The following is a 56,413-nucleotide window of genomic DNA, read 5'->3' on the forward strand; positions in this document are numbered from 1 at the left end:
GTGAATGACTTGAAATTAAAACTGCAAGTTTCAGTTCGTAATAATAAAGATGAATTGATTGCTTTTGCGGATGAAAAAGTGTTTATGATTAATCGTACTGATTTGGCAGATGACGACTTGAGTGCGAAAGATTCGGCAACAGGCTTAATCCAAAGAAACGGGGGATGGAAGTTTGGATAGCTTAGAAGATGGAAAGTTATGGAAGCCAGAAAATATTTTTTGGGTCTTCGCCATCTTTTTTGGCTTACTTTTCTCTTTTGTACAACCCCTATTTAATGAACCTGATTCGAGTTATCATTTTGATCATGCCATGTATATTTCGAATACAGTTGTGGATCGTTCAGCCATAGGTTTCTCAGGTGAAGACTATCAATCACAACAGATTGCTTTTACGAAAGTAAGTGATATGAAGGCTGAGGGGACTTATTTCAAGAACTTTTTTGAAACGAAACTGCCCTTATCCATAAAAAGGATGCAGACCCTAGAACCAGACGAGGCTACGGCACAAAGTGGGACTTGACTTGGTACAATGATGTGATGCATATTGTACCAGGACTAGGTGTCAAGCTTGGATATGCAATTTATCCTTCTATTGGCAGCATGGTCTTAACTGCACGAGTTTTTAGTTTGATTTTCTTTGTTTTAAGTATGTTTTTCATTATTAAACAACTCAGAGCATATCAGTTCCTCTTTGTTGCTATTTCTGTGACACCTACAGTTATTCAACAGGCAAGTAGTTTGAGTTATGATGTGTATAACTACGTGGCGAGTGCATTTATGATTATGGCAGTTATAAATATAGCTGTGGATATTAAGTGTGGGTCAGAAGTGAGCTTTAAATCCTTCTTTTTAAAGATTTTAGCACCATCTGTTATGCTATATTTTGCTAAAGAAAATGCCTAGCTTATATACTTATCTTTGCTCTTTATATTTATTTATCTTTTAGGGAAGAGGTTTGGCTTTAAATTATCAAAACTGCAGGCTGCTCTTGGAGTGTTTATATTAATAGCTATGGGTACGGGTTTGTTTTATTTTATGTTTTCAGATCAGCTTTTCTTGATCGCCAAGAAAATGTTTTACAGCCTGATTGAACCTTATTATACCGTTCTAACAACAGAGGTTATTAGTGGCACCACTACAGCAGCGCTCCCAGCTTGGTTTTTCCCTATCCAATTTACTGTTCTTATTATTCTTTTTCTTTCCTATACGAAAGAAGTAGTTCCAAGATGGTTTGCTTGGGGAGCGCTGAGTCTAGTATTACTTAATTTTTTAGTAATAATGGTGTCTTATGCTATTGATCCAGGATTTATTGATTATCCAGGTCGAATTATCACAGGGCCTCAAGGCCGCTATTTTACACCTTTTCTTTTACTGTTAGGGCCAGTCTTTACACTTATAGCTAAAAAGATTACAGTAAAGTCTGGAGCTGCGCTCATTCATTTACTTGTTGTTATGAGCGTTTTTGCCCTCCTTCTTAACTTCTTAATCTAGGGATTACATCAATAAAATTTTACCAGTTACAATTGCCAGCAGACGAATGGCGCTCAGGTATTCATCATTATATATTTAAATAATTTCAAATAAGGAGAAACGTATGGAAAACAAAGTTTCAGTCGTTGTTACTTGTTATAACCACGAAGAATATATTGAAGGATGCTTGCGCAGTATTTTTAAGCAAACATATAAGAATATAGAGCTTTTAGTTTTTGATGATGGTTCGACTGATGACTCAGGGCAAATTATTGAAAAAGTGCTAAAGGACAGTCCTTTTTTAGGTGAAACTTATTATTTCTCATCTAAAAATAGAGGCGTTATCTCAGTACGTAATGATGCTTTATCTAAAATAAAGGGGGAGTTTCTCCTTTTTGTTGATAGTGATAACTTTATTGATCCCGAGCACATTGAATGGCTGCACCATTCTTTGACAAAAGAAGGTGCAGATATTGCATATTGTCAATTATGGGACTTTGTGCATGGTAGAAATGTCCTAAGAGATGACTTAGAATACAGTCTATCTAAAGAGTTAACAGGCAATCTTATAGATGCTTCTTCGCTGGTACGCACTTCTAAAATATCTGGTTTAAAATTTGATGATGCTCTAAATGATAAAGCTTTAGAAGATTATGATTTTTGGCTATCTATGATTTTGCTTAAGGAAGCAAAATCGATTTTTGTGAAAGAAACGAAGTTAAATTACCGGGTTTTAGATACTTCTAGAACAGAGCGAGGAAATTGGAATAAATATTATCAGTCGTATTTTTATATTTTGGATAAGTATGTGGACTTGATTCCTAGAGAAATCATTCAAGCCTTAAAAAATAATATAAAGATTTGGCTGAAAGGTTATGAAGATTTAGAGAAAAAAACCAGTGAGCAGGATGCTGCGATTCGTGAAAAAGATAAACACATTGAAAACTTCCAAAAAGAAGTAGCTCTACTCAAAGAGAAGCTTAACCATCAGGAGAATAAGTTAGCTGAAAAAACCGAGCTTATACGGGCTTTCGAAAAGTCTTTCTTCTACAAACTTTATAAAAAAAGACTAAAAGTAAAAGATATTAAGGGGTAAAAAATGAAGCGTCTGCTGTTATACGTTCATTACAATAAATATAATCAAATTAGCGACCATGTTCTTTATCAGTTGAGACAGATGAAACCATTGTTTGAAAAAGTAGTATTTATTTCAAACAGTCAGCTTTCAATTGAAGGACAGGCCAAGTTGACAGGTTTGATAGATGATTTTATTCAAAGAGAAAATAAAGGCTTTGATTTTGGTGCTTGGCGTGATGGAATGGCGCACATTGGCTTTGAACAGCTAAAGGAATACGACTCCGTAACGATTATGAATGATACTTGTTTTGGACCTTTATATGATATGGAGCCTTATTATGCTGAATATGAAGCGCGTGAGGTTGATATTTGGGGGATAACGAATCACAGGGCCTACCAAGAATCAAAAAATCATGGTTTTGCGGAACACATCCAATCCTATTATAAGGTTTTCAGTCATAAAGTTATTTCTTCAGAAGTCTTTCAAAACTTTTGGAAAAATATTGAAGACTTTGAAAATGTACAAGATGTTATTGACCACTATGAAATACGTTCAACCACGGTCTTTATAGAAGCTGGTTTTAAATATGAAACTATTCTTGACACACGCGAGCTTGATGATTCACGTCTTTTGCATCCAGATTTTTCATATTACGCACCAGATGTCATCTTGCGTGAAAAAGTCCCCTTTTTGAAGGTGAAAGCTTTTCAGAGCAACGAAAGTGCAGGAATTGCTAAGTTCATGTTGGATTATGTGGGAGAAAACACTGATTATCCGAAAGAGCTGATTGTTGAACACCTTTCCAGTGTGGACTATCCAGATGCCAATTATCTCCTGGCTGAAAAATATCTTGGTGTTGCGCAAAATCAAATCATCACTAAGAAAATTGCAGTGCACCTCCATGTGTTCTATCCAGAATTATTGGAAGAATTCATGGCTGCTTTTGCTAAGTTCCACTTTGATTACAGTCTCTACTTAACGACCAATACCGAGGAAAAAGAGCAGATTATCCAAAAATATTTGGCAGAACATCAGATTCAAGCTGAGCTTGTACGTACGGCAAATTATGGTCGAGACGTGATGCCCTTCTTAGCTTTAAAGGAAAAATTACGCCAGTATGATGTTGTTGGTCACTTCCATACCAAACGTTCATTAGAAGCCTCTTTCTTTGCTGGGGAATCATGGCGGACAGAGCTAATTGATATGCTGATTAAGCCGGCTGATAATATTATGCGTAATTTTGAAGAGAGTGACAAGCTTGGAATTGTCATTGCTGATATTCCATCATTTTTCCGCTTCAACCGCGTCGTTGATGCAGACAATGAAAATAAAAAAATTGCGCCCATTATGAACGATATTTGGAAACGAATGAAAATGCGTAAAAAAGCGAATTTTCATGATTTTAGAACTTTCACCATGAGTTATGGGACCTATTTCTGGGCCAAAACAGAAGTTCTAGAACCATTATTCGATTTAGAAATTATGCAAAGGGAAGTTCCAAAAGAACCCCTGCCACAAAATACAATTCTACATGCCATTGAACGGATTTTGATTTATTTGGCTTGGGATAAAGATTTAGATTTCAGAGTTAGTAAATCCAGCCAAGAATTATCACCCTTTATTGATGCCCGAACCTTCAATCAACGTTTTGGCATCACAGAGGAAAATGCTAAGGACATCCGGCTGACTTTCGTATTAAAATTAGCAGTCAAAAAAACCTTACGCCTAATAAAATACAGAACCTATAAACTTTTGGGCAAGGATACAACACACATATAAATTAGAGGATCTATGGATACAATAAAACTACCAAACAAAAAATACAAGATTGAAACTTTATTTTTAAGTTTGGCTCTTGTTTTTGGCCTGCTGACGGTTTTTGTGCAGCCTATCTTTGCTGCGCCGGATGAATTTACGCACTTTAAACATGCTTACAGTATATTTCATGATGATACAGATGGATTATTTGCTGAGGTGGGACGCTTAACCGTCCCGATCCCTTACGAAGGACCAGCACTCAACGAGAATGCTCTGAATAGCCCAGATAGCAGTTTTGTGTTTGAGTCAGCATACAAAGACGGCAGCTTTCTACAGAAGTATTTTGTAGATCAAGTCCCTAGTCAGGGATATCTGGGCCTAAATTTGAGCTTTTCAAATCTGCAGTGGCTCCCACAAGCGATAGGTATCCTTATCGGTAGCTGGTTGCATGCGAGTTTTGGAGTGATGATTATTCTAGGGCGCCTGCTTAATTTTTTAGTTTATCTTTTTGCTCTTTATTTTGCAATTAAGAAAGCCAAATTTGGAAAGTGGCTTATGGCAGCAGTCGCGCTACTTCCAATTAGCATTCAGCAAGCTGCATCTTTGTCTTATGATGTGCTTTATTATGTGTCTGTTTTTGTCTGCTTCTCGCTGATGACAAATCTATGGACCCGTAAAGAACAGCTTACCTCTCGACATTACCTTTATCTAGGTTTGACCGCATTACTTTTGTTTATTCCCAAGTCAGCAGTGTTGGTATTAGGTGTCTACTTTGTGACCTTGCCTACCCGACTTTTTGGCCAGAATAAGTTGACTAAAATAATAGACAATTTCTGGACTTTTTGGGCAAAACATAAAAAACTTGCTCTATTAGCTATCCTGATATTTTTCTATGCCTTATTTGTTTATGAATTTCGTCAGGCTGGCGGCGCTATTCGTGGATTCCAAATCATGTTTAATACTTTCTTTAGGCCCGATTTCTATAATAATATGGATAGTATTTTAGTGAGTGGTATGATTGGCAATTTTGGTCAGATGACTTACCGTCTGCCTGCTTGGTTGGTTGTGATTAACTTTGTGTTCTTGTTCTTACTGGGGGTAAGTGAGAAAGAGGTGCCCTTGGATAAACGTATATCTGTCTCAAGCGGGATTTCTTTCATTTTAGTTATTCTGATGACAGCCATTATGATGTATATGGGTTGGACATTGATCCGCTTAAATATCGCAGGGGCTTTGATTAGTTTGGGGAATCAAGGGCGTTATTATACACCGTTCCTTATTATATTGACCCCTTTAGCTTTAAGTTTAAAAAAATATATTAAAGTTGATATGACTGAAGCGATTAAAATCAAGGTTTTTAAATATATTACGGTGTTTAATCTTATATACTTCATATTGTTGACAGTTTTATTCTATTATGCAGCAGATCGAGGAGCAAATTTATTACCTGATTTAATTGCGTGGTTAAAAAATCTGATTTGAGGGAAATACAAACGGGGAAAACTTAGTTTGTTTTTCATTGGGATATAAGATATAATGGTTAAGATGTAAGTTGTGAAAGTATTGTAAGGAATTAAAATGAAGGAAAAAACGGAACAGAAGATATTACTAATTATTCCTGCCTATAATGAATCTGAAGGTATCGTTGATGTGATAAAAACAGTTGATCATTATCGAGCAAACTGCAGGTATCATTTGGATTACGTGGTAATTAATGACGGCTCAACAGATAATGAGGAAGAGGTACTGCGGGTACATAATATTAATCACGTGGAACTAATTCAAAATTTGGGGATTGGAGGAGCTGTGCAAACGGGGTATATCTATGCTTTAAAAAATAACTATGATATTGCTGTGCAATATGATGGGGATGGGCAGCATGATATTGAATCCTTACCCAATCTGATTGAACCGATTTTGGATGATGAAGCAGACTTTACAGTTGGTTCACGTTTCTTGAATGAAAGTAATTCGGAATTTAAATCATCAAAGACACGTCAATTAGGAATAAAAATTCTTTCTTCATTGATTTACTCCACTTCAAAATTTAAAATTAAAGATGTAACCAGTGGTTATCGCGCTGGTAATCGAAAGGTCATTACGCAATTTACAAAACGTTATCCGAGGCAATATCCAGAACCAGAGAGTTATATGCATCTTTTTGCGAAAAATATTCGCGTTAAAGAAGTCGGTGTGCGTATGTTTGAACGTACCACTGGAGTGTCAAGTATTAATCTAATCAAAGGCATAAACTATATGGTGAGTGTCTCACTTGCTGTTTTAGTGTCGTCCTTGATTGGGAAGGAGAAAGAGTGATGCCGATTCAATTAAGGATATTAGCTGTTGTTTTATCAGTTATCTTTTTCGTTTATGTTATCCAATTGATTAAAAAAGACAAAGCAGAAATAAGGCACATGCTCAAATGGTTTATTTTGGCACTTATTATTTTATTTGGTGCACTTTTCCCAAATATTGGCAGCAGAGTAGCGCATGTTTTAGGGATTAGTACGCTGACCTCTTTGGCCTTATTTATATTGGTAGGCTTACTACTCCTTATCTCTTTGAAGTATCAAATGTCGCTGATTTCTGCGGAAAAGCAGATTAAAAATTTGGTTCAAGAAGTTTCACTTTTGAAGAAAAAAGTGGAAGAGGATAGGAAGAAAGACTAGTATTCTAGTAAATTAAAAAGTTGCTTAAAGGATAGGAAATGAATAAAACACTAACAATTACAGTACCAAGTTATAATACAGAGCAATACATCGATGAGTGTATGCCTTATTTGATTGACGAAAATATTATTGATGATATTGAAATTTTGGTAGTCAGTGATGGTTCCAAAGATAATACAGTAGCAGTGGCGACTAAGTGGCAGGAAAAATACCCTCAAGCTATTCGAGTAATCGAAAAAGAGAATGGAGGGCATGGGTCTACCATTAATCGTGGAATCCAAGAAGCAACAGGAAAATATTTCAAAGTTGTTGATGGTGATGATTGGGTTGTTACTGAGAATTTAGTAAAATTAGTAGAATTTCTGAAAGATAATGATGTGGATTTAATTAATAATCCTTACTTTGAGCATGATGAAGTGACTAAAGTAGAAACTTTAATGATGGCATTGAACATCCCTGCTTTTCAGATTAACGATTATGCGAAAATTGTGGAAGAAATCAAAATTCCACCCATGCACACTGTCACTTACAAAACAGAAATTTTAAAAGAGAACCGTATTCATATTGATGAAAAAATGTTCTATGTTGATGTGGAATATATTACTTTCCCTTTGCCCTTTATCAAAAGTCAAGTCTATCTTGATTTTCCAGTTTATGTTTATCGGGTAAATTCAGGCACTCAGAGCATGGCAATTGATAACATGGTAAAAAACCGTCAAATGCATTTGACCATGTTGAAACATGAATGGGATTTTATCAAAGCTTTACCAAAAACCACGCCTTCGTCAGTGAACAAAGTATTGCATCAAAGATTTTCAGAACTTATCTTGGCTCAATATGTAGTTAATTTGTCAATAGAAGATAAGTGGACTCGTAAAGCGGAGACAAATGAGTTCACGGACTTTTTAAAACAAGAACAAGTGGATGAAAATACAGAAATTTTAGGCATGAGTAAAAAGCTTATTAGGACCGGTGGAAAAATTATTTTCCCAGCGGTTAAATTTCGTAAAATTGCCCAAAACAGTAAGTTATGGCGCGACCTAGAACGTGGAATTCTGAATCGTGTTAAGCGCATGAAAAAATAAATATGAGAAGGTATAAGAGATAGAGAATGGTCCAATTTCATTAGAAAATGAGATGTTATATGTAAAACATACGGGATTGAACATTCATTTTATAAATTTGATATAAGAAAGAATAAATAATGGATAAGTTAGTTACGGTCATCATTCCTTGCTACAACGCAGAAAAAAATATTGAAGCAACCATTCAAAGTGTGTTGGAGCAAACAATTGGTCCAGAAAAATTACATATTTTGCTGATTAATGATGGAAGTAGTGATGGCACTCAAGACAAACTTGAACAGCTTCAAACCGCTCACCCAGAAATTGTCACAGTCATCACACAAGCAAATCAAGGGGTAGCTAAAACTAGAACAAAAGGTATTTCAATGACTGAAACAGCTTACCTTACTTTTCTAGATGCTGACGATATTTTAGAACCGTACTTCTTAGAAAATCTACTTTCAGTAGCAATTGAAGGTGATTTTGATGTTGTAAGTTCGGGGATTCAAAGAAAAAAATATTCCGGGGAAATCGTAAAAGAATTTAAAGTTAAAAAGCCAGATACAGAATGGGCTAAATGGATATTAATGAGTTCCTGTGCAAAAATTCACCGGACTCAATTTTTGAAAGAACAGAATATTCACTTCCTGGATTCTTTATTTGGGGAAGATGCCTATTTTGTATTAAGTGAGATTATCAAGGGTGCTAAGTTTAAAGTGCTTGATTATATAGGTTATACTTGGATGCTTAATCCTGAGTCAATGACGAATACTCGCTATAATGGTATTAGTGAATATAACTCTAATCAAATCATGATAATGTTAGAATCAATGATTGATTTAGGGGCTGATTGGGCAGATGATGATTTATTCAGTTACTTTATTTTGAAACAGGCAGTGAATAGATGCTTATCTCCTGGTAAAAATGCAACACCCGAGGAATTTATGCGCCACTATAAGCGAACCATAGCCTTACTTAAAGGAAAGTATCCCAAAACTCTCCGCAATTCTCTGGTTTTTCGTGGTCCAGAAGGCGAAGAAAAATTTGTTCGCTATGCCATCGCAATGTTTGTAATCATCCATCGATTAAAATTAATGCCCCTGTTCTCTAAAATTTATTGTAAAGGGAAAGAGAATACTAATTAATGGAGAAATTAATGAAAGATGGAATTTGTAGTAATCAGCTTTATAGTAATGGAGGTTTTGTTTGGAAAAAATAGATATTGTAGTGTCATGGTTAGATGATAGTGACCCTAAATGGCAAGCAGATTTTAGTGAATATCGAAAAAAAGAAAACCTATCCATGTCAAAAAACTCAGCTAATAATGCCTCGCGTTTTAGAGATTATGACACTTTTCGGTATTGGTTTAGAGGAATTGAAAAAAATGCGCCTTGGATAAATAAAATATATCTGGTCACATATGGACATAGTCCTGAATGGTTAAATCTTGAACACCCTAAGTTACAACTCATGAAACATGAAGATTTTATTCCAAAGGAATTTCTCCCAACCTTTTCATCAGTTACTATTGCGATGAACCTTCATCGTATTCCTGGTTTGAGTGAAAATTTTGTGTATTTTAATGATGATATGTTTTTGATTAATCCAACAAAAACGACAGATTTCTTTAAAGAGGGCATTCCATGCGATATGTTAACTTTGATTCCGTGCGCCACTTATGAAGAGCTAGATCACTTACATATTAATAATATGAATTTGATTCATCGAAAATTTACCAAACAAGATATCTTGAAGAAAAATTTATGGAAGATGATCAACTTTAAAACGAGTTTGCCATATTTGGGGACGACCTTATTGCAACTTCCTTATCCAACCATCTCTTATATCATCCATTTTCATTTGGCTACACCGTTGAACAAATCAATGTATGAAAAATTATGGGAGGAATATCCACAAGAATTTACTCAAGCTTCTACTTATAAATTTAGAAATATAAACGGCATAGACGATTGGTTTATTCGCTTATATTCTTTGTGTAGTGGTAATTTTGTTCCTAAAAATATGTATAAGTTTGGGCGCTTTTTTAAGCTCAATGTTCAATCAAATGTTGATAAAATAGTAAATTCAAAACTGAAATTAGTTTGTTTGAATGACAATGAAGCACTCGATGATGAGGAGCTGCAAGTAATTACTCAAAGGGTTAAAAAGGCTATGGAAATAAAATTTCCTCAAAAATCAAATTTTGAAAAGTAGTAGGAAGTATGAACAATAATAAAAATGTTTTAGCAGGGATAGTGACCTTCAATCCTGATAAAGAAAGACTTTTGGAAAATATTAGTGCGATAAATAATCAAGTGGATAAGTTAGTTATTGTTGATAATGGTTCTGATAATATTGATGAAATTGAAGCGTGTAAAATACAATTCCCAGAAATGATTGTTTACAAATTTGGGAATAATCGAGGAATTGCTGCGGCTCTTAATCGAATTGGAGAGTTCGCTGTTTCCGAAAATTATGATTATTTTTTGACTTTGGATCAAGACAGTGTTGTGCTTCCTGGGTTAATTGATGCGTACCAAAAGTACTTGGAATTGCCTAAGTTGGGACTTTTGAATTGCTACCAAACAGATAGAAACGTCATTGAAAAAGATAGTGAACTACCAAAAGAAGTGGAGACATTAACTTTCGTGAGAACTTCAGGGAGTTTAATGCCGACCGCCTTATTTATTGATGGAATTAAATATGATGAGGATTTATTTATTGATAAAGTTGATTATGATTTAAATCTATTATTAGCGAAAAACAATTATAAACTTTATCGCATTCCCTATTATGGTTTGGTCCATGAATTAGGATATATTTCTTATCACAATTTTTTGGGAAGAAAGGTAATGTCCTTCAATTATTCTCCTTTTAGGAGATATTACATAGTAAGAAATTCTATTTTACTTATGAGAAAGTATGGGATCAATAAAGTAACACTGAAGTGGCTTTTAAATGACTTTATTGATGGAGTCAAAACTTTGCTCTTTGAACAGGAAAAGTGGAAAAAAACTCAAGGTGCTTTAAAAGGACTTTGGGATGGCATTAGATACGAAACGTAAAGAAAATTCGTAATTCTTTTGTGAGAGGATTATTAGCAAATAAAACCTAACATTAGCTCCTAGTGGGTAAAGAAATAGGTGACGACTAAAAAGATTAGTCAAAGAGTTTTTACACATATAAAACTCAAAAGAAGTGAGGAAACATGGCAAAATTTTATTTTTCGTTTGATGGGAATCAAGCAAATAATGGTGGGAATAAAGCTCGAGAAGATGCAGCTTTCATTTTTCATAAAAATGGCTACCAAGCGATAACAACTAAGTTTATTTCAGAAAAAGTATCGGTACTACGTTACCTAATGTTTATTCCTTTTGGGATATTTTCGGTTCTCAATTTGAAACCTCAAAGTGAAGTAATCATGAATTTTCATCAGTTTCCTTTTAGAGAGAGATTAGTTTTCTACATGTTGAGAAAGCTGAAAAAAAGAAAGCAGTTGAAGCTTGTAGCTTTGATTCATGATTTACCAGAGCTACAATATAACCGATCATTTGATAATAAGTGTTATAAAATTGATAATCTGCGTAGCTTTGACCTGATTATCGCGCATAATCCTTCAATGAAAAAATGGCTGGTGGAACAAAACTTTTCAGAACAAAATATTGTTTCTTTACAAATATTCGACTATCTTACCGATGCAGAGCCTCAAGGTGGTAGATATGGTAAAGAAATCATTATTGCTGGAAATTTAAGGCAAGATAAAACCAAGTATTTATCAAGCTTAGACAAAATAAATGATGTGAAATTTAATTTATATGGCCCGAATTTAGATATGGATTTATCTAATATAAATAATATAGAATATATTGGGAATTTCTCGCCAGCTGAAGTTATTACGAAAATTTCAGGTTCATATGGCTTGGTTTGGGATAGCGAATCTTTAGAAGGCGGGCAAGGATATATGGGAGCCTACCAACGCTATAACAACCCGCATAAGGTATCGTTATACCTTGCTGCAGGATTTCCAGTTATTGTATGGAAAGAAGCGGCTCTCGCTCCATTTGTTTTAGAGAATAATATCGGAGTAGTGGTTGAAAACTTGACAGAAATATCAGTATGTCTTGAAAATTTGTCAGAAGCTCAGTATACAGAAATGAAGCAAAATGTAAGTGAGATTGGTAAAAAACTGAGAAATGGTTTTTATTTGTCAGAAGCAATCAAACAATTGGAAAAATAATTAATAATAGCTAAAGGAAATTTATTATGAAATATAATACAAAAAACTATGACTACCTTATTGTCGGCACAGGCCCTTATGGTTCAATTTTTGCCCATGAAGCAGCAAAACGTGGCAAACGAGTTCTAATGCTTGAAAAACGTAATCACGTTGGTGGTAATATGTATACCCGTAAAGAACATGGTATTAATGTTCATGAATATGGGGCACACATTTTCCATACGGATAATAAAGAAGTTTGGGATTATATTCAACAATTTACAGAGTTTAATGGTTATATTAATCAGGTTGTTGCAAACTATAAGGGAGAACTTTATAATCTTCCATTTAACATGAATACCTTCTACCAAATGTGGGGTGTGAAAACACCTGAAGAGGCGGCAGCTAAAATAGAAGAACAACGTGCATCAGCAGGTATCTTTGGTGCGTCTAAAAATCTGGAAGAACAAGCTATTTCATTGATTGGTACAGATATTTATGAAAAACTGATTAAAGGTTACACAGAAAAACAATGGGGGCGCCCAGCAACAGAACTTCCAGCTTTCATTATTCGTCGTTTACCTGTACGTTATATTTTTGATAATAACTACTTTAACCACCGTTATCAAGGCGTACCAGTTGATGGCTATACAGCAATCTTTGATAAAATGCTAGCAAGCGATTTGATTGATATTCAGCTTGATACAGATTTCTTGGCTGATAAAGAAACATATCTTGAAGAGTTTCCACGTATTGTCTATACAGGTATGATTGACGCGTTCTTTGATTATAAGCATGGTGAATTAGAATACCGTTCTGTTCGCTTTGAAAGTGAAACATTTGATTCAGATAATGTTCAAGGCAATGCGGTTATCAATTATACTGATCGTGAAACACCATATACACGTGTCATGGAATGGCGTCATTTTGATCAGCAGGCAGATCAAGGGAAATCAATTGTCACCAAGGAATATCCACAAGATTGGGATCGCACAAAAGAAGCCTACTACCCCGTTAATGACCAAAAAAATTCAGACTTGTTTAAAAAATACCGCCAAGAAGCAGTTAAGGTTGACAACGTGATTTTTGGAGGACGTTTGGGTAATTACCAGTATTATGATATGGACCAAGTTTTTGGCGCAGCCTTAAAAGTTGTAGAAAAAGAATTTGGCAACAAGGATTAAAAATTGAAAGTCTTAAAAAACTATATTCTTAATAGTTCTTATCAACTTCTTATTGTAATTATACCTATAATCACAATACCTTATATTTCACGAGTATTAGGACCAGAAGGTATTGGTCTCAATACTTTTACGAGCGCTATCGCCCAATATTTCATCCTTGCGGGGAGTATTGGAATTACAACTTATGGTAATCGAGAAATAGCTTATCATCAACAAGATAAAGCTAAAAGAAGCCAAATTTTTTGGGAAATATCTTTTTTAAGATTTATTACCATTTTTTTGGCTTTATTGGCCTATGGTGTCTTCCTATATTTCCAAAAGGAAAACCTCCAGATTTATCTTTTGCAAGGCTTGGCTATTCTGGCTGCCGCTTTTGATATTTCATGGTACTTTATGGGAGTTGAGAATTTTAAGCGTACAGTTGGAAGAAATTTTATTGTTTCACTTATCTCCGTTGGCTGCTTGTTTATATTTGTTCGTAATGAATCAGATTTGCCAATTTATGTAGCTATTATCACAGGTTCTCCTTTGATTGGTAATCTTTCACTTTGGCCTTATTTGAAAAAAGAAGTTTATAGGCCGAATTTTACCAGCTTAAAAATTAAAAAACATTTGTACCCTACGCTTATGTTATTTCTCCCACAGATTGCCACACAAATTTATTTAGTTGTCAATAAGAATATGATTGGTATGATGGATTCTATTGTTCATGCAGGCTTCTTTGCCCAATCCGACAGTATTATTAAAGTTACCTTATCTTTAGTGACTTCTTTGGGCGTTGTCATGCTCCCTAGAATTTCTAACATGTTTGCGGAGAAGGATTACGAAGGAATCAAAAGAACTGTAACTCGGTCTTTTGATATTATGAGTTCCCTAGCTATTCCAATTATGTTTGGAATAATGGGAATCTCTCTGAAATTCGCTCCATTTTTCTTTGGTTCTTCTTTTGATCAGGTAGGAACTTTGATGATGATAGAAGCACCGATTGTTGTTTTTATTGCTTGGAGTAATGTTTTAGGGATTCAGTATTTATTACCACTGAATAAAATGAAATACTTTACAACTTCAGTAACTATTGGGGCGGTCTTAAATGTTTTGATCAACCTTCTATTTATCCCCTTATTTGGAGTGATTGGCGCAATGTTTGGGACAGTCATTGCGGAAGGTGCAGTGACTGTCTATCAAATGTATATTTTGAGAATTGATTTTGATATTAAATCTCTTTTGACAAGAACTTGGAAATATACAATAGCTGGTTTTATCATGTTCCTTTTGGTATTTTATATGAGTCAAAATATGCTGATGAACCTCGCAACACTTGCCATTCAAATTTTTGTAGGCATGTTGGTTTATTCAGTAATTATTACCTTATTGAAAAGTGAGGTAACAGAAATGATTAAGGGGATATTTCGGAAACGGAAAGAAGAAAAGCTAAATGAAAATCAATAAGATGATAAAGAGTAAAGTTTTTTGGTGGGGCGTATTGGCTGTGTTGCTCATAAGTATAAGTGGAACAACAAGCTTTGACAGGGCAAGCGCAGATTCGGTAAGAAAAGTTAAAATAATTGTTACATCCAATGGAAAGCCTGTTTATAATACATTTTACTCTGGGAAAAGTCTCCAGCCTGCATATGAAAAAATAAAAACAGGTAGTATTACCGATGAGGACATGAATACCATCGTATGGAAGAATTTATCGGATAACAATATAGATATTTCAAAGGTCTTTAAAATTGGCCCCGGGATGACTCACTCTGCTAGTGAGACACTTGAAATTTTGCGGCAGTTAGCGAATGCTGGAGGAAATGGTGTCGCGCTGATAAATTACTTTAATCAAGACACACCAGGGACCATTTTTCACTGGCCAGGGAATGCTTCAAGACGTTATACTGATAATTCTGGGGAAGCGGAGGCTACTCTACCAATGGGTGTAGTGGCAATTTCAGACATCAATGGCGCCATATTAAAAATTGTTGAGGTTACTTCAGAGACGGAAACGATAAATCTAGATAAGGTAAATACTTCGGAAGAAATTTCTGGTGAAATAGTTGACTTGCCTAGAAAAGCACGAAATACTCCTAGACAATATGTAGTTGAATATGGACAAGAGGTAACTTACAAGCTCACGATAAAAAAAGAATTTATTAGCGCAAATACGTCAATTTCCATCATGCCACAGTCTAATCTTGTGATTGATGATATTTCTGTACCTTATAGTAAGAAGAGTATTTTTCCTGCCGCAGCTACTCCGCAGTCTTTTGGAGTAGTTCCAAACTTAGGGTTAAGTAATGATTTGATGCTTTCTCAGCTAAAATCAGATATTCAAAGAAATTTGTATAATGGTATAATCGAAAGTTATTCGCTTGAAGTTCCTCAAAGAGATTCAGATTTTTCGTTTGAAATCAAGGCTCACATTGATCCAGCTATTCAATTTTCACGAACAGTTTACGACATCTCAACCAATGTGCCTGAAACTCAGGTGGATATGACTATTGGTGGAGAAAATATTCAACCAAATGCAGATTATTTTATGAATGTTACTGCGAATAATGGTGAAAAACTCCTTAACTATAGTATGCCAGTGATAAGAAGTACAGGTGCTAACTTTGTAACTGTAAAGTCTGGGTCGAAAGAGCTTGTTTCAGATTATAGCTATTTCCTGGGCTACAAAGACAATGGAAAAAATTATATTTATTCTAATACGGGGTGGCAAGAGGCACCAGAAAATCTTTCAACATTAGATAGTTCATCTTATAGAGTTTTTTCAGGTGGAAAAATTTATTATTTAGGAAGTGGTTTCTCTATGGATATTCCACTGAATACGAGTTCCTTTAGCTTTAATGCTGAACAAAGTTTGAAAGCTAATCAATCATTAATTAAATTTTATGGTTTGGGACAAGGACGTGACTATTTCTTATATACAGCACGTGTCCCAGAGAATAGCGCATCTCCGAGGAGTGAAACTCACTTTGAAGCTTTTAGTAAAGATAAACTAACTCCGTCGGGCAGTGCTTATACATATTCAACAACACGGTTTGCTAAGAATCAGGATTTCAATATTAATAATAAAATCCCGGACTATGGAGCAGGTGTTCAGGAGTATCAAGCGATTTCAGTTGACGGATCGTCACGTGCTAGCGCAAAAATGCGAATACTATTATTTGTTGGTGGAACAGTAGTATTTATTGTAATTGGAGCTTTTATTTTGATAAGACGAGAGGTAAGTGATGACAAATAGTTTTGAAGAGAAAATCCCCCGAATTTACCTGACTTTAGCTCTAGCTTTTGGTGTGATTCTATCCTTAGCGATGCCTTTTTTCAATGAACCTGATGGTCAGTACCATTTTATGGTTTCAAGTGCGATAACCAATCATACTGTGGACATTTCACGATATGGTGAAACTGCTGTTGGAACAGGTATGGATAATCAAAAAGAGTCTTATCAAAAAGGAACTCGCTTTGAAAAATATTATTTGACCAAAGCCACCATTATGTCTCCTTTACAATCGCCTCGGAATTTAGATTTAGATAACAAGTTGAGTTATAAGTATTTAGGACATATTGTCCCAGCAATGGGAATTTGGGTAGGTCATAGAGTATATTCTTCTTTAGGAGTGATGATTACATTTGGCCGTTTGTTGTCGATGGTGGTTTATAGTTTGGCCATGTATTTTATTATAAAAAAATTAAAATTTGGTCAACTATTGTTCATGCTTGTAAGTCTTAGCCCAGTAGTGGTAAATCAATTTGCCAGCTTGTCTTATGATGCGCTTGGCTATGTTGTAGTAGCAGCTATAGTTGCTTTGGCAATGAACACCCTTATTAACCGAAGGATTGATAAAGTTTCACTTTTACAGATGCTTTTCTTAGGAGCGAGTTCTTTTGTACTAGTTAAGCCGAATTTATTACTGGCCAATTTATTATTCCCTGGTGTTATTTTCTATGTAAAATGGATGGAAAATACACATGGTGTCCGTGGTTTATCTAAATTGAAGGCTTATATGGAAGAGAAAGGGCTTTTTTCACCTAAGTGCAAGATAATTGCTATGAGCGCTATTGCTCTGTTAGGATTTTCTGTTGCTACGTATGTGACCAGTCCTAAAGGTGGAATCTTTGAGGTTGTCTCTAGGATTTGGATGTCCATGACTTTCCAATTTAATAATACTATGAGTGCGGGAAGTGATATGGGCTTGTTAGTTTCCCCATATGCCGGCTTTAATTATATGCCAGTTTGGCTTCTCGGACTGTGGTTTGTAATGGTTGCACTAGTCTTGCTAGCGGATAAAAACGAACATGATTCGAATTTTATAAGTGTTATTTCCTTGATTGTTGCTACACTTGGAGTTCTTTCTGTTTATTATGGCTTCTTATTTTATGGAAGTATAAATCCAAGTTTTGGATTAAGATTCGGTATACAGGGAGTGCAAGGAAGGTATTCTACGCCATTTTTACTCATTATTCCTTTGATTGTTTCTAATAAAAACCTTAAGTTAAAAAGGATAGGGTATAATAGAACCGTATTCTTTGTGGTTATTGGAATTATTCTTTCCAATTTCCTCCTTGTGTTCAATACCTTGTGGGCTATGATTTATGTTTGACACACAAAGAATCTTGTTGTGTATTAGAAATAAATTGGATTATTTTTTCAGAGCAGTTCATGAAGGAAAACTCATTTCCAAAGGAACTTTTACAGAAATAGCTTGGCGTAATAAGCTTAGAAAATAACGGTAATGATACAAAAAAATAGTTTGGAATATTTTCCAAACTATTTTTTTGTATTATACAAATTTATTTTTGTCCATACCAAGCAATACCTTCATACTTCCAACCTCGTGTAACGAGTACGCTCTTCTCATATGAATCCATTGTGATGAAGTGTGCCCCTACACCTGCTGCAGGATTGTAGAGTCGATAAGCTGGTGTTGCTGAGCTACTGTCTGAATAGAAGGCCACCCCTTCTCTTCGCCAGCCATGTTTAGAGGTTAATACACTTACTTCGTAAGCATCTTTTGTATAAAGATGTTCTCCTGAACGTGGATCATAAACGCGGTAGACGGGGACGCTAGAACTCTTCGGTGCTTTCCAAGCTACGCCCTCATATTTCCAGTCTTTAGATAATTGTGGGAGTCGATCTTTTTCATTCGCATCTTTTGTATATAAATGCTCCAAATTACGATTGTTATACAGGCGATAAATATTTGTATACCCTGAAGGTGCAGGTGGATTAACAGGAGCAAAAATATTTGCATAATCAATACTAACATCTAAAGGACTACGTCTACTGAAGTTTGTAAAGTACATTTGACTTGTATATTGCCACGAACCAAATTGTGTGTTTTGAAGATTAGAAGCACTTGGTTTTCCATATAGATACTGAGCGATCCACATGTTTTTTGCCCCCAACTTACTTGGCTCCATTTGGCCGACGCCATCCACTGCCCAAGCTTTTGAAGCATAATGACGTGTATTTACAAACCCTTGCTTTTTAAGTTGATCTGCAAAGTTTTGTGATGCAACTGTCCAATCCCAGTAAGGCATAGTTCCCACACTATCTTTTGGAACATATTCTGCGTCGTTAATCATGACAGTACCTGTCGTAAGGCCATATTGTTTAGCAACATTTGCAAAGAAATTCGCTTCTGCTCGTGCAGTATTGTTTACAGTTGCTTGAGCCGTTTTACCTGACTCTGAGAAGTGTGAAAAGTGGTAAACAGCAACAGTGAGTCCCGCATTTTTAGCCATTTGAATTTGGGCTTTAGCTGCGGGGTTAATATAAGTTGTGCTTTCCGTCAGTTTAACAATCACTGTCTTAACACCTTGTGCTTTAAGTTGATTGAAATCACTTTGTGTCATCCAATCTTGCCAAGAAGCAATGTCGACAGCATCTTTTCGTGGTAGACTTGTATCATTGGATACCAGGTCAGAGGGGGCATTTCTTAAACTGGCTTGGGCTGTCTCTGCATCGTCGGCAATGGCACGACGCACTCTGCTGGAAACTTTTGGAGTCTCAGTATTTTCTTGGATGTCTTCCTTTACTGTCTGCCCTTCTTCATCGATAGGCGCTAAGTTTCCTTGAGCATCAATAGGAGCGGTCATTGGATTTTCTTCGGTTTGTACTTCAGCGTAATACCCCATCGGGTGATTGTCCACGGGTACTTCAGCAGTATCTGCTTGTGCTGCATGAGCAGCAAGCGCGATGAAACATAAACCCGTAAATACGGCTGCTTTTCTTAAATTAATCATTATTTCCTCATTACTATTTCTTTAGTTATATATCTTTTATTTTAACAAAAACCTTAACTCAATTAAAGCCTTTTGCGAAAAAATATTGACAAATATGGTGAAAAATCATTGAAATCCCTAAAAGATAGTGATAGAATAGTAAAAATATATATTTGGAGGATAAATTTAATGTCAAATTGGGAAACAAAGTTTTTGAAGAAGGGTTACACTTTTGATGATGTGTTATTGATTCCAGCGGAATCGCATGTACTGCCAAATGAGGTGGACATGAGTACCAAACTCGCGAAGAACTTGACATTGAATATTCCGATGATATCTGCTGCAATGGATACTGTAACAGATAGTAAAATGGCTATTTCAATGGCACGTCAAGGTGGACTTGGTGTTATCCACAAAAATATGAGCATTGCTGAGCAAGCCGAAGAAGTGCATAAAGTAAAACGTTCAGAATCTGGCGTTATTACTGATCCTTTCTTCTTAACACCTGAGCATAAGATTGAAGAAGCGGAAAACTTGATGGCGACTTACCGTATTTCGGGTGTACCCATTGTTGAAACTTTGGAAAATCGTAAGCTTGTGGGTATTTTGACAAACCGTGACCTTCGTTTTGTTTCAAACTACAATCAAGAAATCAAAAATGTGATGACTTCTGAAAACTTGATTACAGCACCTGTGGGTACTTCATTGCGTGAAGCTGAAGAAGCACTTCAAAAGCACAAGATTGAAAAATTGCCATTGGTTGACGAGAGCGGGAAGCTTGCAGGTTTAATTACAATCAAAGATATTGAACGTGTGATTGAATTCCCTAATGCGGCGAAAGATAGCCAAGGGCGTCTTTTAGTTGCTGCAGCCGTTGGTGTAACCTCTGATACTTTTGATCGTGCCGAAGCTCTTTTTGCAGCTGGTGCCGATGCTATTGTCATCGATACTGCGCATGGTCATTCAGCAGGTGTATTACGTAAAATCAAAGAAATTCGTGAACACTTCCCAGAGCGTACATTGATTGCAGGGAATATTGCTACGGGTGAAGGTGCACGCGCACTCTTTGAAGCTGGCGTTGATGTTGTTAAAGTCGGAATTGGCCCAGGTTCAATCTGTACTACACGTGTTGTAGCAGGTGTTGGTGTGCCTCAAATTACAGCTATTTATGACGCGGCAGCTGTTGCGCGTGAATACGGTAAAACAATCATCGCCGATGGCGGAATCAAGTACTCTGGCGATATCGTTAAAGCTTTGGCAGCAGGAGGAGATGCGGTAATGCTCGGCTCAATGCTTGCCGGTACAGACGAATCACCAGGTGAATTCGAAATCTTCCAAGGCCGTAAATTTAAAACATACCGTGGAATGGGTTCACTTGCAGCAATGAAGAAAGGCTCAAGCGACCGTTACTTCCAAGGCTCTGTCAATGAAGCAAATAAATTGGTTCCTGAAGGTATCGAAGGTCGAGTTGCCTATAAAGGTACAGCGACCGATATCGTTTTCCAAATGGTTGGTGGCTTGAAATCAGGTATGGGCTACACTGGGGCAGCAGATATTCTTGCCTTGCATGAGTCCGCACAATTTATCGAAATGTCAGGTGCTGGTTTGAAAGAATCTCACCCACATGATGTTCAAATTACAAAAGAAGCACCAAACTATTCAGTACAATAAGCGAAAGGCAGAGAGTATCTGCTTTTTTATTTACATATCGAGTTGACAAACCTGTAGCCATTTGATAGAATGTTAGGAGTGCTCTTTAAGAGTAAATACGAAAATGAAATGGGGTGAAATCAATGTCAAAAACTATCGTTCGTAAAAATGAATCGCTTGACGACGCTCTCCGCCGTTTCAAACGTTCAGTAACAAAAGCTGGAACTCTTCAAGAGCTCCGCAAACGTGAACACTACGAAAAACCTTCTGTAAAAGCTAAACGTAAATCAGAAGCTGCACGTAAACGTAAAAAATTCTAATTGAAAATTTTGAACCTGCCTTTGGGCAGGTTTTTTTATTTTTTTTTATTGCTCTTGCCTTTATTATGCTCGTCGGAAGGACATTAAGTAAGAAACGGTGCTTATTGTACATTTTCTGCTCATTTTTTTCAAAAAAATTGTGAAAACTTGCTAACTTTATCGTGTTAATAAGTAAGCTGAGTCAAGGAGGTCAATGATGATACAGGTTTTGGCAAAAAAACTTTTACAAAAAGCAGTAGATCAGATGGTGCATGATCTTTATTTCGTAGCATTAGAAGGAAAGTATTCTCTCTATTTTCGTACAGCAACAGAAAGGAGGTTTGAAAGAGAACTCGATTTTGAACAAGGGCAAGCACTGATTGCTCATATGAAATTTTTATCTGGTATGAATCTAGGAGAAAGTAGGCGGGTACAGTTGGGGGCTTGCACTTATGTTTTAGATAAAGGTGAGCAGCGTTTACGTTTATCTACAGTCGGTGATTTTCATGGTCAAGAAAGCTTGGTTATCCGACTTCTGCATCATCAACAAAGCCAACTTCATTTTTGGAATTCAGAGATTTTTAAATCTTTTATTGGTGGGAGAGGGCTTTACCTGTTTTCCGGTCCCGTAGGCTCAGGTAAGACCAGCCTCATGTACAAGTTTGCAAGGGAGCATTTTAAAAATCAACAAGTTATTTGTATAGAAGATCCCGTGGAGTTAGTGGAAACTGAGTTTTTACAACTTCAAGTCAATAAAGTAATAGGGAATGATTACGATGCTTTGATTAAGCTCTCTCTTCGCCACAGGCCTGATTTACTCATTGTTGGTGAAATTAGGGACAGTCAGACGGCAAAAGCTGTTCTCCGCGCAAGTTTGACGGGATATACAGTGTTTTCTACTGTTCATGCGCGCTCAATATCGGGTGTAATTGCACGGCTGAAGGAACTGGGGTTAACTGATTGGGAGCTACAATCCAGCCTTCAGCGGGTGATTTATCAGCGCTTAATTGCAGGAAAGGGGTTGCTTGTTTATGAAAAAGAAAAGTTTGAAGAATGGCAACCAGATGAATGGAACGGCCAGATTGATCAGTTGGTTGCAGATGGATTTATCTCAGCTGTTACAGCTGCGCGCGAAAAAATTGAGTTTAGCGAAGCAGATTAAGCTTATTCAACTTATGAATAATCTTTTCAAAAGTGGCTTTCACCTTTCTGAAATTATTGATTTTCTTGAAAGGTCGGGTCTCACGGAAGCATACTTTATTTCCAAAATGCGTGAAGGTTTACTCAACGGGCAAAGTTTCTCTGGTATTTTAGCGAAGCTCAAATTTAATGAGGATATTGTGACTCAAGTCTCTTTGGCCGAGTCTCACGGGAATGTTGAGTATACTTTAGGGTTGATTGAAGAAAAACTGAGACGCGTTTTGAACATTCGAAAAAAGCTCATCCAAGTTGCCACATACCCGCTCGTTCTTCTGGCATTTCTAATCTTTATCATGCTAGGGTTGAAAAATTATTTACTGCCTCAACTGGACGAAAACAGAGGATTAGCAACTTATGTTATACAGAATCTTCCGACCCTCTTTTTAGGGTGCCTCTTCAGTTTGCTTGTTTTCTTTTATCTGGGCAGATACTATTGGAAGAAAAAAACTGCTTTAGAAGCGATGAGGCTAATGGTCAAAATACCTTTTGTTGGCCGTTTTGTCCAGCTTTATTTGACAGCTTATTTTTCAAGAGAATGGGGAAACTTAATTGCCCAAGCAGTTGATTTACGTCAGATTTGCTTTATTATGCAAGAACAAAAAAGTCGAATCTTCAAAGAATTTGGTTTTGAGCTCCTTCAAATATTAGATAGGGGTCAGAAGTTTGAAGATGCCCTTCGACTTTACCCCATATTTACCAAGGAGTTGGCATTAATTGTGGAATATGGTGAACTAAAGTCTAAGCTGGGGAAAGAGTTAATGGTTTTTTCTGAAGAAAGCTGGTCGCTCTTTTTTGAAAGAGTTGAAAGAGCAATGCAACTTATCCAGCCTATCGTTTTCTTGCTCGTGGCGCTGTTGATTATTTTAATTTATGCTGCAATGTTACTTCCTATATATGGCAATATGGGAAACTTGATTTGAAAGAATATGGAGGAAGGAATGGAAAAAAAGAGGTTCAAAGCTTTTACTTTGATTGAAATGCTTGTCGTCTTACTTATTATTAGTGTCTTACTTTTATTGTTTGTCCCAAATTTGTCTAAAGAAAAGAAGAATATCCAAAATACGGGTCAAACAGCGGTTGTTAAAGTTGTCGAAGGTCAAGCCGAACTTTATCAGCTTGATAAACAGGATAGTCCTAGCTTAGGGAAACTTGTCTCTGGTGGGTTAATTACACAGAAACAAGCCGATAGCTACAATGATTATTATACTAAGAACCCAAATGAAAAACGTAATGTACCGAATTAAAGCCTTGACTTTACTGGAGAGTTTACTCGTTCTTTTCCTATGCTCTTTTGTTCTTTTTCTATTTTCAGGTTCGGTCAAACAAAGTGTGAGGATAGCACGCGCAGAGATTTTTATTTTACAATTTGAACGTCTTTATAAGGATACTCAACGCATGGCGGGACTAAAGGGACAGCAACAGACGTTGAGTGCGAGTAATGGTGCACTCTATAGCCAAGAGGAAATGGTGAAGGTCCCAGAGGAGGCTGAAATAAATGATTTCTCTATTACTTTTGATCAAAAATCAGGCAATTCGAGCCTACAAAAAATCACAATATTTCTTCCCTATCAGAAAAAAACAATCTCTTATTAATTGGAGATTGGAAGCGGAAAATATAAGAAAAGAATCACTTGAAGCTTATCTTCTATTAGAGAGCTTAATTGCTATGAGTCTGCTTGTTTTTTTCGTCACGGTTGTTTTAGAACAAGTTATTCAGGTTAAGAAACAGACAGCGATGGAAAATAGAGAGATTGAGGCTTTAAATGTCGCACATATGGCAGTAGATACGGGGAAAAAATATTTGAAATTAAATGGTGTGGAGATTTCGATTGAGGAAACTTCGACGCAAATGACTATCCGTGAGTCAGGAGAGGTATTGATTGTTCTTGAAAAAAATAAAGTTACAGCCTTTACACTTTTGGAATCACTCCTTGCTTTACTCGTGTTAGTGGGCACTTTTTCTCTTTTTCTAGGTATGACTAAAATGTTTCATGAGGAAGTGAAACGTGCTACAACAGACCATACCCAAGACTGGCAACTTTTTTGTAGTCTACTGAGAAGTGAACTTGAGGGAGCAAGTTTAGATAAGGTAGAAAATAACTATCTTTATGTACGCAAACATGTTAACCTAAGGTTTGGCCTTTCCTCTCAAGGGGATTTTCGAAAAACTAACGCGAATGGACGAGGCTATCAGCCCATGATTCATCATTTAAAAAATGCAAAAATCAGCCAAGAGGGAGAGCAGATAAAAATTATCTTGACTTTTGAAAAAGGAGGAGACCGCACATTTCTTTACACGTTCCCAGAGAAAGAAAGTTAAGAGGCAGTATTTTACTCTACACATTGGTCATTTCTCTTCTTTTCAGCTTGCTTTTACAATATTATTTGCAAGGGGCCATTAATGCTAGAAAACAACGTTTATTACAAAGAGAACAACTCCAAATGCAGTTAAGAGAGAAGATCATAGAGCGTGAAAAACACATCAAATAAAAAAATAGTTAACTGGTAGTTAACCAGTTGACTTTATTCTGGATTTATATTATACTAGCTCTATGAAAAAATATACCCTTCTCTTACTTATCCCAGTCTTGCTCTTATTGACAGCTTGTCAAAAAACAGCAAGTGATAAACCGCAAATTGTGACAACATTTGAGCCGATGTATGAGTTTACGAAAGCTGTCGTTGGTGATAAAGTTGACATTATTAATATCGTTCCCGCCAATCAAGAAGCACATGATTTTGAGCCAAGTGCAAAAGACATGACTACTTTGACAAATGCAGATGCCATTATTTATAATTCAAAATACCTTGAAAAATGGGCCCCTTCTGTAAAAAATAAAGGTATTAAAATAGAAGCAAGTACCCCTGTAGAAAAAATTGGGGATGACCCGCATACATGGGTAAGCCCTAAGGCAGCCCTACTCGAAGTCCGCTATATCGCAGATGAATTATCAAAAAAATTCCCTGAATACAAGGATGATTTCACTAAAAATGCTGACGAGTATATTGGGAAATTGAAAAAAATAGATCAAGATTTTGATCAATTAAAAAATGCTAAGAATAAAACATTTATCACACAGCACGAAGCTTTTGGCTATCTGGGACGTGATTATGGTTTGACAACGATTGCTATTACAGGTCTCGATCCTGAAGCAGAACCTTCAAGTGCAACATTGATTAAACTAAAAAATGAGATGCAAAAAGCAAATTTAAATACTGTTTATTTTGAAGATAACTCGAGCAGTAAGCTGTCAGAGACTTTAGCCAAGGAAGCAGGAGCTAAGCTGTTGGTGATTAACCCTGTTGAGGGCTTGACCGATGAACAAAAAAAATCAGGTGAAAATTACCTGACAATTATGGAAGAAAACCTAAAATCACTGAAAGAAACAATTAAATAAGAATTAAGCTTATTTTAAGAAGCGTCCACTATAATAAAGACCTTCCTAAAAAAATCTTTTCATAAAACTCCTAAGGCCTACTTTTCTAAAGTAGGCTTTTTTTGTCTTGATAAAAAGTTTGGCTAGGTGCTGTAATTTCTATTAATTCCTGTGTGAAGGGATGAATGAAATATAATTTTTCTGCATGAAGCATCATGCGCTGTTTTTTTATCGGTGTATTATAGAGCGGATCACCAATAATAGGATGTCCTTCACTGTAAAGATGGACCCGTATTTGGTGCGTGCGGCCGGTATCAAGAGTGCAGCTCACAAGCGAGTACCTGTGCCCTTTTTTGAGGACAGTCACATGTGTAATGGCTCGTTTCCCGTTTTTATTCGTGACATATTTTTTTCGATCGTGACGATCTCTTCCAATATTTTTATTAAGAGTTAAGCTTTTTTCGTTAAAATAGCCTTGTATAACTGCCAAATAAGAACGATGGATTTTATTTTCCTCAAACATTTGACCAAGAATGGGCAGAATAAATTGGTTCTTGGCAAAGAGGACTGCTCCAGAAGTTTCCTTGTCCAAGCGATGAACGACATGTACGGGGAGGTTCAGACGAGCTGCTACGTGATTTTGTAGGGCTATTTCTTCAGGAGTATTTCCATGAGTTTTCATACCTTCGGGTTTATTTACAATCACAAGGTGTTCATCTTCATACAGGATATCGGCAAGTTGAGGGTTGCCTGCGGGAACCTCCAGCTGCTTGAAATCCTCGTCATCAAAAATAAGGGTAACTTCGTCCTGGGGCTTTACAGATTCTTCCCAGTTTGCCAAAGTACCATTAAGAAAGACATGTTTTTTGGTTCGTAAAAGGTGTCTTTGCTTGCGTGGAATGAGCCAAGTGTGCTCCAGTAAATGCGAAACACTTTGCTTTTTAATTTTTTTTGGTAAAATTAAACTAAATTTCATATAGAATATTGTAACACAAAGGCTTTTTTGTTAGAATAGGCAAAATATAGAATACAAAAGGATTTTTAAAAAATCATGTCAGAAAAAGATCAAAATTTTAGTCGACGGGCTAAAAACAAGAAATCGTCTCAAAAAATAGAAAATAATAATGCAGAAGAAAAAGAGCTGAAAGAAGCGGAAGTTCCGCTTGAAGACCTTAAAGGTATAAAAAAATATTTAAGAATGATGGCGCCTTATACAGAAAAAATAAGGCAATTTTTACGTCCAGTAAAACGTTTCTGGAAAAAGTGTAATTTAACTAAAATTACGATTATTGCTATTTTGGTTATGATTCTTGCTGTTGGCTCTTATTTGTTCTATTTGGCAAAAACGGCCAATGTGTCCATTTTGCAAAAATCCATTGATGCGCAAACGCAAATTGTGGACAAAAATGGTGATGAAGCAGGATTACTTTACGGAAGCAAAGGAACAACCGTTAAGTTCGATGCCATAAGTGACAATATTAAAAATGCAGTTGTTGCCACCGAGGACCGTACTTTTTATAAAAACCATGGGGTTAATCTGAGTCGTTTTAGCTTGGCGGTTGTTACTTTGGGTCGTTTTGGCGGTGGTTCTACCATCACGCAGCAGTTGGCCAAGAACGCCTACCTTACTCAGAAACAAACGATTGACCGTAAAGCCAGGGAATTCTTCCTCGCTTTAGAAATCAATAAACATTACAGTAAACAAGACATTCTTACAATGTACCTGAATAATGCTTATTTTGGGAATGGCGTATGGGGGATTGAAGATGCAAGTCGGAAGTACTTTGGAGTGTCAGCAAATGCAGTGACTGTAGATGAGGCCGCTACGCTTGCAGGAATGCTGAAAGGGCCAGAAATTTATAACCCGCTTTACCAAGATGGGAAATATGCGACACCACGCCGAGATACGGTGCTGCAGAACATGGTCAGTGCAGGCTACCTTACGCAGTCTGAAGCAGACAGTTATGCATCAGTCAATCTGGCCTCTCGGGTAAAAGATACTTATGTTTCTCAGTCAGAAGCCTACAAGTATCCAAGCTATTTCAATGCTGTGATCGCGGAAGCTGAACGCAAATATGGCCTGAGCTTGCAGGACATTATGAATGACGGTTATAAGATTTATACAACTCTGGATCAAAACAAGCAGGCAGGAATGCAGGTCACTTATGACAATGCCGCACTCTTCCCACAAGCAGCAGATGGCACGCATGCTCAGTCTGGTTCGGTGGCAATCAATCCGAAAACAGGGGGAGTCGAGGCCCTTGTCGGCAATGTCACTTCGGAAGACCACAACAGCTTCCTGGACTTCAACTATGCTACACAATCGAAACGGTCGACAGGTTCAGTTATCAAACCATTAATCGCTTATCTGCCAGCGGTCCAAGCAGGTTGGCCCATCGATAAGGTATTGGAAGATAAACCAACAACTTATCCAAACAATTGGACACCACAAAATTACAATGGTGAGTATCTTGGTACCGTACCAATGTACCAAGCTTTGGCTAACTCTTACAATATTCCTGCTATTAATACTTATCGTGATATCACTCCGGAAAAAGGGAATGCTGTTGGGCGTGAATTTGGTTTAAATCTCAAGAAAGATAACGAAAACAATACTTTATCAACTGTTCTTGGTTCTGGTGTCGAAACTAATCCTTGGGAAATGGCCCAAGCTTTTGCAACTTTCGCCAATGAGGGCGTAATGAACAGCGCGCATTTGATCACTAAGATCGAAAATGCAGCTGGTGATACAATTGCAACAGCCAATGTGACACAGAAACGGATCATGACCAAAGAAGTAGCAGAGAAGATGAATTCCATGATGTTGGGTACATTTACCAACGGTTCAGCTTGGAATGCTGCACCGGCAAGCTATGCAATGGCAGGTAAAACAGGGACAAATAATACGACGGACCAATGGGTTGTTGGATATACACCTGATATTGCGATTGCGCTATGGATTGGTTTCCCAAATGAGACAAATGAGCAACAACAATTGGAAGGCTCTTCTGAAGGACAACCTTCTGTCATCTTCCGGAATATAGCCAGCTACTTGCTTCCTTATACCGAAGGAACTGCCTTTACAGCTGAAAATGCCTATGCCATGCATAATATTGCACCAATAACTCCAGCCTGGACAGCTCTGCGTGATCAACAAGATGCCATTGTTTATCAAGAGCAAAGTGCACAAAACAGCTCAGGAAATATGCCACAAACAGAAGAGTCTAGCAGTTCTTCTTCTGATAAAGGCAGCGGTTTTGATTTCCAAAAAACAGTAGATGATGCTAAGAATGCTACCAAAGATGTATGGGATAAAATTACTGGTTTTTTCGGTAGGTAAATTGTTCTAAAACATCCTAAAAAGTGATAAAATAAGGGTAGTGCATAGGTGAGAAAAAAGAGCCATGGCACGGCTCTTTTTCTTGCAAATAGATGTAAAAATTTATTGGAATAAAAATATAAAAAAGAGAATAATAAAAGTGAAGCTTACTTTTTAGAAGGAGGACAGTTTTGGAAGCAAAAAAACGCTACGTAACAGGTTTTAATGGCTTACGTACCCTCGGGGTTCTTGCTGTCATTTTGTATCATCTTTATCCCCAGAAAATCCAAGGTGGATTTTTGGGCGTCGTTCTCTTCTTTGTGCTGTCCGGCTACTTAGTCACGGATTCACTACTTCGAGAGTACAGCTCAACTAAAAAGATAAGACCACTTAAGTTTTGGGGGAAAAGAGCCAAACGTATTTACCCCATGCTCTTGGCTGTGTTCTTGATTGTCTCGCCTTATTTGTTTTTCTTTCAACAAAATCAGATGAAGGGACTCAGGTCAAACTTCCTCTCAAGTATTTTTATGGTGCAAAACTGGTGGCAAATTCAGCAGGGCTCATCTTACTTTGCTGATGCTGCAGGAGAATCACCTTTTAAGCATATCTATTATCTGGCGATTGAAGGACAATTTTTCATTTTCTGGCCACTCATTATGATCTTTTTAGTGAAGGTCATTCGGAGTAAGAAGCACAGTTTCCTTCTGACAAACTTTTTAGCCATTCTCTCATTGATTTTGATGATTGCTCAGTATAAGGTTGGGCAAGATCCAACACGTGTATACTATGGAACAGATACCCGTATCTTTAGTCTCTTGATGGGAGCAAGTATGGCTTTCATTTGGCCAATGAATAAAATGCCTGCCAAGTTGAACAAAAAAGGGCAAACTTTTGGGCGTAACCTTTTATGGGGCGTTCTTGCATTGACTTTAATTTTATATGTGTTTATGCCGGCACAAAGTCCAGTGACTTACTATGGTGGTCTTTGGTTTGTCAGCCTCTTGACGATGCTATTAATCCTTTTAGTGGTCCACCCGGGCTTGAAAGCAAATAAAATATTTTCAAATAAACTTTTTGATTATATTGGCTCACGTTCATATGGAATCTACCTTTGGCAATTGCCGGTCTTTGCTTTGGTTGCTGCTAAAGTCGTTCATCCGACAAGTTGGTACAATGTCATTTGGCAGTTGGCCTTGATTTTCGCTTTATCTGAGTTTTCCTATCGCTTTATTGAGCGTCCGCTCGTGGCTTATGATTACAGTAACTTATGGCCTTGGTTGATGACAAAAGTTGAGCAAGTTAAGCAGGAAAAATGGCGCGCCTTACCAGTCCGCGTCATCCTAGTGTCCGTTTTAGTGCTTGTTTCACTCGTTATGATTCTGACTTCACCGAAATCACCACATGATCAACAGGTGTTAGAAGCTCGAATTATGGAGCAACAAAAAGCACTTGAAGCTGCAAATTTAAAAGCTGCCAATGCCCGTGTCAGCACGCCACTGAAAACTATTGCTGAAAAATATGGCGTTGATCCGGTGGTTGCTGAAAGAGCAAGCAAGATGCAAATCTTTGCGGTTGGTGATTCTGTGATGGTTGCGGGGTCAACCAACCTGCAGGAAGCCTTCCCAAGAATGACGATAAAAGCTGTTGTTGGTGAGCAGGTAGATGGTGGTGCAACAATCTTAGCTGAGAATAAAGAAGCAGTTAAAAAAGCAGATGCTGTCTTGATTGGCCTCGGTACCAACGGTACACTGACCGTTGGCGACACAAATTACGTGGCAAAGATTATGGAAGAAATTGGTGATAAACCTGTCTTCTGGATTAATAATCAAATGCCACGGCCGTGGGAAACCAATAACAATGAACAATTAGAAGCAATGGCTAAGAAGTATCCCAACTTGACGATCATTGATTGGCATGGCTTATCAGAAAATCAAAGCTCATGGTTCTATAGTGATGCTATCCATCCGAAGGACCAAGGGGCAATTAATTACACACGCCTTGTCTTAGAAAATATGACAAAAAAATAGAGAGATTTGTATTTTTCTCTTAGTTCTGCTAAAATAATAGCATGTTAAAAAAAGCAGGATTGGCCTGTACGGTGTGCGGTTCGAGAAATTATTCTCTTCAACTGTCGGGTACAGCAAAAGAAAAACGCATAGAAGTCAAGAAGTTTTGCTCACGCTGTGGCAAACATACTTTGCATAAGGAAACGAGATAAGTCAAATGTTTAAATTTATTGGAAGTGTTGTCAAAGAAATGAAGTTAACAACGTGGCCGACACGTAAGCAGTCTGTCATTGATTTTTTCATGGTTATTGAATATACAGTTTTCTTCCTCATCTTTTTGATGATCTTTGACTGGGTAACACAAAATGGTATCACAAGTGCTGTACAGCATCTGCTTCCATTTGTACGTAATTAGTGATATAATGAAAGAAGAGGCGAAAGCCTTTTTCTTATACAATCCGTTCAGATCATGAACTCATAAATTTGAAACTAAAAAAATATAAAACAATAAAGAGGTACTCCAATGGACGAAAGTACATTAACAAGTTTTGACCAAGGTTGGTTTGTTATCCAAACTTATTCTGGTTACGAGAAAAAAGTAAAAGAAGATTTGCTTGAACGTGCAGAACTTTACAACATGGCAGATAAAATTCTTCGTGTTGAAATTCCGACAGAAACAGTTCGCTCAGAAGTGAACGGTAAGATGAAAGATGTTGAAGAAAATCTCTTCCCAGGTTATGTTTTGGTAGAAATGAACATGACAGATGAAGCCTGGTTTATCGTTCGTAATACACCGAACGTTACAGGTTTCGTCGGCTCACACGGTAACCGTTCAAAACCAACACCCCTTTTTGAAGAAGAAATTCAAGAAATCCTTATCGGTATGGGTAAAGTCGTACGTGAAATTGATTTTGATATCTTTGTGGGTAAACGTGTACGTATCATTGACGGCGCCTTCTCAGGATTTGAAGCACCAATCACAGAAGTTCTAGGCGACGATAAGATTAAAGTTATGGTTGATATGTTTGGTCGTGAAACACCAGTAGAACTTGATTTACACCAAATCGAAGAAGTTGAAGGATAAAAAATAAGAGCGTATCGTTAAGGGTGCGCTCTTATTTATTAGGGATATGAAATCTACAAAAGAAATATTAAAATTTGCGCTCCCAGCTGTAGTTGAGAACTTCCTGCAAATACTGGTGGGGATCAGTGATACCTTTTTAGTCACCCGAATTGGACTTACAGCTGTAGCAGGCGTATCACTAGCCAACAATATTATTACCGTTTATCAGGCTGTTTTCATCGCTTTAGGGACGATTTTATCAAGTTTTCTCGCACGTGAAATGTCTAAACAAATGGTAAATGCAGGAGTAAAACTCACCGTATTACTGGGAGGGGCTATTGGGATTCTTACGGCTCTTTTTGCACGCCCTCTCGTGCACTTTTTTGGCGGCCGTGGGGAAGTAGCGACTTTAGGTCAAGAGTACCTCCTGTTGGTTGGAGGGACCATTATTTTTCTGGCCCTAATGACCAGTTTTGGCGCCATTATCAGAGCAAATGGAGACAGTCGCACACCCATGTATGCGAGTCTCTTTGCCAATATTTTAAATATCGTTCTCTCAGCCCTTTTGATATTTGTTTTTCACCTGGGAATCGTGGGGGCTGCCTTAGGAGCAATCTTTTCAAGGGTCGTAGCGCTTCTGTATCTCTGGAAAAAGCTCAAAGATAAGGATTTACAACCTACGAAAAACATTTTTTCAGAAAAAATCAGTAGAGAATTGATCTTTTTGACAATTCCGGCCGCTGGTGAACGTTTGGCGATGCGTCTAGGAGATTTGGTCATCATGGTGCTCATCATTTCTCTTGGGAATCGGGTCTTTGCAGGAAATGCGATTGGGGAAAGTATAACTCAATTCAACTATATGCCGGCATTCGGTTTAGCTACTGTAACAGTTATCTTGGTGGCTCAAGAGTTTGGTCAAGATAACTATGGAGCGATTCAATCCTATATTAAAAGAACCTACTGGCTGGCGACAGGGATGATGTTGAGCATTGGTTTGCTTCTTGTCTTAGTTTCTACATCATTAAGCAATCTTTTTACGACAGACACTGTCGCTATAGCTTCAAGTAACACTGTTATCCTTTTTTCTTTTTTGGCAACTTTTTTTGTCACCGGAACGACCACTTATACGGCAGCTTTTCAAGGGATAGGCAATGCAAAACTCCCTTTATATACAACAATTATCGGTATGCTTCTTATACGTGTGGGTCTCGGTTATATCCTAAGTCAAACATTTACTTTTGGATTAGAAGGTATCTGGTTTGCTGTACTTGCAGATAATTTTTTCCGCTTTGTCTTTTTAAAATTCAATTTTGATAGGAAAGTTAGAGCATTTCTTACACATTAAAAACCTCTATTTATATATAGAGGTTTTTAATGTGTAATCTTATTTTGTAAGTTCTTTTTCTTTCAAAAGGTCACGGATTTCACGCAGAGTATCTAATTCATCGTTAGAAACAATTTCCTCTTGCTCTTCTTTCTTAGGGAAAAGTTTATTGATGGCTTTTATAAGAATGAAAATGACAAAGGCTGTAATCAAGAAGTTTAAGACGTCATTTAAGAAAGCACCGTAAGCAAAAGTTGCGCCCGCAACCTTAACTGTCATTTGAGTCAAAGCGCCATCTTGAACAAAAAGACCGATAAGCGGGTTGATAAGATTATTTACCAAAGAAGTGACAATAGCCGTAAAAGCGGCACCAATGATAACACCAACTGCCAAGTCTAAGACATTTCCACGTAAAATAAATTCTTTGAATTCTTTAATCATAAGTTCTCCTATATAAATTAATATGTATTTATTACTATTATATAGTATTTCTAAAAGCATGTGAATTATTCTGTCGCAAAATATTGGTGGAATAAAGGGAAGGGAAGTAGTAAAGAAATATTTTAGTGCGGCAAAATAAATTAAATAAAAGTGGATTACACCCTTGACAAGACAAAGTCGCTTTGATAGAATAGATAGGTGCTGTAAAAATTACAGTATTAGCGACGAAGCGAGAGGTTGCGACACACCCGAAAGTATTGCCATACTTCAGTGTCGGTTTTCCCGCTGAGCTAGCCTATTAACAAATAGACGAAGGAGAAAAAATGGCAACTAAAAAAATCCGTATCCGCCTCAAAGCATACGAACACCGTATCCTTGACGCTGCTGCTGAAAAAATTGTAGAAACTGCAAAACGTACAAACGCAGAAGTAAGTGGTCCAATCCCACTTCCAACTGACCGTAGCGTCTACACAGTTATCCGCGCGACTCACAAATACAAAGACTCTCGCGAACAATTTGAAATGCGTACACACAAACGTTTGATCGATATCATCGAACCAACACAAAAAACTGTTGATTCATTGATGAAACTTGATCTTCCAAGTGGCGTAAACATCGAAATTAAATTATAAGAAAGGTAATTCTCATGTCAAAAGGAATCTTAGGGAAAAAAGTGGGAATGACTCAAATCTTCACAGACAACGGTGAATTAATCCCCGTAACTGTGATCGAAGCAACTCCGAACGTTGTGCTTCAAACAAAAACTGTCGATACAGACGGTTATGAAGCTGTTCAAGTTGGTTTCGATGACAAACGTGAAGTTTTGTCTAACAAACCTGCCAAAGGTCATGTAGCTAAAGCTAACACAGCTCCTAAGCGCTTCATTCGTGAATTCAAAGGAATCGAAGGCTTAGAAGTTGGATCAGAAATTAAAGTTGATACTTTCGAAGCTGGAGATGTCGTTGATGTTACCGGTACTTCTAAAGGTAAAGGTTTCCAAGGACCAATCAAACGTTGGGGACAATCACGCGGGCCAATGGCTCACGGTTCACGTTACCACCGTCGTCCTGGTTCAATGGGTCCTGTTGCGGCTAACAAAGTTCCTAAAGGTAAACGCCTTGCTGGACGTATGGGTAACAAAAAAGTTACTGTACAAAACCTTGTTATCGCTCAAGTACTTCCAGAACAAAACGTTATCCTTGTAAAAGGTAACGTACCTGGATCTAAAAAATCATTGATCGTTATTAAATCAGCGATCAAATCTAAATAATAAGGAAAGGAGATAGATTATAATGGCAAAAGTATCATTATTTAAACAAGACGGCACACAAGCTGGTGAAGTAACACTTAACGATGCAGTATTTGGTATTGAACCAAACGAAACTGTAGTATTTGATGTCGTTCTTTCACAACGTGCTAGCCTCCGTCAAGGTACACACGCTCATAAAAACCGTTCACTCGTATCTGGTGGCGGTAAGAAACCATGGCGTCAAAAAGGAACTGGACGTGCCCGTCAAGGTTCAATCCGCTCACCACAATTCCGTGGTGGTGGTACTGTCTTCGGTCCTAACCCACGTAGCTATGCTTACAAACTTCCACAAAAAGTACGTCAGTTGGCTCTTAAATCAGCTTACTCACAAAAAGTTATCGACAACACACTCTTGGCTGTTGATGAGTTGAACTTCTCAGCACCAAAAACTAGCGAATTCGCTAAAGTTCTTGAAGCTCTTTCAATCGAACGTAAAGTGCTTGTTGTTCTTCCTAACGAAGGTAACGAATTCGCAGAACTCTCTGCTCGTAACCTTAAAAACGTGAAAGTATCAACTGCTAGCTCAGTGAGCGTACTTGATCTTGTAAACACTGACAAAGTTCTTGCTACTCAAGCAGCTCTGTCTCAAATTGAGGAGGTTCTTGCATAATGTCTCTTTATGACGTAATCCGTAAACCAATTATTACAGAAGCTTCTATGCAAGCAATGGATCAAAAGAAATACACTTTTGAAGTAGATGCTCGCGCACACAAACTCCTTATCAAACAAGCTGTTGAAGCAGCATTTGAAGGTGTTCAAGTTGCATCTGTAAACACAATCAGCGTTAAGCCTAAAGCTAAACGCGTTGGTAAATACACAGGTTTCAAACCTGGCTACAAAAAAGCAATTATCACTTTGACTGAAGGTTCAAAATCTATTGATATCTTCGGCGAAGACGCAGAATAATAGAGGAGGAAAATCGTGGGAATTAAAGTTTACAAACCTACCACAAACGGTCGTCGTAACATGACTGGTAGCGATTTTGCAGAAATCACTACAAGTACTCCTGAAAAGAGCTTGCTTGTAAGTCTTAGCAAAACTGCTGGTCGTAACAACCTTGGCCGCATTACAGTACGTCACCACGGTGGCGGACACAAACGTAAATACCGTTTGATCGACTTCAAACGTACAACTGATAACGTAAAAGCTAAAGTTGCTACAATCGAATACGATCCAAACCGTTCAGCTAATATCGCCCTTATCGTATACGAAAATGGTATCAAATCATACATCCTTGCACCTAAAGGTCTTGAAGTTGGTATGACAGTTGTTTCTGGTCCTGAATCAGATATCAAAGTTGGTAACGCATTGCCACTTGCTAACATTCCAGTTGGTACTTTGATCCACAACATCGAGATGAAACCTGGTAAAGGTGGACAACTCGTACGTTCAGCTGGTACATCTGCACAAGTACTTGGTACAGAAGGTAAATATACACTTGTTCGTCTTCAATCAGGCGAAATGCGTATGATTCTTTCAACTTGTCGTGCTACAGTTGGTACAGTTGGTAACGAACAACACAACTTGATCAACTACGGTAAAGCGGGTCGTACACGTTGGCGTGGTATCCGTCCAACTGTTCGTGGTTCTGTAATGAACCCGAATGATCACCCACACGGTGGTGGTGAAGGTAAACAACCTGTTGGTCGTAAATCACCAATGACTCCATGGGGCAAACCAGCTCTTGGTCTCAAAACACGTAACAAAAACGCACGTTCTAACAAACTTATTGTTAAACGTATCAACGATAAATAATTTTGCAGCATAAGCTAAGTTTTACTTTTATTAAAAAATAAAACTTAACGCTATGTGTAAGATATTTTATTGAGATGCCTTCTCGGCGTCTTGCTAAAATTGATAAAGCTTGTCAACTTTAGTAAGATGTCGAGAAGATGTCTATATAAATCATCCGCCAACCTGGCCCTAGTAGCCAGCGTGGTATCAAATTTAAAGGAGAACTCAAAAACATGAGTCGTAGTCTTAAGAAGGGGCCTTTCGCTGACGAGCATTTGATGAAAAAAGTCGAAGCTCAAGAAAACGCCGAAAAGAAATCAGTGATCAAAACTTGGTCACGCCGTTCTACAATCTACCCTAACTTTGTAGGACTTACAATTGCTGTTTACGATGGTCGCAAACACGTTCCCGTTTATGTTCAAGAAGATATGGTTGGACACAAATTAGGTGAATTTGCACCAACTCGTACTTACCGTGGTCACGCTGCTGACGACAAGAAAACTAGACGTTAATAGGAGGAGAACAAAATGGCAGAAATCACTTCAGCTAAAGCAACTGCAAAAACAGTTCGCGTTTCACCTCGTAAAACTCGTCTTGTTACAGACTTGATTCGTGGTAAACGTGTTGCGGATGCAATCGCAATCTTGAAATTCACACCGACTAAAGGTGCTGCAGAAGTTCTTAAAGTAATGAACTCAGCTATCGCTAATGCAGAAAACAACTTTGGTCTTGAAAAAGCTAACTTGGTAGTTAGCGAAACTTTCGTCAACGAAGGACCAACAATGAAACGTTTCCGTCCACGTGCGAAAGGTTCAGCTTCACCAATCAACAAACGTACTAGCCACATTACAGTAGTAGTGGCTGAGAAAGAATAAGGAGGTAAAATCGTGGGTCAAAAAATTCATCCAATTGGTATGCGTGTTGGCGTTATTCGCGACTGGGATGCCAAATGGTATGCTGAGAAAGAATATGCGGATTACCTTCACGAAGATTTGGCAATTCGCCAACTCGTTCAAACAAAACTTGCTGATGCTTCAGTTTCACTTATTGAAACAGAACGTGCTGTAAACAAAGTTATCGTTACTTTGCACACTGCAAAACCAGGTATGGTTATCGGTAAATCTGGTGCTAACGTTGATGCACTTCGTGCAGATCTCAACAAACTCACTGGTAAACAAGTTCACATCAACATCGTTGAGATCAAACGTCCTGACTTGGATGCTCACTTAGTTGGTGAAGGAATTGCTAAACAACTTGAAGCACGTATCGCTTTCCGTCGTGCTCAAAAACAAGCTATCCAACGTGCTATGCGTGCAGGAGCTAAAGGTATCAAAACTCAAGTATCTGGTCGTTTGAACGGTGCGGACATCGCCCGTGCAGAAGGATACTCTGAAGGTACAGTTCCACTCCACACATTGCGTGCGGATATCGACTATGCTTGGGAAGAAGCAGACACTACTTACGGTAAACTCGGCGTTAAAGTTTGGATCTACCGTGGTGAAGTTCTCCCAACTAAAAAATCTGTGAAAGGAGAAAATTAATCCATGTTAGTACCAAAACGTGTAAAACACCGTCGTGAATTCCGCGGTAAAATGCGTGGCGAAGCTAAAGGCGGTAAAGAAATCGCATTCGGTGAATTTGGTCTTCAAGCGACTACTTCTCACTGGATCACTAACCGTCAAATCGAAGCAGCCCGTATTGCTATGACTCGTTACATGAAACGTAACGGTCAAGTTTGGATTAAAATCTTCCCTCATAAATCTTACACAGCCAAAGCTATTGGTGTGCGTATGGGTTCAGGGAAAGGTGCTCCTGAAGGTTGGGTATCACCAGTTAAACGTGGTAAAATCATGTTTGAAATTGCTGGTGTAAGTGAAGAAGTAGCACGTGAAGCTTTGCGTCTTGCATCTCACAAACTTCCAGTCAAGACTAAATTTGTAAAACGAGGTGACGCAGAATGAAATTGAACGAAACAAAATCACTTCTCAAGGATCTCCGCGCTTTGTCAATCGACGAATTGGCTACACGCGAAGCTGAATTGAAAAAAGAATTGTTTGAACTTCGTTTCCAAGCTGCAGCTGGTCGTCTCGAAAACACAGCGAAACTTGACGAAGTGAAGAAAACAATTGCACGTGTTAAAACTGTGCAACGCGAATTGACTAAATAGATCGGGAGAAATACATAAATGGAACGTAATCAACGTAAAGTTTATCAAGGCCGCGTGGTTTCAGACAAAATGGATAAAACTATCACAGTTGTCGTAGAAACTAAACGTAACCACCCAGTCTATGGTAAACGCATTAACTACTCTAAAAAATACAAAGCTCATGACGAAAACAATACTGCCAAAACTGGTGATATCGTACGTATCATGGAAACTCGTCCTCTTTCAAAAGACAAACGTTTCCGCTTGATCGAAATCGTTGAAGAAGCTGTAATTATCTAAGCTAACTAGGAGGAAAAAAGCATGATTCAAACAGAAAGCCGTTTGAAAGTTGCAGATAACTCTGGTGCCAAAGAAATCTTGACTATCCGTGTACTCGGTGGTTCAAGCCGTAAATTCGCTGGTATTGGTGATGTTATCGTAGCTACAGTAAAATCAGCTGCCCCTGGTGGAGCTGTTAAAAAAGGTGAAGTTGTTAAAGCTGTTATCGTTCGTACTAAATCTGGTGCTAAACGTCCTGATGGATCTTACATCAAATTTGACGAAAACGCAGCAGTTATTATCCGTGACGATAAAACACCTAAAGGAACACGTATCTTTGGCCCAGTAGCTCGTGAACTTCGCGAAGCTGGTTACATGAAGATTGTTTCTTTGGCACCTGAGGTTCTCTAATATTTAGAGGATGTCGAAATAGCGGGAGAACATCCCGCTATTGATGTCAAAATCAACAAAAGGAATTTTATTCCACATTTATAAATCCACTTCTATCATAGATAGAAATAGTCCCCTACATGTAGGGTGCCCAGAGGGCGTAAGAAAGGAATATCAAATGTTTGTAAAAACTGGAGATACTGTAAAAGTTATCGCAGGTAAAGACCGCGGTACAACAGGTAAAGTAATCAAAGCTTTACCAAAAATGAACAAAGTCATCGTTGAAGGTGTTGCTATCATGAAGAAACACCAAAAACCAGACGCTGTTAATCCAAACGGCGCTATCCTTGAAATCGAAGCACCTATCCACGTTTCTAACGTACAAGTGCTCGACAAAAACGGTGTAGCTGGTCGTGTTGGTTATAAAGAAGTTGACGGCAAAAAAGTTCGTTTCAACAAAAAATCAGGCGAAGTCCTAGACTAAGACGGGAAGGAGAAAGAATATGACTAATCGTTTAAAAGAAAAATACTCTAACGAAGTAGTACCAGCATTGACTGAAAAATTCGGTTACACTTCAATCATGGCAGTGCCAAAAGTTGAAAAAATCGTGCTTAACATGGGTGTTGGGGATGCAGTAAGCAACTCTAAAAACCTTGACAAAGCCGTTGCTGAATTGGCTTTGATCTCTGGTCAAAAACCGTTGATTACTAAAGCTAAAAAATCAATCGCGGCTTTCCGTCTTCGTGAAGGTCAAGCTATCGGTGCGAAAGTAACTCTTCGTGGCGAACGCATGTACGAATTTTTGGATAAACTCGTAACTGTTTCTCTTCCACGTGTACGTGACTTCCACGGTGTATCAAACAAATCGTTTGATGGACGCGGAAACTACACACTTGGTGTGAAAGAACAATTGATCTTCCCAGAAATCTCATACGATGATGTTGATAAAGTACGTGGTTTGGATGTTGTTATCGTAACAACTGCGAACACTGACGAAGAATCACATGAATTGCTTGCTAAACTTGGCATGCCGTTTGCTAAATAATAGGATAGGAGAATAACTAATGGCTAAGAAATCTATGGTTGTTAAAAACCAACGCCCTGCAAAATTCTCAACGCAAGCCTACACTCGTTGCGAACGCTGCGGACGCCCACATTCAGTTTACCGCAAATTTAAACTTTGCCGTATCTGTCTTCGTGAGTTGGCTTACAAAGGTCAACTTCCAGGCGTTAAGAAAGCATCTTGGTAATTTGAAATTGATATAAAAGGGCATTTCAGAAGCTTAGCTTATTGCCCATGCAATCTCCACGGGGGATTGTGGTTCTAACAGATAAAAACACTTTCTCATTTGAGGAAGTTTTTTTTGTTTTCAAATATATTTTTATTACAATATTATTTTTTAATGGAATTAAAATAAGATATACTTAAATAAAGTAAAAAATAAATAAAAGCATGATGCAAATTGGAGACTTTGTGATGACCATCTACGACATCTTTTTCTTATTGGGCGGGTTGGGCCTTTTCTTATACGGTATGAGCTTGATGAGTGATGGTTTAAGCTTGATTGCCGGTTCTCAATTAAAAAAAATCTTAAAACGTTTGACACGCAATAAATGGCTCGGCGCTTTTTTAGGTTTTATTATCACCGCGGTCATTCAAAGTTCTACAGCAACAACGGTTATGGTTTTAGGGTTTATTGATTCATCATTGAGGAATTTGAGCCAAGCTGCAGGAATTATTATGGGGGCCAATGCCGGTACCACCTTAACAGGGATTTTATTTACATTTAATATTCAAGATATTGTTCCCTTTGTTATCTTTGTAGGCACAATTGCCACACTGTTTATGAAACGTAAGGCTTTCAATCATATGGGGATGATCTTGTTAGGGTTTGGGCTCTTGTTTTTAGGACTCAATCTGATGAGTGCTTTAATGATCCCTTTAAGAGAAGCACCTCTCATGGCGGAACTGTTTACGCATACGCAAATGCCTCTCGTGGGTTTATTGGTGGGCTTTGCTGTTACTGCTTTGATTCAAAGTTCAACTGCATCAGTAGGGATTTTGCTGACGATGGTTGCTGCGGGTATTGTAGTTGATTTACATCAAGCCATATTTATTCTGTATGGGTTTAATGTGGGGACTGTTGTAACCACCCTTCTCGCAGCACTTCGTGGAAATAAAACAGCCAAGCAGGCTGCGATGGTCCATGTTTGGTTTAATATTATTGGAGCGCTCCTTTTCACTGCTTTGACGATTTTACCTTTCGGCTTTGTCAGTCTTATTCAAAAGACTTCTGAAAACATTGCGCTGCAACTCGTTTATGCACATATTATTTTTAATGTCGCAACACTTTTTATTTTGTTGCCCCTCTCGAAGTTCATTATTCAGCTGGCAGAAAAGAGTGTTAGAAATGCACCAGATGATACAACACACCTGAAATTAAAATTTATTGACCGCAGGTTACTCCGCACACCAGAAATTGAAGTTGAGCATATCCTTAAAGAAATTCAACGCACATTTGAGCTTATACAAGAGGATTTTGTCGAAGGAATGAATGTTCAACGCGGAGAAAAAAGAAGTACGGGTCTTACGAACGAAACGTTGATCAACTACTTGGTTCAGGAGATTAATCGGGCACTTGTCAATCTGAATACAGTTGAGCTTAAGGATAAATATGCTATTTCTGTGGGAAGAGCATATAAAATTATTAATTATCTGGCCCAGATTGAGGTTTATACAAAAGAGATTGTCTTGACACTGGATGGCTACGATTACTCGGAGGAAGAAGTAGATAAGGAAAAAAATGAATTGGCCATTCAGCTGGTCATGGAGTCTATCGTCCCACTAATAGAGAGGATGTTAGATCAAGTTTTTATATTCTTTAAAGATAAAAAATATGAGGAAGAAAAGCGTCTACTATATGATGAGGTTAAAAAGTTAGAGCGGGAAATTTTTAACCTTACTCAAGTTAATAGAGATTTGCTGCGAGCAGATTTTGAAGACATTCGGATTCTTAACAATTTACGAAAAATAAGTACGGATATCATCCATATCGCAGAAGTATTGAATTATAAAGTGTAATAAAAGGAATTTATTCCTTTTTTTTTATAAAAAAAAGCAGTACGAAAAGTACTGCTCTAAAATCAAGTTTTAACAGATTGAAAAGAGAATTGTAATTGTTTTTTGTCATAAATTTTTTTGGGTAAGGGTCTCTGAGGATCAGAGAACTTTTCAAGGTGTCTTCAACATGATGGAGTGATTAACTACGCTTTTAGTATACTATAAAGTTATGAATAGGTAAAATAAATCTTTTTGATAGTTGTAATTAAATATATTAATTAATATTTTGGTGATTTGATTACATTTAATAATCTTTCTAATTAAATAGATTTATTTTACAAATCCAAAGTAAAACTCTACACTATTTATAGAAATATGACAGACATAACCAAGGAGAAAAAATGATTACTATCTACTATCGCAACTCTTGTTTATCCAGTAGAAAGGCAATAAATTGGCTGAATGACCACCGCATTCCTTATCGAAAATGTTCGATAGATTGTGTGAGCAGTGAAGACTTGTCATACATGCTTCGATTAACCGAAAATGGTATTGATGACATAGTGAAGTCTACGAAACGTTGCACAGAAGATTTGTACCGAAAAATTCTTCGTCTCCAACAGATGCATTTTAATGAGGCAGTCGTTTATCTCAGTGAAAATGCGGAACTCTTACAGACACCCTTGATTGTTGATCATAATAAATTTTTAGTGGGCTATCATTCCGAAAACATTCGGCAGTTTGCGCCACGGTATTATCGGATGAGCAGTATTTTTCTACATCAGTACAAACGCCAAAATTAATTAAATAATTTAATATCTATCATTAAATTAATTCATTTTACAAATGTCGAATGATGGATTAATATAGAGATAGAGAAATAATAGAGAAGGAAGTGTAAATATGCAAGTAACAAATAGAAAAGTAGTCGTTGTCGGAACAGGATTTGTCGGAACAAGCATTGCTTACTCTATGATTAATCAAGGGATTGTTAATGACCTTGTGCTGATTGATGTGAATCAAGAAAAAGCTGAGGGTGAAGCTCTAGACCTCCTTGACGGCATCGCTTGGGGTCAAGAAAATGTAAATGTCAAATCAGGCGGCTATGAAGAATGTAAAGATGCAAATGTGGTTGTTATTACGGCAGGGATTAATCAAAAACCAGGACAAACACGTTTAGAGCTTGTAGATACAAATGCTAAAATAATGAAATCTATTGTGGACGAGGTCATGAAGTCTGGCTTTGACGGCGTCTTTGTTATTGCTTCTAACCCTGTAGATGTTCTGACTTACTGTGCTTGGAAAGCTTCAGGTTTACCAGCTTCTAGAGTTGTCGGAACAGGGACAACCCTAGATACGACACGTTTTCGTAAAGAACTCGCGACAAAACTTGAGATAGATCCTCGAAGTATCCACGGTTATATTATTGGTGAACATGGGGATTCAGAAGTTGCAGTGTGGTCGCATACGACGGTTGGTGGCAAACCAATTCTTGAATTTATCGTGCAAAATAACCGCTTAGAAGTTGCTGATTTACAAATTTTATCCGACAAGGTTAAAAATGCTGCTTATGAAATTATTGACCGCAAAAAGGCGACTTATTATGGTATCGGAATGAGCACAGCAAGAATAGTAAAAGCTATTCTTAATAATGAACAAGCAGTTCTTCCTGTTTCGGCATACTTAGAAGGTCAATATGGTGAAGAAGGCATCTTTACTGGTGTGCCATCAGTCGTAAACCAAACCGGTGTAAGAGAAATTATCGAATTAAATATTGATGCATATGAACGGAAAGCTTTTAAAAACTCCGTGAAACAGTTGCGTGAAGTGATTCAATCACTAGAAAGTCAAGAATGAATCTGATCATAGGAAAAAATGGTTTGTTGGGACGGGAACTTTGCTTACGACTTGAGGCAGAAAAAATTCCTTATCTCTCTACAGGATCACAAGAGTTAGATATCACCGATAAAGCTGCAGTAGATGCGTATTTTTCCCGCTATAAGCCACAAATTATTTATCTTTGCGCAGGCTATACTGCAGTCGAAAAAGCAGAACAAGAAGAGCGACATTTAGCTCATCAGGTCAATGCTGTCGGGACAGAAAATATCGCACAAGCTGCTGAGAAGGTGGGGGCATTATTACTCTATGTCTCCACTGACTATGTCTTCAGCGGCGACTTGGCGCTTGGAAAAGAGTGGGAAGTAGACGCTGTTCCACAACCGCAAACCCACTATGGTTATACCAAACTATTAGGCGAAAATGCTGTGCGGGAAAACACCACTAAACATTACATCATTCGTACAAGCTGGCTTTTTGGATGCTACGGTAATAATTTTGTCTCCACGATGAAAAAGAAAGCCAAGAATAAAGAAGATCAGGTAATCATGGTGGTCAATGATCAATTTGGTTGCCCCACTTGGACCAAAACATTGGCTGATTTCATGATTTACTTGGTGCAACATAAACCAGAATATGGTATTTATCATCTGTCCAACGCAAAAGCGGAAACAGAAAATCTTTCTTGGTTTGAATTTGCAAAATATATTTTGCGTAAAGAAAAAGTCAAGCTTTTGCCTCTTGCTACAGCAGAGCTTTCATCAAAGGTAAAACGCCCTTACAACTCCACATTGAGTTTAAAGAAAACAGAAGCCATTGGTTTTTCAGTGCCGACCTGGCAAGAGGCTTTAAATGCCATGCAGGGGTTAGAAGAAAATGGGGAATAGAAGATGGAGATTCTTATCATTTGTGTCTTATTAACTTTCCTTGTTTTTCAACTATTTTCTTTTTCTAAAACATCGGTTCTTCAAGAAAAAGCTGAAGAGAGAGAAGAATAATTCTTTAGTCGAAATATCTTTATTATTAAGAAAACACAGCGCCTCTTTCACGGACTGTGTTTTTTCTTTTTTTTAAATTAAATGGAGGAAGAAACACCCGAGCCTATTGACACGATAGAAATAATTTGATAAACTATATAAGTTCGGTCTTTTTAAAAAGACCTCATTAATTTGAAAGTGGGATTGAACAAACCCAAACTACAAATAAGGAGAAATTACATTATGGTAATGACAGACCCAATTGCAGACTTCCTCACACGTATCCGTAACGGAAACATGCGTCGTTTCGAAGTTGTTGAAGCACCTGCTTCAAAAATCAAACGTGAAATCGCAGAAATCCTCAAAGCTGAAGGTTATGTGAAAGACGTTGAGTACGTTGAAGATAACAAACAAGGTGTTATCCGTGTATTCTTGAAATACGGAAAAAACAACGAAAAAGTTATCACTAACTTGAAACGTATCTCTAAACCAGGTCTCCGTGTTTACGTTAAATCTGACGAAGTACCACGCGTACTTAACGGACTTGGTACAGCAATCATCTCAACATCTGAAGGCGTTGTAACTGACAAAGCTGCACGTTCTAAGAACATCGGTGGTGAAGTTCTTGCTTACATCTGGTAATCCTTTACCCGTAAGCTAAAAGTATTATAATTGTGAAAACAGGCAGTAGAAATACTCTTGATAATTTAACAGAAAAGGTAAAAAAACATGTCACGTATTGGTAATAAAGTCGTTGTTTTGCCAGCTGGTGTAACAGTTGAACAAAATGGCGCAACAGTAACAGTTAAAGGCCCTAAAGGCGAATTGACTCGTACATTTGCAGAAGCAATCACAATGGAAATCAATGGTTCTGAAGTAACATTCAAACGTCCAAATGATTCTAAAGAAATGAAAACTATCCACGGAACAACTCGTGCAAACTTCAACAACATGGTTGTTGGTGTTAGCGAAGGTTTCCGTAAAGAACTCGAAATGATCGGGGTTGGTTACCGTGCACAACTTCAAGGTTCAAAACTTGTATTGGCTGTTGGTAAATCTCACCCAGACGAAATCGAAGCTCCAGCAGGAATCACTTTTGAAGTTCCAGATGCTACACACATCAACGTTTCAGGTTCAGATAAAGAAGTAGTTGGTCAAACAGCTGCTTACATCCGTAGCCGTCGTTCACCAGAACCTTATAAAGGTAAAGGTATTCGTTACGTTGGCGAATTCGTACGTCGTAAAGAAGGTAAAACTGGTAAATAATCTCTTTGAGATTATGATCCGTCATTTGGTGAATGTAAGTTTGCCAAAATTCTGTACAGACAGAAACTTCCCGCTTGCATTTTTTGCAAGAAAATCGATGGCAGAAACTATCGAAATATAAAATATTTAAAGAGGTAGAATTGTGATTTCTAAACCAGATAAAAACAAACTCCGTCAAAAACGCCACATTCGCGTTCGCGGAAAAATCTCAGGTACTGCTGAGACTCCACGTTTGAACGTATTCCGTTCAAACACAAACATTTATGCACAAGTTATTGATGACGAAGCAGCTGTAACACTTGCATCTGCATCATCACTCAAATTGACTGGTACTAAAACAGAACAAGCTGCTGAAGTTGGTAAACTTGTTGCTGAAGCTGCTAAAGCTAAAGGCATCGAAGCAGTTGTATTTGACCGCGGTGGTTATCTCTATCACGGACGTATCCAAGCACTTGCAGAAGCTGCACGTGAAGCTGGATTGAAATTCTAAGGAAAGGGGTAATCATTAAAATGGCTAGAAACGAAGAAGTTAAAGAATTCGAAGAACGCGTTGTTGGAATTAACCGCGTTACTAAAGTTGTTAAAGGTGGACGTCGTCTCCGCTTTGCTGCACTTGTTGTAGTTGGTGACCGTAACGGTCGCGTAGGTTTCGGTACTGGTAAAGCTCAAGAAGTTCCAGAAGCAATCCGTAAAGCTATCGAAGCAGCTAAGAAAAACATCGTGACAGTTCCTATGGTAGGAACTACTGTACCTCACGAAGTACTTGGTGTATTCGGCGGTGGTAAAATCCTTATCAAACCAGCTGTAGAAGGTTCTGGAGTTGCCGCAGGTGGTGCCGTTCGTGCCGTCCTCGAACTCGCAGGTGTTGCTGACGTAACATCTAAATCATTAGGTTCAAACACAGCAATCAACGTTGTTCGTGCAACAGTTGAAGGTTTGCAACAATTGAAACGCGCTGAAGAAGTTGCGGAACTCCGCGGCAAATCAGTAAGCGATTTGGCATAAGGAGGATATCATGGCTCAAATCAAAATTACATTGGTAAAATCACCAATCGGCCGTATCCCTGCACAACGTAAAACTGTTGTTGCACTTGGCCTTGGTAAACTTGGTTCATCAGTTGTGAAAGAAGACAATGCAGCACTTCGCGGCATGGCTAACTCAATTTCACACTTGGTAACAATTGAAGAAGTTAAATAATAATTAAAAAAGTTCAGATTATCTGGACTTTTTTTCTGAGGAAATTGTAAAAATTTTCAAGATGTCCAATTAAATAAGTAAAAATGTACATTAAATTTTAAGGTATAATTGTTTTTAAATGTGAAAGGAAGAGAAGAATGAACAAACGAATTTTTGCACTTGCGACAGTAGCACTTGCATCAGTAATTGTACTTGCAGGTTGCGGAGGACGCAATACAGAAAGATCGCAAGGGAAAACAGACCTTAATGCAGCCTTAGTGTTAGGTAATGATGGGGTCGATGATCGCTCATTTAACCAATCCGCTTGGGAAGGTCTTCAAGCTTGGGGTAAAGACAACGGGCTTTCAAAGGGGAAAGGAATTAACTACTTCCAGTCTAACTCTCCAGCTGAATTCACTTCAAACTTTAATTCGGCCGTTTCAGGTGGTTATGATCTTGTGTTCAGTATCGGCTTTGTCTTGCACGAAGCAACTTCTCAAGCCGCACAAAATAATCCTGATACCAAATTTGCTGTTATCGATTCTGTCATCGAAGGTAAAGACAACGTTGTCTCTGCAACTTTTGCGGATCAACAGTCAGCTTACCTTGCAGGTGTTGCCGCAGCCAAAACAAGTAAAACGAACCATGTTGGTTTCATTGGTGGGATCAAGTCAGATGTGCTTGCCGCTTTTGAAACAGGGTTTACAGCGGGTGCCAAATCAGTATCGCCAGATATCAAAGTGGATGTACAATATGCGCAATCCTTCACAGATGCCGGTAAAGGTAAAACAATGGCTTCTGCAATGTACGCTAGCGGCGCGGATGTGATTTATCAAGCAGCGGGCAGTGTTGGAACAGGCTTGTTCACAGAGGCTAAGAATTTGAATGAAACAAGAAAAGAAGAAGACAAAGTCTGGGTTGTTGGTGTTGACCAAGACCAAGAATACTTGGGTGGCTATACATCAAAAGATGGTAAAAAATCAAACTTTGTCCTTGTTTCAACAGTCAAAGAAGTTGGAAACGCAGTGAAAGATATTGCCAATAGAACAGAAAAAGGAAAATTCCCTGGTGGTGAAAACCTCAAGTATGATCTTTCTAACGGTGGTGTAACGCTTGCTCGAGATAACGCTTCAGATGAGGCTTGGAAAGCAGTTGAAGCAGCAAAAGCTGATATTGTTTCAGGAAAAATTGAAGTTCCAGCAAAATAAATTAAAAAAGGGTATGAAAGACATACTCTTTTTTGTTTCCAAAAAGAAAGAGCCATGGATGATTTGCTTTTTCAGAGTAAATTTAGTAAAATGGAAAAGGTTTAAAAGCCGAAAATTAGAAAAGTACAGGCGAGTTGAACTCCATCCTTCCTTAGAGTGGAGCGAGGCGGCAGCATTGTACAAAATAAGGAGAAAACATGAAACTTCATGAAATGAAAGCTGCTGAAGGCAGCCGTAAAGTTCGCAACCGTGTAGGTCGTGGTACTTCATCTGGTAACGGTAAAACATCTGGTCGTGGACAAAAAGGTCAAAAATCACGTTCAGGTGGTGGCGTACGTCCTGGTTTTGAAGGTGGACAAACAGAATTGTTCCGTCGTCTTCCAAAACGCGGATTTACTAACGTAAACCGTAAAGAATACGCAATCGTAAACCTTGACACTTTGAACCGTCTTGGTGATGGTGCTGAAGTTACAGCTGAAACTCTTGTAGCTGCTAAAATCATCAAAGATGTTAAATCTGGTATCAAAGTTCTTGCTAACGGCGAATTGACAGTTAAAAACCTTAAGGTTAACGTTGCTAAAGCATCTTCTGCTGCGAAAGCTGCTATTGAAGCTGCTGGTGGTTCTGTAGAACTTCTTGAAGCAAAATAATTCAATTGGCGGTTGATTTTCAACCGCTTATTTTATAGGGTTAATATTTAAGAAAGTTTAGAGGGAAATTATGTTTTTCAAAACTCTAAAGGAAGCTTTCAAGATAAAAGATGTAAGAGCACGGATTATCTTCACCATCTTTATTCTGTTTGTCTTTCGATTAGGTGCGCATATCACAGTACCAGGGATCAATGTTGAAAACTTGAATGCCCTGAGTGATTTACCATTCTTGAACATGATGAACTTGGTGTCTGGTAATGCCATGCAAAACTATTCATTGTTTGCTATGGGGGTGTCACCTTATATCACAGCATCAATTATTGTTCAACTTTTACAAATGGATATTTTGCCGAAGTTTGTAGAATGGTCAAAACAAGGGGAAATCGGACGTCGTAAGCTTAATCAAGCCACACGTTATATTACTTTGGTTTTGGCTATGGCTCAATCTATCGGTATTACTGCAGGTTTCCAAGCTATGAGCACGGCAAATATCGTACAAAATCCTAACTGGCAAACTTATCTAATGATTGGTGTCATTTTGACCACAGGATCAATGGTTGTGACATGGATGGGTGAACAAATCAATGAAAAAGGATTTGGTTCTGGTATTTCTGTTATTATCTTTGCGGGTATCGTTTCAGGTATCCCAAGCGCCATTCACGAAGTTTATACAGAGTGGTTTGTAAATGTTCGTCCGAGTCAAATTCCAATGTCATGGGTAATGGTCGCTATTCTGGTGGTTGCTTCAGCATTGATTATTTACTTCACAACATTTGTACAACAAGCAGAACGTAAAGTTCCGATTCAATACACTAAGTTGACACAAGGTGCGCCTACAAGTTCATACTTGCCACTTCGTGTTAACCCAGCAGGTGTTATTCCCGTAATCTTTGCAGGTTCTATCACAACTGCTCCAGCAACAATTTTACAGTTCTTACAACGTGCTCAAGGTAACAACGTTGGCTGGCTGAATAGCTTACAATCAGCCCTTTCTTATAACACATGGACAGGGATGTTACTTTATGGCTTATTGATTGTTCTCTTTACCTTCTTCTACTCATTTGTACAAGTTAATCCAGAAAAGATGGCAGAAAATCTGCAAAAACAAGGTTCATACATCCCATCTGTTCGTCCAGGTAAAGGTACTGAAAAATATGTTTCAGGCTTACTGATGCGTTTGGCAACAGTCGGCGCACTTTTCCTTGGCTTTATTTCGATTCTTCCAATCGTTGCCCAAAATATTTGGGGATTGCCAAAAATCGTTGCCTTGGGAGGGACGTCGCTCTTGATCTTGATTCAGGTTGCCATTCAAGCTGTTAAACAACTTGAAGGTTATCTCTACAAGAAAAACTACAAAGGATTTATGGATAATCCAATTGAAAGCTAAAAAAATCTTGCTTCGGCAAGGTTTTTCTTTATTTATCTTAAGAAATGCGGTAAAATATTAAGGTATAATTTGTATTATGTTGTCTGTAAACTCATAAGTAAGAGTTGCAGCATCTATAGTAAAACTTGTAAGAAAGAAAACGGGAGAAAACAATGAACTTGTTAATCATGGGCTTGCCAGGCGCAGGTAAAGGTACACAGGCAGAATTTATCGTTAAAAATTACGGTGTGAATCACATCTCTACAGGAGATATGTTCCGTGCAGCGATGAAAAACGAAACAGAGATGGGCAAACTTGCTAAATCTTATATCGACAAAGGAGCTTTGGTTCCAGATGAAGTAACAAACGGTATCGTCAAAGAACGTTTGGCACAAGATGACATCAAAGCCTCAGGCTTCTTGCTTGACGGTTATCCACGTACATTTGACCAAGCAGAAGCTTTGGATAAAATGTTAGTAGAACTTGGTATTAAACTTGATGCAGTCATCAACATCGAAGTAAATCCAGACATCTTGGTTGAACGCTTAAGCGGACGTTATATCTGTCGTACATGTGGCGCAACATATCACAAGCTCTTCAAACCTACAAAAGTTGAGGGCACATGTGATGTATGTGGTGGACACGACCTTTATCAACGTGCCGATGATGTTCCAGAAACAGTTAAAAATCGCCTAGAAGTGAACATCAAAGAATCAGCACCAATCTTGAAACACTATACAGAACTTGGTTTAGTTAAATCAATCGATGGCGGACAAGCTATGGAGAAAGTAACTGAAGATATTCAAGCTGTTCTTGGCTAAAATAAAACAAAAAAACACTGAACATTGTCTCAGTGTTTTTTGTTTGTCTATCTTCGGAAAAGACGTTTCAATAAAGAAACAATTAAGAAAAGTGCAACGAAGATTAAGGTAATGGCAGAACTTGCAGGTGCATTGAAATAATAAGAAATGATCAAGCCACTATTCATACCAATGAAGCCAATGATTACTGACCAGAGGAGTACGGTCTTAAAGGATTTTCCGATAAGCATAGAAACACTAGCGGGTAAAACCATGATTGCGGAAACCAGTAGAGCGCCACAGGCTGGGATCATCAAGGCAATAGCCAAACCAGTCACGATATTGAAAATCATTGACATGGCTCGGACAGGAAGACCATCTACCAAGGCGGTATCTTCATCAAAAGTCATCACATAAAGTGGACGGAGGAAGAAAATAAAGCCAGCCAGAACAATCAAAGCGATGATGTAAAGCATGACAACTTGCGGAGTAGCGATAGTGACAATTGAACCAAACAGATATTGGTCAATGCTGATGCTGGTTTTACTTCCTGCCACATTAATAATAAACATGGCTAAAGCAAGTCCAGCAGACATTAAAATCGCAGTTGCGAGCTCCAGATAATTTTTATAGACGGTACGGAGAAATTCCATAAAGATAGCGGCAATAATAACGACAATTAAAGTTGTCCATGTTGGATTTAGACTAAAGAGAACCCCGAAGGCAACACCTGCGAGAGAAACATGGGAGAGGGTGTCAGAGAGTAAAGACTGGCGACGCAAAACAAGGAAGACCCCAAGAAGTGGTGCAAAGAGTGAGATGGCTGTTGTCGCCAGTAAAGCGTTACGCATAAAGTCATAAGAGAGGATTTCAAGCATTAGCTTTCACCTCCTTTTTCATTTTTGAATTAGGGACGCTGTGGACCTCAAAGCATTCAAATTTTCCATTTTTGTCTCGTGCCAGATGGATATTTCGGTCCATGTATTTTTTAACAGAGTCAGGGTCGTGTGTAACCATGAGCACACTTTTTCCGTGCTCATGTGCAGCATGGGCCATGAGCTCATAAAAGGCTTCTGTGGTAACATCGTCCATCCCGACAGTCGGCTCATCCAGAACGAAGACATCAGGGTCAGATGCAAAAGTACGGGCAATGATGATGCGTTGCTTTTGTCCACCGGAAAGTTCGCCGATTTTTTTATGGCGAAAGTCCCACATACCTACAGCATTAAGCGCAGCTTCTACGTGTTCTTCATCATGTGCAGTAAGTTTGCGGAACCAACCTTTACGTGGGTAGCGCCCCGAACGAACAAATTCATGAACAGTTGAGGGGAAGCCCGCATTGAAGCTTGAAATTTGCTGTGGGACATAAGCAATACGCAAACGGCGATTTTGTGTGTCATGGCGTGCAATGATAACTTTACCAGACTTAGGTTTCAAAATTCCTAGCGTTATTTTGATTAGCGTTGATTTTGCAGCGCCATTTTCTCCAGTCAAAGTGACGAATTCCCCTGGGTTAACAGAGTAACTCACATCTTCTAAAACAGGATTGTTGTCATAATAAAAGCTTACATTTTGAACATCAATATAAGGCATATTTTTTATTTACTTTCTAAACTACTTAAATTTTTCAGCGAGTTGATGAAGAAAATCTTGAATTACTTTTTGTTCATCTTCTGTATATTTCTGCGTAAGTTGCTGATAACTGTCCAGTGTTGCCTCATGATGTGCAGCATGTTCGCGTGCAATGGGCAGTGCTTTTTCTGTTAAATTCCATAAAACAACACGTTCATCGGTTTTACTTTTTGTGGGCGATATAAGTTCTAAATCTTGTAATTTTTTTAAAGCTTTAGTAATGGCGGCAGGAGAAACCGAGAGGGTTTCTGCCATCCGAGCATTTGTTGTTGGTTCCCCATTCAGGAGCATCAGAAGGTGCTCTTGAGTAGAAGTTAATTTGATGTCACTTTGACACTTTCCAAGAAGAATTTCGTGCTTATTTTCAGCGAATTGCATGACTTGAGATAAGAATTGATCAATTTGATTTTCTAAATTTGTATGCATAATCCCTCTCCTCGTATAATATATTTTATGGGTATTTTTCACCCCAATTTTCTAACAATTGTTATCGTTTTACTTGACTATTGTGACGTTTCCCAGAATAATTATTCTTAGGAATGGACTCAAAAGGAATATGCTAACTCTCCTTGTTGCTTCGTCTTCTTCATAAGTCTGCGACCCGAGCTGTATCAAATCTTCCAACTCACTAGCTGTTTCCACCGTGATTACTCTGCTCTTAGTAGCGAGCAGGCGGTAAGTAATCGCTGTGATGGGTATTCTAATAAGCGAGGATGAAGGGATACAGAGTTCTGGGGAATCTCTCAGTAGTCAAGTATAGTTTCCTAATCAAATGAAAGGAGGTCCTTCCAAATGAAATGTTTTGTCGGTTTAGACGTCAGCTCTACCAAACTCGATGTGTGCATCATGTCAAATGACACGGAACTTGGAGTCTTGTACGCTGCTTCACTTACCAATGATATGATTGGTGCTTCTGAAATCAAAGAACAAGTACTCTCACTTAACGAAAAGTATGAATTTAATAGAGTCGTCATTGGCATGGAAGCCACATCCCTCTACAGTTTTCATCCTGCAATGTTCTTCCACGAAGACTCGGAGTTAAAGCAGCTCGGAGTCGAGGTCATGGTGGAACAACCAGCCAAAATAAAGAAATATCGTGAGGCATTCGAAGAAAACAAGAATGATACCCTTGATGCTTTCTACATCGCGGATTACTTCCGCATTGAACGCTTTACAAGATCTTATCTTAAAGAAGAAAAGTATCTGGCACTACAACATCTCACAAGAACTCGACTTCAGCTCGTGGAACAATTAGTACGTACAAAACAACACTTCATTGAAAACATCTACTACAAGTGCAATACGCTCTCTGCGGAATTAAAGAATGAAGAATTGAGTACCTCTGTTTGGTCTGCCACAATTATGACACTCATGACCGAAGATTACACGCTAGATGAACTCGCAAATACTCCTCTTGAAGATTTCACGGAACTCATCCAGAAACTCGGGCGAGGTCGCTTCAAAGCTCCTGAGAAACTTGCAAAAGCAATAAAAGCTGCCATAAAAGGAAGTTACCGCTTATCACTCGTCCAACAAGATTCTGTCAATATTGTACTCAGTCTCCTTGCTCGCGAAATACGGAGTTTAGAGAAGATGATTAAAGAAATTGATCGAGCCATTGAAGACATGGTAGAAATTATCCCTGAATACCAATGTTTGACCAGTGTACCTGGTATTGGAAAGGTATTCGCTGCAGGAATTATCGCTGAAATAGGACAGATTGAACGCTTTAAAGACCATCCTCAAGTCGCTAAATATGCTGGCTTGAATTGGAAAGAAACACAATCTGGCAATACCTCATCTCAAAATACTTCTCTTGCAAAACGAGGCAATCGTTATCTTCGCTATTACTTAGTTGAAGCCGCCAACTCTGTACGAAGACATAACGTGGAATACGCAGAGTTTTACAAGAAAAAGAAAGATGAAGTCCCCAAACATAAACACAAAAGAGCCGTCGTTTTAACCGCAAGAAAACTTGTGCGTCTGGTGGATGTGCTACTACGCAACCACCAACTCTATACGCCACCAAGGAGGTTTATGGAAGATAATTAGTTTTATCTGCACAATTCCTTGTCTAGCCTAGTAAAATTTGCCAAATTTTACTAGATTCTTTCGTGCTGTCTTTTTTCAAGATTTTTACTCAGAATCTAGCAACTTATCATTTGACTTAATACCACTAGACTTTCATTTACTGGTTAATAATAACACGGCTCCTATTAAATGTCAACCAGTTAATATTAA

General features: G+C 38.0%; 67 protein-coding genes and 1 pseudogene (1 of these 68 only partly in view). 62 read left to right on the forward strand and 6 right to left on the reverse strand.

All coding sequences use genetic code 11. The features are described from left to right. The 18 genes from PYW30_RS00565 to PYW30_RS00650 form a co-directional block, all read left to right on the forward strand. Window positions 1–180: the 3' end of an ABC transporter ATP-binding protein gene (locus PYW30_RS00565; RefSeq protein WP_023889994.1), read on the forward strand. 1,011 nt of this gene lie to the left of the window's left edge; 180 of the gene's 1,191 nt are visible here — the last part of the coding sequence; its start codon lies off the left edge, out of view; it ends in the stop codon at window positions 178–180. Continuing rightward, window positions 173–520 carry a hypothetical protein gene (locus PYW30_RS00570; protein ID WP_232254519.1) on the forward strand — a complete coding sequence of 116 codons (348 nt, stop codon included), beginning with the start codon at window positions 173–175 and terminating at the stop codon, window positions 518–520. Before PYW30_RS00565 ends, PYW30_RS00570 begins: the two co-directional genes overlap by 8 nt. Window positions 521–537: 17 nt before the next feature. After that, window positions 538–903 (forward strand): DUF2142 domain-containing protein, encoded by a 366-nt coding sequence (locus tag PYW30_RS00575; protein ID WP_232254518.1) that lies wholly within the window; start codon window positions 538–540, stop codon window positions 901–903. 15 nt (window positions 904–918) lie between these two features. Beyond that, window positions 919–1,491 (forward strand): hypothetical protein, encoded by a 573-nt coding sequence (locus tag PYW30_RS00580; RefSeq protein ID WP_232254517.1) that lies wholly within the window; start codon window positions 919–921, stop codon window positions 1,489–1,491. 103 nt (window positions 1,492–1,594) lie between these two features. Next, complete coding sequence (locus PYW30_RS00585; RefSeq protein ID WP_042218061.1) at window positions 1,595–2,566, forward strand: glycosyltransferase; 972 nt, start codon at window positions 1,595–1,597, stop codon at window positions 2,564–2,566. Between the two features lie 3 nt (window positions 2,567–2,569). Further along, the gene (locus PYW30_RS00590; RefSeq protein ID WP_042218059.1) at window positions 2,570–4,327 is read left to right on the forward strand and encodes a rhamnan synthesis F family protein; all 1,758 of its coding nucleotides are present in this window, start codon (window positions 2,570–2,572) and stop codon (window positions 4,325–4,327) included. 12 nt (window positions 4,328–4,339) lie between these two features. Beyond that, window positions 4,340–5,788: a DUF2142 domain-containing protein gene (locus PYW30_RS00595; protein WP_042218057.1), complete on the forward strand. Its 1,449-nt coding sequence runs from the start codon at window positions 4,340–4,342 to the stop codon at window positions 5,786–5,788. Between the two features lie 96 nt (window positions 5,789–5,884). Continuing rightward, window positions 5,885–6,622, forward strand: coding sequence for a glycosyltransferase family 2 protein (locus PYW30_RS00600; protein ID WP_042218055.1), 738 nt, complete (start codon window positions 5,885–5,887; stop codon window positions 6,620–6,622). Then, entirely contained in the window at window positions 6,622–6,975 is a 354-nt protein-coding gene (locus PYW30_RS00605) for a DUF2304 domain-containing protein (protein WP_042218053.1), read from the forward strand. Before PYW30_RS00600 ends, PYW30_RS00605 begins: the two co-directional genes overlap by 1 nt. Before the next feature lie 38 nt (window positions 6,976–7,013). Then, a complete protein-coding gene (locus PYW30_RS00610) occupies window positions 7,014–8,060 on the forward strand; it encodes a glycosyltransferase family 2 protein (protein ID WP_042218051.1) in 1,047 nt (348 codons plus the stop codon). Window positions 8,061–8,179: 119 nt separating this feature from the next. Beyond that, entirely contained in the window at window positions 8,180–9,184 is a 1,005-nt protein-coding gene (locus PYW30_RS00615) for a glycosyltransferase family 2 protein (protein ID WP_042218049.1), read from the forward strand. 61 nt (window positions 9,185–9,245) lie between these two features. Then, a complete protein-coding gene (locus PYW30_RS00620) occupies window positions 9,246–10,253 on the forward strand; it encodes a stealth family protein (protein ID WP_042218047.1) in 1,008 nt (335 codons plus the stop codon). 8 nt (window positions 10,254–10,261) lie between these two features. Next, window positions 10,262–11,104 (forward strand): glycosyltransferase, encoded by an 843-nt coding sequence (locus PYW30_RS00625; RefSeq protein ID WP_042218045.1) that lies wholly within the window; start codon window positions 10,262–10,264, stop codon window positions 11,102–11,104. Between the two features lie 143 nt (window positions 11,105–11,247). After that, window positions 11,248–12,276, forward strand: coding sequence for a glycosyltransferase (locus tag PYW30_RS00630; RefSeq protein ID WP_042218043.1), 1,029 nt, complete (start codon window positions 11,248–11,250; stop codon window positions 12,274–12,276). Window positions 12,277–12,302: 26 nt separating this feature from the next. Next, complete coding sequence (gene glf, locus PYW30_RS00635; protein WP_042218041.1) at window positions 12,303–13,439, forward strand: UDP-galactopyranose mutase; 1,137 nt, start codon at window positions 12,303–12,305, stop codon at window positions 13,437–13,439. A 3-nt stretch (window positions 13,440–13,442) separates the two neighbouring features. Then, window positions 13,443–14,888: an oligosaccharide flippase family protein gene (locus PYW30_RS00640; protein ID WP_042218039.1), complete on the forward strand. Its 1,446-nt coding sequence runs from the start codon at window positions 13,443–13,445 to the stop codon at window positions 14,886–14,888. Continuing rightward, window positions 14,875–16,677 carry a hypothetical protein gene (locus tag PYW30_RS00645; RefSeq protein ID WP_042218037.1) on the forward strand — a complete coding sequence of 601 codons (1,803 nt, stop codon included), beginning with the start codon at window positions 14,875–14,877 and terminating at the stop codon, window positions 16,675–16,677. The genes PYW30_RS00640 and PYW30_RS00645 overlap by 14 nt, the downstream gene beginning before the upstream one ends. Continuing rightward, a complete protein-coding gene (locus PYW30_RS00650; RefSeq protein WP_042218035.1) occupies window positions 16,667–18,037 on the forward strand; it encodes a DUF2142 domain-containing protein in 1,371 nt (456 codons plus the stop codon). The genes PYW30_RS00645 and PYW30_RS00650 overlap by 11 nt, the downstream gene beginning before the upstream one ends. 190 nt (window positions 18,038–18,227) lie before the next feature. Here PYW30_RS00650 and PYW30_RS00655 read toward each other — a convergent pair whose 3' ends face one another. Then, the gene (locus tag PYW30_RS00655) at window positions 18,228–19,682 is read right to left on the reverse strand and encodes a GH25 family lysozyme (RefSeq protein WP_042218033.1); all 1,455 of its coding nucleotides are present in this window, start codon (window positions 19,680–19,682) and stop codon (window positions 18,228–18,230) included. 168 nt (window positions 19,683–19,850) lie between these two features. Between PYW30_RS00655 and guaB the strand changes: the two genes are divergently transcribed. The 9 genes and pseudogenes from guaB (at window position 19,851) to PYW30_RS00695 (ending at window position 26,208) form a co-directional block, all read left to right on the forward strand. Further along, entirely contained in the window at window positions 19,851–21,332 is a 1,482-nt protein-coding gene (guaB, locus tag PYW30_RS00660) for an IMP dehydrogenase (protein ID WP_003133714.1), read from the forward strand. Window positions 21,333–21,454: 122 nt separating this feature from the next. Then, on the forward strand, window positions 21,455–21,631 hold the full coding sequence (gene rpsU / locus PYW30_RS00665; RefSeq protein ID WP_003134539.1) for a 30S ribosomal protein S21: 177 nt from the start codon (window positions 21,455–21,457) through the stop codon (window positions 21,629–21,631). 196 nt (window positions 21,632–21,827) lie between these two features. Continuing rightward, on the forward strand, window positions 21,828–22,772 hold the full coding sequence (comGA, locus tag PYW30_RS00670; RefSeq protein WP_042218031.1) for a competence type IV pilus ATPase ComGA: 945 nt from the start codon (window positions 21,828–21,830) through the stop codon (window positions 22,770–22,772). Then, a complete protein-coding gene (comGB, locus tag PYW30_RS00675) occupies window positions 22,711–23,730 on the forward strand; it encodes a competence type IV pilus assembly protein ComGB (protein WP_255204098.1) in 1,020 nt (339 codons plus the stop codon). Before comGA ends, comGB begins: the two co-directional genes overlap by 62 nt. Before the next feature lie 18 nt (window positions 23,731–23,748). After that, on the forward strand, window positions 23,749–24,054 hold the full coding sequence (comGC, locus tag PYW30_RS00680; protein ID WP_016171026.1) for a competence type IV pilus major pilin ComGC: 306 nt from the start codon (window positions 23,749–23,751) through the stop codon (window positions 24,052–24,054). After that, on the forward strand, window positions 24,029–24,403 hold the full coding sequence (gene comGD, locus PYW30_RS00685; RefSeq protein WP_042218026.1) for a competence type IV pilus minor pilin ComGD: 375 nt from the start codon (window positions 24,029–24,031) through the stop codon (window positions 24,401–24,403). The genes comGC and comGD overlap by 26 nt, the downstream gene beginning before the upstream one ends. Further along, a pseudogene (gene comGE / locus PYW30_RS10620) lies at window positions 24,306–24,680 on the forward strand (competence type IV pilus minor pilin ComGE); the annotation flags it as partial. The gene comGD and the pseudogene comGE, both read left to right, overlap by 98 nt. A gap of 9 nt (window positions 24,681–24,689) precedes the next feature. Then, a complete protein-coding gene (gene comGF, locus PYW30_RS10625; protein WP_042218182.1) occupies window positions 24,690–25,130 on the forward strand; it encodes a competence type IV pilus minor pilin ComGF in 441 nt (146 codons plus the stop codon). 232 nt (window positions 25,131–25,362) lie between these two features. Continuing rightward, a complete protein-coding gene (locus PYW30_RS00695; protein WP_042218024.1) occupies window positions 25,363–26,208 on the forward strand; it encodes a metal ABC transporter solute-binding protein, Zn/Mn family in 846 nt (281 codons plus the stop codon). Window positions 26,209–26,293: 85 nt separating this feature from the next. Here PYW30_RS00695 and PYW30_RS00700 read toward each other — a convergent pair whose 3' ends face one another. Next, window positions 26,294–27,163 carry an RluA family pseudouridine synthase gene (locus PYW30_RS00700; RefSeq protein ID WP_042218022.1) on the reverse strand — a complete coding sequence of 290 codons (870 nt, stop codon included), beginning with the start codon at window positions 27,161–27,163 and terminating at the stop codon, window positions 26,294–26,296. A 75-nt stretch (window positions 27,164–27,238) separates the two neighbouring features. Between PYW30_RS00700 and PYW30_RS00705 the strand changes: the two genes are divergently transcribed. The 6 genes from PYW30_RS00705 to PYW30_RS00730 all read left to right on the forward strand — a co-directional run bounded on the left by PYW30_RS00705 (window position 27,239) and on the right by PYW30_RS00730 (window position 33,920). Then, entirely contained in the window at window positions 27,239–29,527 is a 2,289-nt protein-coding gene (locus PYW30_RS00705; RefSeq protein WP_042218020.1) for a PBP1A family penicillin-binding protein, read from the forward strand. A gap of 170 nt (window positions 29,528–29,697) precedes the next feature. Continuing rightward, a complete protein-coding gene (locus PYW30_RS00710) occupies window positions 29,698–31,533 on the forward strand; it encodes an acyltransferase family protein (RefSeq protein WP_042218018.1) in 1,836 nt (611 codons plus the stop codon). Window positions 31,534–31,574: 41 nt separating this feature from the next. Next, window positions 31,575–31,724, forward strand: a complete 150-nt coding sequence (rpmG, locus tag PYW30_RS00715; protein WP_003134525.1) for a 50S ribosomal protein L33 — start codon at window positions 31,575–31,577, stop codon at window positions 31,722–31,724. A 5-nt stretch (window positions 31,725–31,729) separates the two neighbouring features. Continuing rightward, on the forward strand, window positions 31,730–31,927 hold the full coding sequence (gene secE, locus PYW30_RS00720) for a preprotein translocase subunit SecE (RefSeq protein ID WP_003133731.1): 198 nt from the start codon (window positions 31,730–31,732) through the stop codon (window positions 31,925–31,927). Between the two features lie 108 nt (window positions 31,928–32,035). Next, window positions 32,036–32,596, forward strand: coding sequence for a transcription termination/antitermination protein NusG (gene nusG, locus PYW30_RS00725; RefSeq protein WP_003133733.1), 561 nt, complete (start codon window positions 32,036–32,038; stop codon window positions 32,594–32,596). Between the two features lie 46 nt (window positions 32,597–32,642). Continuing rightward, window positions 32,643–33,920 (forward strand): MATE family efflux transporter, encoded by a 1,278-nt coding sequence (locus tag PYW30_RS00730; protein WP_042218015.1) that lies wholly within the window; start codon window positions 32,643–32,645, stop codon window positions 33,918–33,920. A gap of 39 nt (window positions 33,921–33,959) precedes the next feature. Here PYW30_RS00730 and mscL read toward each other — a convergent pair whose 3' ends face one another. Then, window positions 33,960–34,340: a large-conductance mechanosensitive channel protein MscL gene (gene mscL, locus PYW30_RS00735; protein WP_003133736.1), complete on the reverse strand. Its 381-nt coding sequence runs from the start codon at window positions 34,338–34,340 to the stop codon at window positions 33,960–33,962. Between the two features lie 323 nt (window positions 34,341–34,663). Here mscL and rpsJ point away from each other — a divergent pair, with 323 nt between their 5' ends. The 28 genes from rpsJ to PYW30_RS00875 all read left to right on the forward strand — a co-directional run bounded on the left by rpsJ (window position 34,664) and on the right by PYW30_RS00875 (window position 52,561). After that, complete coding sequence (gene rpsJ, locus PYW30_RS00740; RefSeq protein ID WP_003129973.1) at window positions 34,664–34,972, forward strand: 30S ribosomal protein S10; 309 nt, start codon at window positions 34,664–34,666, stop codon at window positions 34,970–34,972. A 14-nt stretch (window positions 34,973–34,986) separates the two neighbouring features. Then, a complete protein-coding gene (rplC, locus tag PYW30_RS00745; protein ID WP_003133737.1) occupies window positions 34,987–35,610 on the forward strand; it encodes a 50S ribosomal protein L3 in 624 nt (207 codons plus the stop codon). Window positions 35,611–35,632: 22 nt separating this feature from the next. Then, the gene (gene rplD / locus PYW30_RS00750) at window positions 35,633–36,259 is read left to right on the forward strand and encodes a 50S ribosomal protein L4 (protein WP_003133739.1); all 627 of its coding nucleotides are present in this window, start codon (window positions 35,633–35,635) and stop codon (window positions 36,257–36,259) included. Further along, a complete protein-coding gene (locus PYW30_RS00755; protein ID WP_003133740.1) occupies window positions 36,259–36,555 on the forward strand; it encodes a 50S ribosomal protein L23 in 297 nt (98 codons plus the stop codon). The genes rplD and PYW30_RS00755 overlap by 1 nt, the downstream gene beginning before the upstream one ends. A 15-nt stretch (window positions 36,556–36,570) precedes the next feature. Next, window positions 36,571–37,404: a 50S ribosomal protein L2 gene (gene rplB, locus PYW30_RS00760; RefSeq protein ID WP_003133741.1), complete on the forward strand. Its 834-nt coding sequence runs from the start codon at window positions 36,571–36,573 to the stop codon at window positions 37,402–37,404. A gap of 212 nt (window positions 37,405–37,616) precedes the next feature. Further along, on the forward strand, window positions 37,617–37,895 hold the full coding sequence (rpsS, locus tag PYW30_RS00765; protein ID WP_003133742.1) for a 30S ribosomal protein S19: 279 nt from the start codon (window positions 37,617–37,619) through the stop codon (window positions 37,893–37,895). Window positions 37,896–37,910: 15 nt separating this feature from the next. After that, complete coding sequence (rplV, locus tag PYW30_RS00770; protein ID WP_003133743.1) at window positions 37,911–38,258, forward strand: 50S ribosomal protein L22; 348 nt, start codon at window positions 37,911–37,913, stop codon at window positions 38,256–38,258. A gap of 12 nt (window positions 38,259–38,270) precedes the next feature. Continuing rightward, window positions 38,271–38,924 (forward strand): 30S ribosomal protein S3, encoded by a 654-nt coding sequence (rpsC, locus tag PYW30_RS00775; protein ID WP_003133744.1) that lies wholly within the window; start codon window positions 38,271–38,273, stop codon window positions 38,922–38,924. A 3-nt stretch (window positions 38,925–38,927) separates the two neighbouring features. Next, on the forward strand, window positions 38,928–39,344 hold the full coding sequence (rplP, locus tag PYW30_RS00780) for a 50S ribosomal protein L16 (RefSeq protein WP_003133745.1): 417 nt from the start codon (window positions 38,928–38,930) through the stop codon (window positions 39,342–39,344). After that, complete coding sequence (gene rpmC, locus PYW30_RS00785) at window positions 39,341–39,550, forward strand: 50S ribosomal protein L29 (RefSeq protein WP_003133747.1); 210 nt, start codon at window positions 39,341–39,343, stop codon at window positions 39,548–39,550. Before rplP ends, rpmC begins: the two co-directional genes overlap by 4 nt. 18 nt (window positions 39,551–39,568) lie before the next feature. After that, window positions 39,569–39,829, forward strand: a complete 261-nt coding sequence (gene rpsQ / locus PYW30_RS00790) for a 30S ribosomal protein S17 (protein ID WP_003133748.1) — start codon at window positions 39,569–39,571, stop codon at window positions 39,827–39,829. Window positions 39,830–39,850: 21 nt separating this feature from the next. Next, complete coding sequence (gene rplN, locus PYW30_RS00795; RefSeq protein WP_003133749.1) at window positions 39,851–40,219, forward strand: 50S ribosomal protein L14; 369 nt, start codon at window positions 39,851–39,853, stop codon at window positions 40,217–40,219. Window positions 40,220–40,376: 157 nt separating this feature from the next. Continuing rightward, window positions 40,377–40,682: a 50S ribosomal protein L24 gene (rplX, locus tag PYW30_RS00800; protein ID WP_003133750.1), complete on the forward strand. Its 306-nt coding sequence runs from the start codon at window positions 40,377–40,379 to the stop codon at window positions 40,680–40,682. Window positions 40,683–40,701: 19 nt separating this feature from the next. Continuing rightward, entirely contained in the window at window positions 40,702–41,244 is a 543-nt protein-coding gene (gene rplE, locus PYW30_RS00805; RefSeq protein ID WP_042218009.1) for a 50S ribosomal protein L5, read from the forward strand. A gap of 19 nt (window positions 41,245–41,263) precedes the next feature. Beyond that, window positions 41,264–41,449 carry a type Z 30S ribosomal protein S14 gene (locus PYW30_RS00810; protein ID WP_003129946.1) on the forward strand — a complete coding sequence of 62 codons (186 nt, stop codon included), beginning with the start codon at window positions 41,264–41,266 and terminating at the stop codon, window positions 41,447–41,449. Between the two features lie 227 nt (window positions 41,450–41,676). Beyond that, window positions 41,677–43,281 (forward strand): Na/Pi cotransporter family protein, encoded by a 1,605-nt coding sequence (locus tag PYW30_RS00815; protein WP_042218007.1) that lies wholly within the window; start codon window positions 41,677–41,679, stop codon window positions 43,279–43,281. A gap of 380 nt (window positions 43,282–43,661) precedes the next feature. After that, entirely contained in the window at window positions 43,662–44,063 is a 402-nt protein-coding gene (locus PYW30_RS00820) for an ArsC/Spx/MgsR family protein (RefSeq protein WP_042218005.1), read from the forward strand. Between the two features lie 100 nt (window positions 44,064–44,163). Continuing rightward, the gene (locus PYW30_RS00825; protein WP_014570922.1) at window positions 44,164–45,117 is read left to right on the forward strand and encodes an L-lactate dehydrogenase; all 954 of its coding nucleotides are present in this window, start codon (window positions 44,164–44,166) and stop codon (window positions 45,115–45,117) included. Beyond that, window positions 45,114–45,983 (forward strand): dTDP-4-dehydrorhamnose reductase, encoded by an 870-nt coding sequence (gene rfbD / locus PYW30_RS00830; protein WP_042218000.1) that lies wholly within the window; start codon window positions 45,114–45,116, stop codon window positions 45,981–45,983. Before PYW30_RS00825 ends, rfbD begins: the two co-directional genes overlap by 4 nt. 333 nt (window positions 45,984–46,316) lie before the next feature. After that, window positions 46,317–46,715 (forward strand): 30S ribosomal protein S8, encoded by a 399-nt coding sequence (rpsH, locus tag PYW30_RS00835; RefSeq protein WP_003133755.1) that lies wholly within the window; start codon window positions 46,317–46,319, stop codon window positions 46,713–46,715. A gap of 87 nt (window positions 46,716–46,802) precedes the next feature. After that, window positions 46,803–47,339 carry a 50S ribosomal protein L6 gene (rplF, locus tag PYW30_RS00840; RefSeq protein WP_003133757.1) on the forward strand — a complete coding sequence of 179 codons (537 nt, stop codon included), beginning with the start codon at window positions 46,803–46,805 and terminating at the stop codon, window positions 47,337–47,339. A 142-nt stretch (window positions 47,340–47,481) separates the two neighbouring features. Next, the gene (gene rplR, locus PYW30_RS00845) at window positions 47,482–47,829 is read left to right on the forward strand and encodes a 50S ribosomal protein L18 (RefSeq protein WP_003133759.1); all 348 of its coding nucleotides are present in this window, start codon (window positions 47,482–47,484) and stop codon (window positions 47,827–47,829) included. A gap of 20 nt (window positions 47,830–47,849) precedes the next feature. Beyond that, entirely contained in the window at window positions 47,850–48,344 is a 495-nt protein-coding gene (gene rpsE, locus PYW30_RS00850; protein ID WP_003133760.1) for a 30S ribosomal protein S5, read from the forward strand. Window positions 48,345–48,354: 10 nt separating this feature from the next. After that, window positions 48,355–48,537 (forward strand): 50S ribosomal protein L30, encoded by a 183-nt coding sequence (rpmD, locus tag PYW30_RS00855; protein ID WP_003134512.1) that lies wholly within the window; start codon window positions 48,355–48,357, stop codon window positions 48,535–48,537. 137 nt (window positions 48,538–48,674) lie between these two features. Continuing rightward, entirely contained in the window at window positions 48,675–49,724 is a 1,050-nt protein-coding gene (locus tag PYW30_RS00860) for a BMP family lipoprotein (RefSeq protein ID WP_003133762.1), read from the forward strand. 197 nt (window positions 49,725–49,921) lie between these two features. Then, the gene (gene rplO, locus PYW30_RS00865; protein ID WP_003133763.1) at window positions 49,922–50,374 is read left to right on the forward strand and encodes a 50S ribosomal protein L15; all 453 of its coding nucleotides are present in this window, start codon (window positions 49,922–49,924) and stop codon (window positions 50,372–50,374) included. A 70-nt stretch (window positions 50,375–50,444) separates the two neighbouring features. Further along, on the forward strand, window positions 50,445–51,761 hold the full coding sequence (secY, locus tag PYW30_RS00870; RefSeq protein WP_003133765.1) for a preprotein translocase subunit SecY: 1,317 nt from the start codon (window positions 50,445–50,447) through the stop codon (window positions 51,759–51,761). Window positions 51,762–51,913: 152 nt separating this feature from the next. Further along, on the forward strand, window positions 51,914–52,561 hold the full coding sequence (locus PYW30_RS00875; protein ID WP_003133767.1) for an adenylate kinase: 648 nt from the start codon (window positions 51,914–51,916) through the stop codon (window positions 52,559–52,561). A 47-nt stretch (window positions 52,562–52,608) separates the two neighbouring features. Here the strand turns inward: PYW30_RS00875 and PYW30_RS00880 are convergent, their stop codons facing one another. Genes PYW30_RS00880 through PYW30_RS00890 form a run of 3 tightly spaced genes read right to left on the reverse strand, consistent with a single transcriptional unit; the run spans window position 52,609 to window position 54,598 of the window. Next, on the reverse strand, window positions 52,609–53,418 hold the full coding sequence (locus tag PYW30_RS00880; protein ID WP_003133768.1) for a metal ABC transporter permease: 810 nt from the start codon (window positions 53,416–53,418) through the stop codon (window positions 52,609–52,611). After that, entirely contained in the window at window positions 53,411–54,133 is a 723-nt protein-coding gene (locus PYW30_RS00885) for a metal ABC transporter ATP-binding protein (protein WP_042217993.1), read from the reverse strand. The genes PYW30_RS00880 and PYW30_RS00885 overlap by 8 nt, the downstream gene beginning before the upstream one ends. A gap of 21 nt (window positions 54,134–54,154) precedes the next feature. Beyond that, entirely contained in the window at window positions 54,155–54,598 is a 444-nt protein-coding gene (locus PYW30_RS00890) for a zinc-dependent MarR family transcriptional regulator (RefSeq protein ID WP_014024192.1), read from the reverse strand. Between the two features lie 366 nt (window positions 54,599–54,964). Between PYW30_RS00890 and PYW30_RS00895 the strand changes: the two genes are divergently transcribed. Beyond that, a complete protein-coding gene (locus tag PYW30_RS00895; RefSeq protein ID WP_042219922.1) occupies window positions 54,965–56,224 on the forward strand; it encodes an IS110 family RNA-guided transposase in 1,260 nt (419 codons plus the stop codon). Window positions 56,225–56,413 lie beyond the last annotated feature (189 nt).

The sequence above is a fragment of the Lactococcus garvieae subsp. garvieae genome, from assembly GCF_029024465.1.
In the GTDB taxonomy this organism is placed as follows: domain Bacteria; phylum Bacillota; class Bacilli; order Lactobacillales; family Streptococcaceae; genus Lactococcus; species Lactococcus garvieae.

Excerpts from the sequence above, each read along its gene's own strand:
- guaB (WP_003133714.1), top strand. The coding sequence starts at position 19,851 with ATGTCAAATTGGGAAACAAAGTTTTTGAAGAAGGGTTACACTTTTGAT.
- PYW30_RS00595 (WP_042218057.1), top strand. The coding sequence starts at position 4,340 with ATGGATACAATAAAACTACCAAACAAAAAATACAAGATTGAAACTTTA.
- PYW30_RS00655 (WP_042218033.1), bottom strand. The coding sequence starts at position 19,682 with ATGATTAATTTAAGAAAAGCAGCCGTATTTACGGGTTTATGTTTCATC.
- PYW30_RS00585 (WP_042218061.1), top strand. The coding sequence starts at position 1,595 with ATGGAAAACAAAGTTTCAGTCGTTGTTACTTGTTATAACCACGAAGAA.
- rplN (WP_003133749.1), top strand. The coding sequence starts at position 39,851 with ATGATTCAAACAGAAAGCCGTTTGAAAGTTGCAGATAACTCTGGTGCC.
- PYW30_RS00815 (WP_042218007.1), top strand. The coding sequence starts at position 41,677 with ATGACCATCTACGACATCTTTTTCTTATTGGGCGGGTTGGGCCTTTTC.
- PYW30_RS00880 (WP_003133768.1), bottom strand. The coding sequence starts at position 53,418 with ATGCTTGAAATCCTCTCTTATGACTTTATGCGTAACGCTTTACTGGCG.
- PYW30_RS00875 (WP_003133767.1), top strand. The coding sequence starts at position 51,914 with ATGAACTTGTTAATCATGGGCTTGCCAGGCGCAGGTAAAGGTACACAG.
- rfbD (WP_042218000.1), top strand. The coding sequence starts at position 45,114 with ATGAATCTGATCATAGGAAAAAATGGTTTGTTGGGACGGGAACTTTGC.
- glf (WP_042218041.1), top strand. The coding sequence starts at position 12,303 with ATGAAATATAATACAAAAAACTATGACTACCTTATTGTCGGCACAGGC.
- comGC (WP_016171026.1), top strand. The coding sequence starts at position 23,749 with ATGGAAAAAAAGAGGTTCAAAGCTTTTACTTTGATTGAAATGCTTGTC.
- rpsE (WP_003133760.1), top strand. The coding sequence starts at position 47,850 with ATGGCTAGAAACGAAGAAGTTAAAGAATTCGAAGAACGCGTTGTTGGA.
- PYW30_RS00860 (WP_003133762.1), top strand. The coding sequence starts at position 48,675 with ATGAACAAACGAATTTTTGCACTTGCGACAGTAGCACTTGCATCAGTA.
- rpsJ (WP_003129973.1), top strand. The coding sequence starts at position 34,664 with ATGGCAACTAAAAAAATCCGTATCCGCCTCAAAGCATACGAACACCGT.
- rplE (WP_042218009.1), top strand. The coding sequence starts at position 40,702 with ATGACTAATCGTTTAAAAGAAAAATACTCTAACGAAGTAGTACCAGCA.
- rpmD (WP_003134512.1), top strand. The coding sequence starts at position 48,355 with ATGGCTCAAATCAAAATTACATTGGTAAAATCACCAATCGGCCGTATC.
- comGA (WP_042218031.1), top strand. The coding sequence starts at position 21,828 with ATGATACAGGTTTTGGCAAAAAAACTTTTACAAAAAGCAGTAGATCAG.
- comGD (WP_042218026.1), top strand. The coding sequence starts at position 24,029 with ATGAAAAACGTAATGTACCGAATTAAAGCCTTGACTTTACTGGAGAGT.
- rplP (WP_003133745.1), top strand. The coding sequence starts at position 38,928 with ATGTTAGTACCAAAACGTGTAAAACACCGTCGTGAATTCCGCGGTAAA.
- rpsQ (WP_003133748.1), top strand. The coding sequence starts at position 39,569 with ATGGAACGTAATCAACGTAAAGTTTATCAAGGCCGCGTGGTTTCAGAC.
- rplC (WP_003133737.1), top strand. The coding sequence starts at position 34,987 with ATGTCAAAAGGAATCTTAGGGAAAAAAGTGGGAATGACTCAAATCTTC.
- rplO (WP_003133763.1), top strand. The coding sequence starts at position 49,922 with ATGAAACTTCATGAAATGAAAGCTGCTGAAGGCAGCCGTAAAGTTCGC.
- PYW30_RS00810 (WP_003129946.1), top strand. The coding sequence starts at position 41,264 with ATGGCTAAGAAATCTATGGTTGTTAAAAACCAACGCCCTGCAAAATTC.
- secE (WP_003133731.1), top strand. The coding sequence starts at position 31,730 with ATGTTTAAATTTATTGGAAGTGTTGTCAAAGAAATGAAGTTAACAACG.
- PYW30_RS00605 (WP_042218053.1), top strand. The coding sequence starts at position 6,622 with ATGCCGATTCAATTAAGGATATTAGCTGTTGTTTTATCAGTTATCTTT.
- PYW30_RS00820 (WP_042218005.1), top strand. The coding sequence starts at position 43,662 with ATGATTACTATCTACTATCGCAACTCTTGTTTATCCAGTAGAAAGGCA.
- rpmG (WP_003134525.1), top strand. The coding sequence starts at position 31,575 with ATGTTAAAAAAAGCAGGATTGGCCTGTACGGTGTGCGGTTCGAGAAAT.
- PYW30_RS00575 (WP_232254518.1), top strand. The coding sequence starts at position 538 with ATGCATATTGTACCAGGACTAGGTGTCAAGCTTGGATATGCAATTTAT.
- rplF (WP_003133757.1), top strand. The coding sequence starts at position 46,803 with ATGTCACGTATTGGTAATAAAGTCGTTGTTTTGCCAGCTGGTGTAACA.
- PYW30_RS00755 (WP_003133740.1), top strand. The coding sequence starts at position 36,259 with ATGTCTCTTTATGACGTAATCCGTAAACCAATTATTACAGAAGCTTCT.
- PYW30_RS00625 (WP_042218045.1), top strand. The coding sequence starts at position 10,262 with ATGAACAATAATAAAAATGTTTTAGCAGGGATAGTGACCTTCAATCCT.
- PYW30_RS00890 (WP_014024192.1), bottom strand. The coding sequence starts at position 54,598 with ATGCATACAAATTTAGAAAATCAAATTGATCAATTCTTATCTCAAGTC.
- nusG (WP_003133733.1), top strand. The coding sequence starts at position 32,036 with ATGGACGAAAGTACATTAACAAGTTTTGACCAAGGTTGGTTTGTTATC.
- PYW30_RS00730 (WP_042218015.1), top strand. The coding sequence starts at position 32,643 with ATGAAATCTACAAAAGAAATATTAAAATTTGCGCTCCCAGCTGTAGTT.
- PYW30_RS00615 (WP_042218049.1), top strand. The coding sequence starts at position 8,180 with ATGGATAAGTTAGTTACGGTCATCATTCCTTGCTACAACGCAGAAAAA.
- PYW30_RS00630 (WP_042218043.1), top strand. The coding sequence starts at position 11,248 with ATGGCAAAATTTTATTTTTCGTTTGATGGGAATCAAGCAAATAATGGT.
- rplD (WP_003133739.1), top strand. The coding sequence starts at position 35,633 with ATGGCAAAAGTATCATTATTTAAACAAGACGGCACACAAGCTGGTGAA.
- rpmC (WP_003133747.1), top strand. The coding sequence starts at position 39,341 with ATGAAATTGAACGAAACAAAATCACTTCTCAAGGATCTCCGCGCTTTG.
- rpsS (WP_003133742.1), top strand. The coding sequence starts at position 37,617 with ATGAGTCGTAGTCTTAAGAAGGGGCCTTTCGCTGACGAGCATTTGATG.
- PYW30_RS00610 (WP_042218051.1), top strand. The coding sequence starts at position 7,014 with ATGAATAAAACACTAACAATTACAGTACCAAGTTATAATACAGAGCAA.
- rpsH (WP_003133755.1), top strand. The coding sequence starts at position 46,317 with ATGGTAATGACAGACCCAATTGCAGACTTCCTCACACGTATCCGTAAC.
- PYW30_RS00895 (WP_042219922.1), top strand. The coding sequence starts at position 54,965 with ATGAAATGTTTTGTCGGTTTAGACGTCAGCTCTACCAAACTCGATGTG.
- mscL (WP_003133736.1), bottom strand. The coding sequence starts at position 34,340 with ATGATTAAAGAATTCAAAGAATTTATTTTACGTGGAAATGTCTTAGAC.
- secY (WP_003133765.1), top strand. The coding sequence starts at position 50,445 with ATGTTTTTCAAAACTCTAAAGGAAGCTTTCAAGATAAAAGATGTAAGA.
- PYW30_RS00590 (WP_042218059.1), top strand. The coding sequence starts at position 2,570 with ATGAAGCGTCTGCTGTTATACGTTCATTACAATAAATATAATCAAATT.
- PYW30_RS00885 (WP_042217993.1), bottom strand. The coding sequence starts at position 54,133 with ATGCCTTATATTGATGTTCAAAATGTAAGCTTTTATTATGACAACAAT.
- rplX (WP_003133750.1), top strand. The coding sequence starts at position 40,377 with ATGTTTGTAAAAACTGGAGATACTGTAAAAGTTATCGCAGGTAAAGAC.
- rpsU (WP_003134539.1), top strand. The coding sequence starts at position 21,455 with ATGTCAAAAACTATCGTTCGTAAAAATGAATCGCTTGACGACGCTCTC.
- rplV (WP_003133743.1), top strand. The coding sequence starts at position 37,911 with ATGGCAGAAATCACTTCAGCTAAAGCAACTGCAAAAACAGTTCGCGTT.
- PYW30_RS00825 (WP_014570922.1), top strand. The coding sequence starts at position 44,164 with ATGCAAGTAACAAATAGAAAAGTAGTCGTTGTCGGAACAGGATTTGTC.
- PYW30_RS00650 (WP_042218035.1), top strand. The coding sequence starts at position 16,667 with ATGACAAATAGTTTTGAAGAGAAAATCCCCCGAATTTACCTGACTTTA.
- PYW30_RS00695 (WP_042218024.1), top strand. The coding sequence starts at position 25,363 with ATGAAAAAATATACCCTTCTCTTACTTATCCCAGTCTTGCTCTTATTG.
- PYW30_RS00700 (WP_042218022.1), bottom strand. The coding sequence starts at position 27,163 with ATGAAATTTAGTTTAATTTTACCAAAAAAAATTAAAAAGCAAAGTGTT.
- PYW30_RS00645 (WP_042218037.1), top strand. The coding sequence starts at position 14,875 with ATGAAAATCAATAAGATGATAAAGAGTAAAGTTTTTTGGTGGGGCGTA.
- comGB (WP_255204098.1), top strand. The coding sequence starts at position 22,711 with ATGGATTTATCTCAGCTGTTACAGCTGCGCGCGAAAAAATTGAGTTTA.
- PYW30_RS00600 (WP_042218055.1), top strand. The coding sequence starts at position 5,885 with ATGAAGGAAAAAACGGAACAGAAGATATTACTAATTATTCCTGCCTAT.
- PYW30_RS00705 (WP_042218020.1), top strand. The coding sequence starts at position 27,239 with ATGTCAGAAAAAGATCAAAATTTTAGTCGACGGGCTAAAAACAAGAAA.